The sequence below is a fragment of the Parasphingorhabdus pacifica genome, from assembly GCF_054779195.1.
The window spans coordinates 286569-344239 of the sequence record NZ_BAAGYS010000004.1; the positions used below are offsets into that span (position 1 = coordinate 286569).

General features: G+C 67.2%; 56 protein-coding genes (2 of these 56 cut by a window edge). 23 read left to right on the forward strand and 33 right to left on the reverse strand.

Annotation, left to right across the window (positions count from 1 at the left end; genetic code table 11):
* Positions 1-225, reverse strand: partial view of a polyadenylate-specific 3'-exoribonuclease AS gene (locus ACYVAN_RS05315; protein WP_460956234.1) — the 5' end (the start) only. The gene continues 279 nt to the left of window position 1, outside the view; only the first 225 of its 504 coding nucleotides appear in the window; the start codon lies at positions 223-225; its stop codon lies beyond the left edge, outside the window.
* Positions 226-288: 63 nt separating this feature from the next.
* Positions 289-1026, reverse strand: a complete 738-nt coding sequence (locus ACYVAN_RS05320; protein WP_460956236.1) for a lysophospholipid acyltransferase family protein — start codon at positions 1024-1026, stop codon at positions 289-291.
* 183 nt (positions 1027-1209) lie between these two features.
* Here ACYVAN_RS05320 and ACYVAN_RS05325 point away from each other — a divergent pair, with 183 nt between their 5' ends.
* Positions 1210-1386, forward strand: coding sequence for a hypothetical protein (locus ACYVAN_RS05325; protein ID WP_460956238.1), 177 nt, complete (start codon positions 1210-1212; stop codon positions 1384-1386).
* On the forward strand, positions 1383-1904 hold the full coding sequence (locus tag ACYVAN_RS05330) for a hypothetical protein (RefSeq protein ID WP_460956240.1): 522 nt from the start codon (positions 1383-1385) through the stop codon (positions 1902-1904). The genes ACYVAN_RS05325 and ACYVAN_RS05330 overlap by 4 nt, the downstream gene beginning before the upstream one ends.
* 85 nt (positions 1905-1989) lie before the next feature.
* Here ACYVAN_RS05330 and ACYVAN_RS05335 read toward each other — a convergent pair whose 3' ends face one another.
* The 6 genes from ACYVAN_RS05335 to ACYVAN_RS05360 all read right to left on the reverse strand — a co-directional run bounded on the left by ACYVAN_RS05335 (position 1990) and on the right by ACYVAN_RS05360 (position 6309).
* Positions 1990-2955 carry an ROK family protein gene (locus tag ACYVAN_RS05335; RefSeq protein WP_460956242.1) on the reverse strand — a complete coding sequence of 322 codons (966 nt, stop codon included), beginning with the start codon at positions 2953-2955 and terminating at the stop codon, positions 1990-1992.
* The gene (locus ACYVAN_RS05340; RefSeq protein ID WP_460956244.1) at positions 2949-3464 is read right to left on the reverse strand and encodes a hypothetical protein; all 516 of its coding nucleotides are present in this window, start codon (positions 3462-3464) and stop codon (positions 2949-2951) included. Before ACYVAN_RS05340 ends, ACYVAN_RS05335 begins: the two co-directional genes overlap by 7 nt.
* 6 nt (positions 3465-3470) lie before the next feature.
* A complete protein-coding gene (locus ACYVAN_RS05345; protein ID WP_460956246.1) occupies positions 3471-4694 on the reverse strand; it encodes an ArsA family ATPase in 1224 nt (407 codons plus the stop codon).
* A gap of 27 nt (positions 4695-4721) precedes the next feature.
* Positions 4722-5165 (reverse strand): SRPBCC family protein, encoded by a 444-nt coding sequence (locus ACYVAN_RS05350; protein ID WP_460956248.1) that lies wholly within the window; start codon positions 5163-5165, stop codon positions 4722-4724.
* A 97-nt stretch (positions 5166-5262) separates the two neighbouring features.
* Complete coding sequence (locus tag ACYVAN_RS05355; RefSeq protein WP_460956380.1) at positions 5263-6042, reverse strand: metallophosphoesterase family protein; 780 nt, start codon at positions 6040-6042, stop codon at positions 5263-5265.
* Between the two features lie 24 nt (positions 6043-6066).
* Entirely contained in the window at positions 6067-6309 is a 243-nt protein-coding gene (locus tag ACYVAN_RS05360; protein ID WP_460956250.1) for a hypothetical protein, read from the reverse strand.
* Between the two features lie 568 nt (positions 6310-6877).
* Here ACYVAN_RS05360 and ACYVAN_RS05365 point away from each other — a divergent pair.
* Positions 6878-8671 carry an AMP-dependent synthetase/ligase gene (locus ACYVAN_RS05365; protein ID WP_460956252.1) on the forward strand — a complete coding sequence of 598 codons (1794 nt, stop codon included), beginning with the start codon at positions 6878-6880 and terminating at the stop codon, positions 8669-8671.
* A gap of 43 nt (positions 8672-8714) precedes the next feature.
* On the opposite strand, the gene ACYVAN_RS05370 is transcribed toward ACYVAN_RS05365, so the two are convergent.
* The 3 genes from ACYVAN_RS05370 to ACYVAN_RS05380 all read right to left on the reverse strand — a co-directional run bounded on the left by ACYVAN_RS05370 (position 8715) and on the right by ACYVAN_RS05380 (position 13007).
* Complete coding sequence (locus ACYVAN_RS05370) at positions 8715-10028, reverse strand: peptidase MA family metallohydrolase (RefSeq protein WP_460956254.1); 1314 nt, start codon at positions 10026-10028, stop codon at positions 8715-8717.
* Positions 10029-10162: 134 nt separating this feature from the next.
* The gene (locus ACYVAN_RS05375) at positions 10163-11203 is read right to left on the reverse strand and encodes a C40 family peptidase (RefSeq protein ID WP_460956256.1); all 1041 of its coding nucleotides are present in this window, start codon (positions 11201-11203) and stop codon (positions 10163-10165) included.
* Between the two features lie 433 nt (positions 11204-11636).
* On the reverse strand, positions 11637-13007 hold the full coding sequence (locus ACYVAN_RS05380; protein ID WP_460956258.1) for an NYN domain-containing protein: 1371 nt from the start codon (positions 13005-13007) through the stop codon (positions 11637-11639).
* 76 nt (positions 13008-13083) lie between these two features.
* Here ACYVAN_RS05380 and ACYVAN_RS05385 point away from each other — a divergent pair, with 76 nt between their 5' ends.
* Positions 13084-14802: a DEDD exonuclease domain-containing protein gene (locus tag ACYVAN_RS05385; RefSeq protein ID WP_460956260.1), complete on the forward strand. Its 1719-nt coding sequence runs from the start codon at positions 13084-13086 to the stop codon at positions 14800-14802.
* A 126-nt stretch (positions 14803-14928) separates the two neighbouring features.
* Here the strand turns inward: ACYVAN_RS05385 and qcrB are convergent, their stop codons facing one another.
* The 4 genes from qcrB to ctaE all read right to left on the reverse strand — a co-directional run bounded on the left by qcrB (position 14929) and on the right by ctaE (position 19186).
* The gene (gene qcrB, locus ACYVAN_RS05390) at positions 14929-16581 is read right to left on the reverse strand and encodes a cytochrome bc1 complex cytochrome b subunit (RefSeq protein ID WP_460956262.1); all 1653 of its coding nucleotides are present in this window, start codon (positions 16579-16581) and stop codon (positions 14929-14931) included.
* Complete coding sequence (gene qcrA / locus ACYVAN_RS05395) at positions 16578-17705, reverse strand: cytochrome bc1 complex Rieske iron-sulfur subunit (RefSeq protein WP_460956264.1); 1128 nt, start codon at positions 17703-17705, stop codon at positions 16578-16580. Before qcrA ends, qcrB begins: the two co-directional genes overlap by 4 nt.
* Positions 17702-18508, reverse strand: coding sequence for a cytochrome bc1 complex diheme cytochrome c subunit (qcrC, locus tag ACYVAN_RS05400; protein WP_460956266.1), 807 nt, complete (start codon positions 18506-18508; stop codon positions 17702-17704). The genes qcrA and qcrC overlap by 4 nt, the downstream gene beginning before the upstream one ends.
* A 66-nt stretch (positions 18509-18574) precedes the next feature.
* Positions 18575-19186, reverse strand: a complete 612-nt coding sequence (ctaE, locus tag ACYVAN_RS05405) for an aa3-type cytochrome oxidase subunit III (RefSeq protein ID WP_460956268.1) — start codon at positions 19184-19186, stop codon at positions 18575-18577.
* Positions 19187-19334: 148 nt separating this feature from the next.
* Between ctaE and ACYVAN_RS05410 the strand changes: the two genes are divergently transcribed.
* From ACYVAN_RS05410 to trpD, 3 genes are all read left to right on the forward strand, one after another.
* Positions 19335-19718 carry a hypothetical protein gene (locus ACYVAN_RS05410; RefSeq protein WP_460956270.1) on the forward strand — a complete coding sequence of 128 codons (384 nt, stop codon included), beginning with the start codon at positions 19335-19337 and terminating at the stop codon, positions 19716-19718.
* Positions 19719-19837: 119 nt separating this feature from the next.
* Positions 19838-20248, forward strand: coding sequence for a hypothetical protein (locus tag ACYVAN_RS05415; RefSeq protein ID WP_460956272.1), 411 nt, complete (start codon positions 19838-19840; stop codon positions 20246-20248).
* Between the two features lie 24 nt (positions 20249-20272).
* Entirely contained in the window at positions 20273-21334 is a 1062-nt protein-coding gene (trpD, locus tag ACYVAN_RS05420; RefSeq protein WP_460956274.1) for an anthranilate phosphoribosyltransferase, read from the forward strand.
* A gap of 77 nt (positions 21335-21411) precedes the next feature.
* Here the strand turns inward: trpD and ACYVAN_RS05425 are convergent, their stop codons facing one another.
* The 3 genes from ACYVAN_RS05425 to ctaC form a co-directional block, all read right to left on the reverse strand.
* Positions 21412-21693, reverse strand: a complete 282-nt coding sequence (locus ACYVAN_RS05425; RefSeq protein WP_460956276.1) for an Lrp/AsnC family transcriptional regulator — start codon at positions 21691-21693, stop codon at positions 21412-21414.
* Between the two features lie 236 nt (positions 21694-21929).
* A complete protein-coding gene (locus ACYVAN_RS05430) occupies positions 21930-22328 on the reverse strand; it encodes a cytochrome c oxidase subunit 4 (protein ID WP_460956278.1) in 399 nt (132 codons plus the stop codon).
* A gap of 48 nt (positions 22329-22376) precedes the next feature.
* On the reverse strand, positions 22377-23315 hold the full coding sequence (ctaC, locus tag ACYVAN_RS05435; protein ID WP_460956280.1) for an aa3-type cytochrome oxidase subunit II: 939 nt from the start codon (positions 23313-23315) through the stop codon (positions 22377-22379).
* Positions 23316-23686: 371 nt separating this feature from the next.
* On the opposite strand from ctaC, the gene asnB reads away from it, so the two are divergent.
* Positions 23687-25615, forward strand: coding sequence for an asparagine synthase (glutamine-hydrolyzing) (gene asnB / locus ACYVAN_RS05440; protein ID WP_460956282.1), 1929 nt, complete (start codon positions 23687-23689; stop codon positions 25613-25615).
* A 137-nt stretch (positions 25616-25752) separates the two neighbouring features.
* Here the strand turns inward: asnB and ACYVAN_RS05445 are convergent, their stop codons facing one another.
* From ACYVAN_RS05445 to ACYVAN_RS05455, 3 genes are all read right to left on the reverse strand, one after another.
* Positions 25753-26604 (reverse strand): M23 family metallopeptidase, encoded by an 852-nt coding sequence (locus tag ACYVAN_RS05445; protein ID WP_460956284.1) that lies wholly within the window; start codon positions 26602-26604, stop codon positions 25753-25755.
* 92 nt (positions 26605-26696) lie between these two features.
* The gene (locus tag ACYVAN_RS05450) at positions 26697-28304 is read right to left on the reverse strand and encodes a glycoside hydrolase family 13 protein (protein ID WP_460956286.1); all 1608 of its coding nucleotides are present in this window, start codon (positions 28302-28304) and stop codon (positions 26697-26699) included.
* A 173-nt stretch (positions 28305-28477) separates the two neighbouring features.
* Positions 28478-29524, reverse strand: coding sequence for a LacI family DNA-binding transcriptional regulator (locus tag ACYVAN_RS05455; protein ID WP_460956288.1), 1047 nt, complete (start codon positions 29522-29524; stop codon positions 28478-28480).
* Between the two features lie 224 nt (positions 29525-29748).
* Here ACYVAN_RS05455 and ACYVAN_RS05460 point away from each other — a divergent pair, with 224 nt between their 5' ends.
* From ACYVAN_RS05460 to ACYVAN_RS05470, 3 genes are all read left to right on the forward strand, one after another.
* The gene (locus ACYVAN_RS05460; protein WP_460956290.1) at positions 29749-30984 is read left to right on the forward strand and encodes an extracellular solute-binding protein; all 1236 of its coding nucleotides are present in this window, start codon (positions 29749-29751) and stop codon (positions 30982-30984) included.
* 62 nt (positions 30985-31046) lie between these two features.
* On the forward strand, positions 31047-32030 hold the full coding sequence (locus ACYVAN_RS05465; RefSeq protein ID WP_460956292.1) for a carbohydrate ABC transporter permease: 984 nt from the start codon (positions 31047-31049) through the stop codon (positions 32028-32030).
* 1 nt (position 32031) lies between these two features.
* Positions 32032-32934 (forward strand): sugar ABC transporter permease, encoded by a 903-nt coding sequence (locus ACYVAN_RS05470; RefSeq protein WP_460956294.1) that lies wholly within the window; start codon positions 32032-32034, stop codon positions 32932-32934.
* 54 nt (positions 32935-32988) lie between these two features.
* On the opposite strand, the gene ACYVAN_RS05475 is transcribed toward ACYVAN_RS05470, so the two are convergent.
* The 4 genes from ACYVAN_RS05475 to ACYVAN_RS05490 all read right to left on the reverse strand — a co-directional run bounded on the left by ACYVAN_RS05475 (position 32989) and on the right by ACYVAN_RS05490 (position 38611).
* Positions 32989-34149: a YncE family protein gene (locus ACYVAN_RS05475; protein ID WP_460956296.1), complete on the reverse strand. Its 1161-nt coding sequence runs from the start codon at positions 34147-34149 to the stop codon at positions 32989-32991.
* Positions 34150-34374: 225 nt separating this feature from the next.
* Positions 34375-35964 (reverse strand): alpha-amylase, encoded by a 1590-nt coding sequence (locus ACYVAN_RS05480; protein ID WP_460956298.1) that lies wholly within the window; start codon positions 35962-35964, stop codon positions 34375-34377.
* 185 nt (positions 35965-36149) lie between these two features.
* Positions 36150-37526 (reverse strand): FAD-binding oxidoreductase, encoded by a 1377-nt coding sequence (locus ACYVAN_RS05485; protein ID WP_460956300.1) that lies wholly within the window; start codon positions 37524-37526, stop codon positions 36150-36152.
* A gap of 83 nt (positions 37527-37609) precedes the next feature.
* Positions 37610-38611, reverse strand: a complete 1002-nt coding sequence (locus tag ACYVAN_RS05490) for a carbohydrate kinase family protein (RefSeq protein ID WP_460956302.1) — start codon at positions 38609-38611, stop codon at positions 37610-37612.
* 121 nt (positions 38612-38732) lie between these two features.
* Between ACYVAN_RS05490 and ACYVAN_RS05495 the strand changes: the two genes are divergently transcribed.
* Positions 38733-38966 (forward strand): RNA-binding S4 domain-containing protein, encoded by a 234-nt coding sequence (locus ACYVAN_RS05495; RefSeq protein WP_460956304.1) that lies wholly within the window; start codon positions 38733-38735, stop codon positions 38964-38966.
* 382 nt (positions 38967-39348) lie between these two features.
* On the opposite strand, the gene ACYVAN_RS05500 is transcribed toward ACYVAN_RS05495, so the two are convergent.
* Positions 39349-39714, reverse strand: coding sequence for a HesB/IscA family protein (locus tag ACYVAN_RS05500; RefSeq protein WP_460956306.1), 366 nt, complete (start codon positions 39712-39714; stop codon positions 39349-39351).
* Between the two features lie 230 nt (positions 39715-39944).
* Between ACYVAN_RS05500 and ACYVAN_RS05505 the strand changes: the two genes are divergently transcribed.
* On the forward strand, positions 39945-40592 hold the full coding sequence (locus tag ACYVAN_RS05505; protein WP_460956308.1) for a DUF3043 domain-containing protein: 648 nt from the start codon (positions 39945-39947) through the stop codon (positions 40590-40592).
* A 69-nt stretch (positions 40593-40661) separates the two neighbouring features.
* On the opposite strand, the gene ACYVAN_RS05510 is transcribed toward ACYVAN_RS05505, so the two are convergent.
* On the reverse strand, positions 40662-41648 hold the full coding sequence (locus ACYVAN_RS05510) for an aldo/keto reductase family protein (protein WP_460956310.1): 987 nt from the start codon (positions 41646-41648) through the stop codon (positions 40662-40664).
* Between the two features lie 189 nt (positions 41649-41837).
* Here ACYVAN_RS05510 and cobU point away from each other — a divergent pair, with 189 nt between their 5' ends.
* The 3 genes from cobU to cobS are packed head-to-tail and all read left to right on the forward strand — an operon-like array spanning position 41838 to position 44320.
* Positions 41838-42386 carry a bifunctional adenosylcobinamide kinase/adenosylcobinamide-phosphate guanylyltransferase gene (gene cobU / locus ACYVAN_RS05515; RefSeq protein ID WP_460956312.1) on the forward strand — a complete coding sequence of 183 codons (549 nt, stop codon included), beginning with the start codon at positions 41838-41840 and terminating at the stop codon, positions 42384-42386.
* A gap of 34 nt (positions 42387-42420) precedes the next feature.
* Entirely contained in the window at positions 42421-43575 is a 1155-nt protein-coding gene (gene cobT, locus ACYVAN_RS05520; RefSeq protein WP_460956314.1) for a nicotinate-nucleotide--dimethylbenzimidazole phosphoribosyltransferase, read from the forward strand.
* Between the two features lies 1 nt (position 43576).
* Positions 43577-44320 carry an adenosylcobinamide-GDP ribazoletransferase gene (cobS, locus tag ACYVAN_RS05525; protein ID WP_460956316.1) on the forward strand — a complete coding sequence of 248 codons (744 nt, stop codon included), beginning with the start codon at positions 43577-43579 and terminating at the stop codon, positions 44318-44320.
* Between the two features lie 211 nt (positions 44321-44531).
* Here the strand turns inward: cobS and ACYVAN_RS05530 are convergent, their stop codons facing one another.
* On the reverse strand, positions 44532-45635 hold the full coding sequence (locus tag ACYVAN_RS05530) for a branched-chain amino acid aminotransferase (RefSeq protein WP_460956318.1): 1104 nt from the start codon (positions 45633-45635) through the stop codon (positions 44532-44534).
* A 242-nt stretch (positions 45636-45877) separates the two neighbouring features.
* Here ACYVAN_RS05530 and ACYVAN_RS05535 point away from each other — a divergent pair, with 242 nt between their 5' ends.
* The gene (locus tag ACYVAN_RS05535; RefSeq protein ID WP_460956320.1) at positions 45878-46174 is read left to right on the forward strand and encodes a hypothetical protein; all 297 of its coding nucleotides are present in this window, start codon (positions 45878-45880) and stop codon (positions 46172-46174) included.
* A gap of 53 nt (positions 46175-46227) precedes the next feature.
* On the opposite strand, the gene ACYVAN_RS05540 is transcribed toward ACYVAN_RS05535, so the two are convergent.
* Positions 46228-46887: a DUF402 domain-containing protein gene (locus ACYVAN_RS05540; RefSeq protein ID WP_460956322.1), complete on the reverse strand. Its 660-nt coding sequence runs from the start codon at positions 46885-46887 to the stop codon at positions 46228-46230.
* Positions 46887-48155 carry an APC family permease gene (locus ACYVAN_RS05545; RefSeq protein ID WP_460956324.1) on the reverse strand — a complete coding sequence of 423 codons (1269 nt, stop codon included), beginning with the start codon at positions 48153-48155 and terminating at the stop codon, positions 46887-46889. The genes ACYVAN_RS05540 and ACYVAN_RS05545 overlap by 1 nt, the downstream gene beginning before the upstream one ends.
* Before the next feature lie 267 nt (positions 48156-48422).
* Between ACYVAN_RS05545 and ACYVAN_RS05550 the strand changes: the two genes are divergently transcribed.
* Complete coding sequence (locus tag ACYVAN_RS05550) at positions 48423-49922, forward strand: leucyl aminopeptidase (RefSeq protein WP_460956326.1); 1500 nt, start codon at positions 48423-48425, stop codon at positions 49920-49922.
* 90 nt (positions 49923-50012) lie between these two features.
* Positions 50013-50531 (forward strand): OsmC family protein, encoded by a 519-nt coding sequence (locus ACYVAN_RS05555; protein WP_460956328.1) that lies wholly within the window; start codon positions 50013-50015, stop codon positions 50529-50531.
* A 102-nt stretch (positions 50532-50633) separates the two neighbouring features.
* Here the strand turns inward: ACYVAN_RS05555 and ACYVAN_RS05560 are convergent, their stop codons facing one another.
* On the reverse strand, positions 50634-50984 hold the full coding sequence (locus ACYVAN_RS05560) for a hypothetical protein (protein WP_460956330.1): 351 nt from the start codon (positions 50982-50984) through the stop codon (positions 50634-50636).
* Between the two features lie 244 nt (positions 50985-51228).
* Between ACYVAN_RS05560 and lpdA the strand changes: the two genes are divergently transcribed.
* From lpdA to lipB, 4 genes are all read left to right on the forward strand, one after another.
* Positions 51229-52599 carry a dihydrolipoyl dehydrogenase gene (gene lpdA, locus ACYVAN_RS05565; protein WP_460956332.1) on the forward strand — a complete coding sequence of 457 codons (1371 nt, stop codon included), beginning with the start codon at positions 51229-51231 and terminating at the stop codon, positions 52597-52599.
* A gap of 49 nt (positions 52600-52648) precedes the next feature.
* Complete coding sequence (gene sucB, locus ACYVAN_RS05570) at positions 52649-54439, forward strand: 2-oxoglutarate dehydrogenase, E2 component, dihydrolipoamide succinyltransferase (protein ID WP_460956333.1); 1791 nt, start codon at positions 52649-52651, stop codon at positions 54437-54439.
* A gap of 122 nt (positions 54440-54561) precedes the next feature.
* Positions 54562-55452 (forward strand): TIGR01777 family oxidoreductase, encoded by an 891-nt coding sequence (locus ACYVAN_RS05575; RefSeq protein ID WP_460956335.1) that lies wholly within the window; start codon positions 54562-54564, stop codon positions 55450-55452.
* 25 nt (positions 55453-55477) lie between these two features.
* Positions 55478-56224, forward strand: a complete 747-nt coding sequence (lipB, locus tag ACYVAN_RS05580) for a lipoyl(octanoyl) transferase LipB (protein ID WP_460956337.1) — start codon at positions 55478-55480, stop codon at positions 56222-56224.
* A gap of 88 nt (positions 56225-56312) precedes the next feature.
* On the opposite strand, the gene ACYVAN_RS05585 is transcribed toward lipB, so the two are convergent.
* Entirely contained in the window at positions 56313-57257 is a 945-nt protein-coding gene (locus ACYVAN_RS05585) for an LLM class F420-dependent oxidoreductase (protein WP_460956339.1), read from the reverse strand.
* Between the two features lie 96 nt (positions 57258-57353).
* A protein-coding gene (locus tag ACYVAN_RS05590) for a TetR/AcrR family transcriptional regulator (protein ID WP_460956341.1) crosses the window boundary here: on the reverse strand, positions 57354-57671 show its 3' portion. Its footprint extends 270 nt past the window's final position; only the last 318 of its 588 coding nucleotides appear in the window; its start codon lies beyond the right edge, outside the window — the gene reads right to left on this strand; it ends in the stop codon at positions 57354-57356.

The window sequence follows — 57671 nt, forward strand, 5'->3', positions numbered from 1 at the left end:
GGAGTAGAGGTCCTCCCGAATCCGCGAGCGGGACCGCCACAGCGAAGACGCCGGCGGTGGGAGTTGCGGCAAGACGTGCTGCCGCACCCATGGACCGGCACGACCGGCATCGAACTCGGTGGATACTGCGTAGAACTCGCGACCGGACTCGTCGACCATGCCGATCGACACCAGCTCGATGGTTTGTCCGTCTTCGATGAACTCGCAGTCGTAGAAAAACCGCACCGGTCAAGCTTATGCGCCTGCGGAGCACACGATTCGACACCCCTGGAGACGGAGCGAACCCGCTCAACCGGCCTTGGAATCCGGCATGCGCCTCGACGCGGTGTCGTCCTCGGACCAGCCCGCGACGTGCTTGCCCTGAGCCGCGAGATCGTCCTTGGCCTTCGCCGCGTAGACGTCCACGTACTCCTGTCCGGACAGCTCCATCAGCGCGTACATGATCTCGTCGGTGATCGAGCGCTCGACGAAGCGGTCACCGGCCAGACCTTCGTACCGGGAGAAGTCCAGCGGCGGTCCGACCTTGATCCGAACCTTGTACGGGCGCCACATCTTGGACCCGAGCGGATTGACCTTGTCGGTGCCGAACATCGCGATCGGGATCACCGGCACGTCGGCTTCCAGCGCCATCCGGGCCACACCGGTCTTGCCCTTGTACAACCGGCCATCGGGCGACCTGGTTCCCTCCGGATAGACGCCCAGCAGCCTGCCCTCGTCGAGCAGGCGAACCCCCGTGTCGAGAGCGGCCTGCGCCGCCGCCCCGCTGGAGCGGTCGATCGGCACCTGTCCCACACCGGAGAAGAAGTACTTCTTGAGCTTTCCCTTGAGTCCCTTGCCGGTGAAATACTCCCGTTTGGCCAGGAATGTCACCCGACGCGGCATCATCAGCGGCATGTAGAACGAATCCGCGACAGCCAGATGGTTGCTGACCAGGATCGCACCGCCCGACGAGGGAACGTTCTCGACGCCCTCGACACTCGGTCGGCAGAACAGCTTCATCAGTGGACCCAGCACAAAGTGCTTCATCACCCAGTACAGCACCGCGCCGCTGCCTCCCTGTCACCCGAGTTCCCTGCTCAGCCTACGGAGCCCGCATTTCGGGCACAATGCGCCCCCACGTGAGGATGATCCGGCAACGCTCACACCATGAACTCCGTATGCGTGCGACCATAACCCCACGCAGGCGTGCCGATGGCGAAGGAGGCTGCGGTGCCCGTACTGCCCGGCGCCGAACCGTGGACCCACTACGGGCCCGGCGATGCAGGCATGCTGCTATCCGACCTCCACGCGACGACCATTTCCGGAGACGGCGCACCGAGCAGACCGACCGGTAGCGTCGGGACGAACCGCAGGATCCACAGCGAGCGTGTCGAGGAAGCCGCATGAGCACGCGCCATGACAACGCCGACGGTCCCGAGGACATCGACGCCGCATTCGCCGAGATCGTGGCCGGTCTCGAGCGCGACGCCCCCATGTCTCGCTGGCCCGCCGAGGACGCGGGCAGTGAGCAGGCGAACACCGGCAGGGCGGAGACGGACACCGGCAGGACGGACGGGGCGTCGACCGGTTCGGCCGCCGTGGAACCCCGGCCGGAGTCCGCGGCATCTCCCATCGAGCCTGCGGAACCGGCCGGGCCCCGGGACTGGACGCCGTTCACCGAGGACGAAGGGCACTACGACCCGCCGGAGCCTCCCCCGATGCCGCCACCCCGCCCCACCACGATCGGCGGCATCGCGGTGATCGGGATAGGCGTCGTCCTACTGCTGGTTCCGGGCCTGGCCGGCTTGGGTAGCACCGTCGCCCTCCCCATGGGGCTCGTGGCGATCAGCGCGGGTATCTCGTGGCTGCTGTTCCGGATCCGCCAGAGCCCACCGGATCCGGATGACGACGGTGCCCAGCTCTGAGGCACCGGGCCAGCTCTGAACACCGGGCCAGCTCTGAACACCGGAGATGCCGCACTACTCCGGTACGGGGCGGCACCGTCCCGACTCACCAGACCGCGTGATCGATGGTCGCCGCGACGTGTTCCCGCGCCAGGACGGCGGAACCGATGATCGCGGCTTCCGCACCGTGGGCGGCCGTTCGGATCTCGGCCAATGGCCGATTCCCGGCGCCGGTGATCGTGTCCTCGTAGCGGCGACGCGCTCCGTCGAGGAAGAGGTGGCCCGAACCGGACACGCCTCCCGCGATGACCACCACGTCCGGGTCGTAGACGTCGGCGATCAGCGCCAGTCCTTCGCCCAACCACCGGGACAACTCCGCCATCGCGCGCAACGCCGTCGGGTCACCGTCCTCGGCCGCGCACGCGACCTGTTCTCCGGTGACCGAACCCGGCTCCGCTCGTGCCGAACGCGCCCACGGGGTGTCCGCCGGCTCGGTCTCCAGCAGCTCCAGCGCGGTGGTGACCAGGGCGGTGCCGCTGCAGTAGCGCTCCCAGCAGCCTCGCTTTCCGCAGGGACACGGCCGCCCGTCCGGCACCAACCGAAGATGTCCCAGCTCGGGTGCCACGCCGTACGCGCCCCGGAACAGCCGCCCGTCGATCACGAGGGCGCCACCGATACCTGTTCCCACCGCGACCAGCACTCCCGCGCGCGAACCCGCCAGCGCGCCGTACCGGTGCTCGGCGACAGCGGCCGCGTTCGCATCGTGTTCGAGCAAGACAGGCATCCCCAGTCTGCGGGCGATGTCGTCGGCGACCTCGGCGTGGCGCCAGGCGAGGTGCGGTGCGAAACGCACGATCCGCCGGTCCTCGCTGACGAATCCCGCCACAGCAAGTCCGACCCCTGCGACCGGGTAGCGATCGGCGAGCCCGCGGACGGCATCGACGACCGCCGAGTCGAGCTCGGACGCGGAGGACGGGGTGGGCACGCGGTGCGTCGCCAGCACTTCGCCCTGCGGGGTGATGACACCGGCCCGCAAGCTGGTGCCGCCCAGGTCCAATCCGATGGTCAGCACGGCCTCTCCCGGCCCCAGTCGTTGGCGGATTCCGCCGCACCCGACGCCGCATCCGGCACAGCATCCTCCGGGCCGGCCGCCGGGGTTCGCACCACGCTGCCGCTCACCCGTCGCACATCGATCCGCTGAACCTTGTCCGAGGCACCCGCCCGTCCCCGCGCGGCCGCTTCGCCGGACTCCGGATCCGCAGCACCCGATCGCTCGGAAGCTTGCCGGGCGGCGTGTTCGGCCAGGGCCTGGCGCAGCAGTCGCACGAAGGCTGTCATCTGCTCGACCATCCGCGTCGTGTTCCCGGTCCGCTGGCCGCGCAGCGCCGCGGCTAGTGCGCACACCGGACACCAGCCGCAGGCGGTGGAGCAGCTCGGAGTCACGTCTTCGTCCTCGGACTCACCGAGACCGCGTAGATACTCCTCCGCGCGGGTGGCGGCCGCATCGAGCAACCGTCGGAACTCCTCGGTCATCTCCTCCCGCCGGGCATCGCTCGCGCCGTCGGTCCGGTTCGCATCCATCAGGCTTCACCGCATCCACTGGTCCGGGTCGGGGCGGAAGGTCACGGTCAGGCCATCGTCGCCCGCCACCGCTCCGGTGACCACGCACCGGCGCAGGACGGAAGGCAACGCCACGAGCCGTCGCCGACCGTCCACTGTGATGGCCAACTCGTCGGAGATCCTCGCGAGGTCGAGTTCCGCGTCCTCGTGCAACGGCAGGGAAATCCGCAGCCCGTACTCGGACGACAGGGAACGGCCACCACCGGTGACCTCCATCAACGGAGCGGCGTCCGCACCTGCCAGCGGGTCTTGATCAGCGTAGAGCTCGGCGCCGAGCTCCCGGAGCGCTTCGGCCCCGACCGGTTCGCACGCCCGGTGTTCGACGGTGCGGACCGGCAGTTCCGTCGCGGTCCACAGCGTGTCGAGCACCTTCTCCTGCTCCTCGCGCCGCGTACGCAGCCAGGCCGCCGACGTACCAGAGGCCGAGCCGGGATGCGGCACGACGCGGTTGGCCACCAACCCGTCCACGGTGATCTGCTGCAATGCCAGCGCGGTCAACGTTCGGCGGGTCTCGGCCGCCACGACCGCTTCGGGCGTGAACACCAGGCGCACGCTCGTGCCCGGATCGCCGAGCATGTTCGTGAGTCCTCCGAGGCGTTCCGCGAGGCGCCCGAGCGCGTCGGCCACCGCGTCCCACTGTTCGACGTTGTCGCTGCCCGCGACGCCGGCCAACAAGCCGCGGACGACGCGCCGATGCGCTGGGAACAATCGCTCCAGGTACCCGGCGAGGGATTCGGGCAGGGCCAGCAGCCGCAACGTCTCGGCGGTCGGGCCGCAGTCGACGATCACGGTGTCCCACAGGTCGCCGTCCGCGAGGCGCTGGACCTCGCTCAGCGCCAGCAGGTCTTCGACGCCGGGAAGGGAGGTGAGCTCCTCGGCTTCGAGCTCGGTGACGCCCGCACCGACCAACAGGGTCCGCAGGTGTTCACGGAGTTCGTCCCAGGTTCGGTCCAGCAACGCACGCGTGTGCACCTCGGCAGCGTGCAGCGCGCTCCGGCCGTCGGAACCGGACATGTCGATCTCTTTCGGCTCGGGATCGAGTCCGGTACCGAGGGCGTCGGCCAGCGAGTGCGCGGGGTCGGTGGAGACCACCAGAACCTTGCGACCGAGGTCTGCCAGGTGCGCCGCAGTGGCAGCGGCGAGGGTCGTTTTACCGACGCCGCCCTTTCCGGTGAACAGAAGGATTCGCACGGGCCGCCTCTTCGGGCAGGATGGGTATCAGCGCGAGCTCTCGACACGGCGTTTGAGTTCCTTCAACGCCGTATCCATGATCATTTTCTCGGCTTTGCGCTTGAACATGCCGATCATCGGGATCGCCAGATCCACCGCCAAGCTGTAGGTCACCTCGGTCGTGCCGTCCGAACGCGGGGTCAGCTGGTAGGTGCCGTGCTGAGCCTTCTGCACCTGCCCTTCCTGCAGCGTCCAGCTCACCGACAACCCGTCGGGCGCCCAGTCGTACACGTTGACGTAGGTGTCCTTGACCACGCCGGCGTCCAACACGAAGCGGACCTTTTCGGCCGTTCCCTCGGAGGTCGCCGAGAGGATCTCGGTCTCCTTGACCGCCTCCGCCCACTCCGGGTACGCGGCGAAGTCGGAGATCACCGCCATGATCTCCGCGGCTGGTGCCTCGATCACGATGGACTGGGTGGACTGATCGACCATGCGCGCAGATTACAGGTCGCCCCCACCAGCAGCGGCGCCAGGAGGTGGGATTTCGCGATCTGCCACCGGTGGTGGGACGAGCGGACCGATCCTCCGATCACCAGGTCAGCACGTGTGGTCGGCCGGTGCGCTTGAAGTGCCCCACGTTGACGCATTCGGTGCGGCCGATCCGGTAGCGCTGCGCCAGCGGCTGGTGCACGTGACCGAAGAGCGACCACCTCGGCTCGTCGTGCCTGATCCGTTCGAGCAGCTTCTTCGAACCGTGCTCGGCACGCTGGGCCACGACGTCGTAGAGGAGGTCCGGCACAGCCGGTGGCAAGTGACTGCACAGCACGTCGACCGGCCCGATGCCGGCCAAGGCCCGATTGAACTCGTCCTCGTGGCGCAGATGCGGTACCCACGCCGCGTCCGTGCGCAACGAACCGCCCGGTGGGAGGAGGGTGCCACCGATGAACCCGAAGCGGAGGCCGCCGATCTCGATGGACTCACCGTCCAGAAAGTGGACGCCCTCCCTGGCGAACTCGGACCACAGATGCGGAACATCGACGTTTCCCGAGGTCACGTACGTAGGCGCGGTCATCGCACCGAACAACTCCGCGTACTGCTCCCGGACCGCGTCCTCGACGACCTGCTTGGGGTCGGACAGGCTCGCCCACAGTGAACGGGCGTAGGACGCGAGTTCCGAACCGCGAGTTCGGCGGAGTTCGGCGAACCGCGCGACCTTCTCCGGACCGAACACGGCGCCGAGAATTCCCTTGTGGTGTTCGTGGTAGTCGACGAAATCGATCAGGTCACCGAGCACTACCAAGGCATCCGCGCCATCACCGGCTCGCTTGAGATCTTCGACATTGCCGTGAACGTCCGAAACCACGTGCACCCGCAAGGCCGCCCCCTTCCAGGTCTATCGGGTCACCGCTCCTGAACCGGGATCGGGTGGACAACCGGGCGCGCGATCCCGCTCGAGGCCGTTCTTCAGCTCGAACGCGAGCGTCCGGGCCGCCGGTCGGCGGCGTCGCGTTCGCTCCGCGATGCAGTTCACCCACCCGGTAGCGTCCATTTCGGCGACCGGGCCCGCCCCGAGATAGTAGTGCAGCACCGTGCCGTCGAGGACGGGGTCGAGCCACACCTCCATGGTGCCGGTCATCGAACCGGTCGGAAATCAAACGCATCCCCTTGGCGCCGCGATCGACTTGAACCCGCAGGTCGCGGCCCGGACAACAGCCTCGCCAGAAAGCCGGGTCGGCGAAAACGACGGGCCAACGCTCAACGCGAAACGGCCAAAAGGATCTCGTCCACGATGTCGACGACCGGGGGCACCGCAGGCCGGAGTAGCGCCGGCCGGAGTACCACTGCGGGAAGTGCCGGTGAACGGAGCGCGGGCGGACAAGCCAAGTCGTCCAGACACATCGCTCGCGGGCATGTCCGCCAGCTTGCCATGTTACTGCGCGCGTTCCCGTGACCGCCCTTCGCATTCTCGAAGGCGCATTCCGCGGCACGCCCGAAACGGGGTAGCACCGGCATCGAGATTGATCGTGCGCGAAAAATGTCCCCCGGTGGCGAGGTCGGCTGAACCGATCAGCGCTGCGGCGGCCCTGAACTGATCGGCGATAGGGTTGCTCCCATAGGTTGGGGACAAATTCGGGACTACCGCTCAGTAACTATCAGGGTTAGGTTATGCCCCACGAATGGCGTGTTTTTTCGGAGGTTTCAACGTGCGAGAGTTCAGCGTCCCCGCCAAAACGGGCGTGGCCGACGACGAGAACCTCACCGACATGGTGTGGGCCAATGCGGAGCGTTTCGGCGGGACCGTGAGCTTCCGGCGCCGGGTGGAGGGTGCCTGGGTCGACGTCACCGCAGCGGAATTCGCGGTCCAGGTCATGTCCGTGGCAAAGGGACTGATCGCCGCGGGCCTCGAACCGGGCGATCGAGTCGGGCTGATGTCTCCCACCCGGTACGAGTGGACCCTGCTGGACTTCGCGATCTGGTCCGCAGGCTGCGCGACGGTCCCGATCTACGAAACCTCGTCGGCCGATCAAGCCGAATGGATCCTCAGCGATTCCGGCGCCAAGGCCGTCATCGTCGAGGCCCAGACGCACCACGACGAGGTCGCTCCGGTTGTCGAGAAGCTCCCCGACGTCGGGCACATCTGGCAGATCGACGGCCCGAAGGGTGCTATCGAAGCGCTCACCGAACTCGGATCCGAGATCACTGATCAAGAGGTGCACGACAGGCGCCGTGCGATCAAGGCCGACGACCTCGCCACTCTGATCTACACCTCGGGTACCACCGGCCGCCCGAAGGGCTGCGAACTGTCGCACCGCAACCTGCTGGCCGAGGTCCGCGGCGACATCGACGCGTTCCCGCAGCTGCTCCAGCCGGGCAACTCGATGCTGATGTTCCTGCCGATGGCGCACGTCCTGGCCAGGGCGATTACCGTCGCCTCGGTCTACGCGCGAGTCACGCTGGGCCACACCAGCGATGTGAAGCAGCTGGTCGACGATCTCGGTTCGTTCCGGCCGACCTTCGTACTGGCGGTGCCGCGAGTGCTCGAGAAGGTCTACAACACCGCGAAGCAGAAGGCCCACGCCGGTGGAAAGGGCAAGATCTTCGACGCCGCCGAGGAAACGGCCGTCACCTACAGCAAGGCGATGGACACCGGCGGTCCCGGGATCGGACTTCGCCTCAAGCACTTCGTGTTCAACAAGCTGGTTTACGGCAAGCTGCGCGCAGCACTGGGTGGCCGTTGCGTGGCAGCGGTGTCCGGTGGCGCACCGCTGGGTGAACGACTCGCCCACTTCTACCGGGGCTTGGGCGTGCCGGTACTCGAAGGCTACGGACTCACCGAGACCACGGCGGCCGCCGCGGTCAACGTCGAGGACGCCTTCAAGGTCGGCACCGTCGGCAAGCCGATTCCGGGAACGAGCGTCCGGATCGCCGAGGACGGCGAGATCCTGGTCAAGGGCGACGTGGTGTTCCGGCGCTACTGGAACAACCCGACCGCCACCGAGGAATCCCTGGAGGACGGCTGGTTCCACACCGGCGACCTCGGGTCCCTGGACGAGGAGGGCTTCCTGCGGATCACCGGCCGCAAAAAGGAGATCATCGTCACCGCGGGCGGCAAGAACGTGGCACCGGCGGTGCTCGAGGACCACCTGCGGGCCGACCCGCTGATCAGCCAGTGCATGGTGGTCGGCGACAAGAAGCCGTTCATCGGCGCACTGATCACCCTCGACCCGGAATTCCTGCCGTCATGGCTGTCCAACCACGGCAGGCCGGAGGACACGCCCACCTCCCAGCTCGTGGATGACCCGGAGGTCCGCAAGGACGTGCAGAAGGCCATCGACGAGGCCAACGAGGCGGTGTCCAAGGCCGAGCAGATCCGCCAGTTCCGCATCCTCCCCGAGGACTTCACCGAGGCGACGGGTGAGATGACGCCGAGCATGAAGCTCAAGCGCAACAAGGTCGCCGAGAACCACGCCGACGAAATCGAGTCGATCTACACCTGATCCACCACCCGGATCATCGAGCGTGCCGCGAGCGGCTCGGGCGTCACCGCACATGACGTTCGAGTCGCTCGCCCCACTTCTCCACCAATTCCGCTGTGGACATGCCGACGATCTCGCGCAGGGCGGTGTCGTAGGTGGACGGTGACGTCGACCCGGCCACCCGCCGGTACAGCGCCACCAGCCGCTGCTCCCCCACCCGCTCCTCGATGTAGGACACCACCGACCACGACTGCTGGTAGGCCAGGTCCAATTTCCTGCCCGCCAAGTGGAAGTCCTGGTTGGACGGCAAAGAGGTCGGGCGTCCCTCGGTGCGCAACTGTTCCAGGAGATCCGGTGCGATCTCCTGGAAGTTCAGCCCGCTGTCTCGGTAGCCGACGTAGTCCGCGAAACCTTCCAGCATCCACATCGGTGCGCCGTCGACGGTATCCGCCCTCGCGGCGAGGTGGGTGATCTCGTGCTGGAGCACCACCCGCAACGCCGTCCCCGAAAGCCCTTCGGTCGTTCGGTGGTTGAACACGATCCGGGGTCCTTCCACACGGCGTCGAGCCGGATCGACGTGGTCGGCGACCGCGACGGCCGCGATTCCGTCCACGGCGAACCGCGGCCCCACCATGGCCCGAAGTTCGGCACGTGAACCCGGTAGCAGCACCGCGGCCTGCTGTGACCAGTCCGGCCCCCAGACCTCGGTCACTTCCGCCACCGAGTGATCGACGAGTTGTGAGAGCCGCTTGACCAGTGGTTCATTTTCGTCGTGGCCGATCACCAGGCCGTGTCGGGTGGCGCGCACCCGACACGCGGCGAAGTCCCACGGGCCGCGCCACGTCGACCGGCCCTGGTCCGCCAGGAGATCATCGCCGGTCAGATACCAGGAGTCACCTCGCTTGGCGAAGACGTACGCCATCGAACGACGAGTGGGGACCGAATCGACACCGGTCAGCGCGTAGTTCAGCGTGACCCGCGGAGCCCAGGTGTCTTCAGCCGGGTCCGGAAGCGGTGGCGGCTCCACTACATCGGAACCGTCGATCTCGTAGTGCCACTCGTCCAGCGGAACGTCGACGAGGTTCTTGAACAGCGCCCGCTGGCTCTCCCGGAACTCGGACGAGGCCTTCGGATCGACCGAGCCCAGGAACGCGGCCTCGTCCCGAGTACGAACCGCTGCCGCGCGTTCGCTCAGCAGGGAGCGCACCGCGTCCGTACGCGACGTCAGTGGGGTGGCCGACCTGCCCAGTGGCAGTTCGACTCTCGCTTCCTGCGGCAGCGGGACCGCGACCGGAAGCGAGACGACCGCGACACCGGCGAGCACCGCCGCGGCGACGGCGACCGCCAGCCACCCGCGGATCCTGTCTGAGACCGGCACACGCGGCATCGTAAGGCGGACGCGCAGCTGTGGCCTGCGGGCGAACACGCCTCGCCCGCGACTCGCCCACGACTGTCACGCGAAAGGGGCTCACACCCGAGTGGATGTGAGCCCCTTCGTCGACGACGTCGAACTCAGCCGGCGACGCGCCGGTAGTTCGAAGGAGTCGCGATGTCCTTGTAGTTGGCAACCTTGACCACGTCCCCGGTCGTGGGGGCGTGCACCGCCTTGCCGCCACCGATGTACATCGACACGTGGTAGACGGGGCTGCCGTAGAAGATCAGGTCGCCTGGCTTGAGCTGACTCGGCGAGACGCTCTTGCCTTCGGTCACCTGAGTCTTCGTGCTGCCGCCAACGCTCACGCCGACCTGCTGGTACGCCCAGTACACGAGGCCCGAGCAGTCGAAGCTGGACGGCCCCTTCGCGCCGTAGACGTAGGGCGAACCGCGCTTGCCGAGCGCTGCCTGCACCGCCTGAGCAGCCGTACCGGAGCCACCTGTGAACTCGAAGTCAACCTCGTCGCTGACCATCGAGTCCTGCTCTTCACCGCTGAGCTCGGCGTAGTTCTCCTCGGCCTGGTCGACAAGTTCGTCCATCTCGGACTTCTTCTTCTCGGCCTCTTCGAGAAGACGGGCCGCGTCCCGCTCGGCGCGTTCGGCGGCCGCACGGGCTTCCTTGGCCTGGCGCTCGGCGCCCTCGGCCTGGTCGACCGCGGCGGAAAGCTTGCTGATCGCCTCGTTGTTGTCCTTGGACATGACTTCCAAGGCCGAGGCCCGGTCGAGGAAGTCGTTCGGCGATTCACTCACCAGCAGCGCGGAGAGCTTGTTCATGCGCGCGCCCTGGTACGAAGCCGTGGTGAGGTTGTCGACCTTGCCGCGGAACTTCTCTTCTTCCGCACGTGCCTGGTCGGCGATCTGCTGGGCCTTGGCGATCTCCGCATTGGCTCGATCGAGTTCCTCGATCTTGGCCTCGTGATCGTCTTCGGCCTTCTTGAACTCCTCGGTAGCAACCTCGGCCTTGTGCGAGAGATCACGCACTTGCTTGGCTGCGTCCGAAGCATTGTCGGGAAGTTGCGGGTCTGCGATAGCAGGCGCGGAACTCATACCGACGGCTGCGGCGACCGCCGTTGCCGCCAGGGCTCCGCGCATCGAGCGCTTGAGTCGGTGCGACGCCACGTCGCGCACTACTCCTTCTTCGTCTCGACCGCCTACCAGGCAAGCCACGAGCGCGAACAGCAAACCGTCTCGTCGAAACGAATGGTCTGCGCACGCCCGGACCGGAGGTCCCCAACTGGTTGGGCCCGGTTCGGCTCCCCGACAAGCCGATTTCGGCGGCGACTCGCGGAGCCGCCCGGTGCGGGCAGCTGATCGCCACGAAGTCCCGGCTAGGTTACGAAAGGTCAAGCGTTGCGTCTAGATGGGGGGTCAAAAAACGTCACACATCATCCGCAATATCCCAAAAGCGTGAATACTTGCCACAGAAAGTAATCTTCCGCCAGGCTCCTCTTCCCGGCTACATCCTTCTGCAGTGGTCCGAAGGCCTCCCCGTAAGACCGCCGGTCACGCCCCGTCGCAACGCCAACGAACAGCGCGAACTCGGCCGGGCACGTCAGACCCGGTTGATCCTGCCGAGCAGGACCGCTGAAGCAACCGCGTAGGCGCCCCGGTGACGCACCGAGGTGGCCACCGCCCGGTCGGACGTCGCAACGATCAGCTGCCTCCCCTGCGGTTCAGCCTCGACGAGCGCACGGATCACGTCGTCGGCCTGCACACCCGGATCACTGAACAACACCCGAACTCCACGCGGCCCGGCGGTCGGCACCGCGAGCACGTCCGCACCGTCGAACACGAGCGTGACCTCCGCAGCGGTCCGAGCAGCCAACGCAGCGAGCTGATGCGCCAACCGATCCCGCTGGTCGGCCAGCGGGAGCTCCGGATAACCGGTCTTGGTCACGTTGTAGCCGTCGACGATCAGATGCACCGCGGGCAACGCCAACAACCGGTCCAACATCGCGGCATCCTGGACCTGCCCGGTCGCACCCGAATGCGGTCGAGCACCCGACACCGCCTCGGCCGGCCGCGGACCACTCCCGGTGGCCCCGAGCTCCCTGCGCAACCCACCGAGCGCGCCCTCGACGGTTTCCAGCAACAACGACAACCGGACCTCGTCGCTCTGCCTCGCCTCCCGAGCCGACTGCCGCGCGACCTCGGCCTCGGCGACGGCGCGATCGGCGCGCGTCCGCTCCTCCTGAGCGCGCAGGCGCTCCCGGTCGCGCTCACCGGACATCTCCGCCAGCTCGGCGTCGGCCGCCTCTCTCGCCCGCCCGGCCTCCACGCGCGCCTGCTCGGCATCGTCGCGCGCCTCCTTGAGCCGCACGCCCTGATCACGCAACCGTTTGCGCAACCGATCCGCCTCGGCGCTGGATTCGTCACCGGCCTTGTCGGCGGCCTCGCGCGCCTCGGCGAGCTCTCGCCGCAGCCGCTCCATCTCACCGGAAGCCTTGTCGGCGCGCGCCGCCGCCGAGTCCCGCTCCGAACGCAGCTTTCCCTGCTCCACGCGGAATCCGACGAGCTCGACGAAGTGCGCGGCTCCAGGAGCGTCGAGCAGAACGGCGGACGCGGCCACCACCACCGGATCGACGTCGACGACGGTGATCGCCTCCGGGCGGTTGCTTCGATGCCAATCCACCACCGCCGTGCGGAACACCACCGAATCCCGCAGCGAGGCGAGCAGCGTCGGCAATCCCAGCTTGGCGCGCTTGGCCGGTGCGAAGCGCACGACCGGACGCAACGGCACGGGCACGTCCGCTTGCCGCATCCCGCCCAACGCCGCAGCGGCCAACTCGGCGAGTCGGGTGCGGAGCGGCCCGGGAAACGCGTCCCAGTCCAGCGATCCATCACCGCCAGCCTGCCGCGGGCCGTCCACAGCAGACTCTTCCGGACAGGGGGTTCCGTTTCCGTCCCCCGGCGTCGAGGCCATTCACACAGGTTAGTGGCAGACCCGCGGTTCCCCACACGCACGGGGCTGTCGGAGTGCGCACGTACCGTTGCCACCGATGAGCGGCGATCTGCAACTGGCTTTCGACGAATTCGACACGACCGAGTCCACTTCGCTTCCGGAGACCACCTTCGTCGTCGTAGACCTGGAAACGACCGGCGGCAGCAGCGAACGCGACGCCATCACCGAGGTCGGCGCGGTGAAGATCCGCGGTGGCGAAGTCCTCGGGGAGTTCACCACCCTCGTCGACCCGGAACGCGAGATCCCACCCGCCGTGACTTCGATCACCGGCATCACCGGCGCCATGCTCGCAGACGCTCCCCGGATCGACACGGTGCTGCCCGCATTGCTCGAATTCGCCGCGGGCGGCGTTCTCGTCGCGCACAACGCGCCCTTCGACACCGGCTTCCTGCGGGCGAACTGCACACGACTCGGCCTGAGCTGGCCGAAGCCACACGTGCTGTGCACCGCCAAGCTCTCCCGCCGGATTCTGTCCCGGGAGGAGACACCGAACCACAAGCTCGCCACGCTGGCAGGAGTGCTGGGCGCCCGGACAGCGCCCGTGCACCGCGCACTCGACGACGCCCGCGCCACGGTCGATGTGTTGCACGCCCTGCTCGAGCGAGTAGGCCCGCTGGGCGTGCACACGCTCGAAGACCTGCTCGGCCATCTTCCCGACGTCTCACCCCAGCAACGGCGAAAACGCGGACTCGCCGACGCGCTACCGGACTCCCCGGGCGTGTACCTGTTCCGAGGCCCCAACGACGAGGTGTTGTACGTCGGCACCGCCTCGAACCTCCGCAGACGTGTCCGGCAGTACTTCACCGCGGGCGAGCGACGCGGCCGGATCAAGGAAATGGTCGCCCTGGCCGAGCGGATCGATCACGTCGAGTGCGCGCACCCGCTCGAAGCGGAGGTTCGCGAGCTTAGGCTGCTCGCCGCGCACCACCCGCCCTACAACCGCCGCTCGAAGTATCCGCAGCGCGCCTGGTGGGTCGCGCTCACCGATGAAGCGTTCCCGCGACTATCCATCGTGCGCACCGCCCGTGACGGCGCACTCGGCCCGTTCCGCACGCGCCGAGGGGCCGCGGACGCGGCCGACGCGCTGCACGCGGCGACAACTCTGCGACGCTGCACCGAGCGCATCCCGGCCACCAAGCAGCGCGGACGTCCCTGCGCACTCTACGAACTCGGCCAGTGCGGTGCCCCCTGCGCCGGACGCCAAACCACCACGGGGTACGCGCCCCAGGTGATCGCGGTTCGCGAGCTCGTGGTGGGGCGCGACAACGCGATCCTCGCCCGTCTGCGGAACAGGCTCGATGAACTCGCCACCGAGCAGCGCTTCGAAGAAGCCGCGGCGCACCGCGACCAGCTCGCGAGCGTAATCCGATCCTTGGACCGGGGCCAACGGCTCGCCGCTCTCGCCGACATTCCCGAACTCGTCGCAGCCCGTCCCGATGGTTCCGGCGGCTGGCAGTTCGCAGTGATCCGGCACGCCAGGCTCGCGGCAGCGGGGACCGCCCGGCGCGGTGTACGGCCGATGCCGGTGGTCGACCAGTTGCAAGCAGCCGCCGAAACGGTATTCACCGACCACGGGCCGCTTCTGGGAGCATCCCCCGACGAAGCGCACGTCGTGCATCGGTGGCTCACCACCGATGGCACCCGCATGGTGCGCTGTTCGCAGCCCTGGTCGGAGAACGCTGGTGGTGCGGGCAGCTGGCGCAGCTGGCTGGAGCGCGCGAGCAACGGCCGTAGCCCCTATGCCGGGGCCGACTGACCGATCCGGCAGACGTACCGGCTTCGGTGCGGCTCGCCACGAGGACGAACCAACCGCCCCGGCCGCGGACGAAGAAGCGGCCCGGCACCATTCCGGTGCCGGGCCGCTCCCCGTGGTTCCGCTGACTCAGTCGGTCGACGTGGACGTTCCTGCGGTCAGCTCCTCCGACTCCTCGACCGCCACGGCCGGCTGCTCGCGACGAGCACGCTCCAACGCGGTGGTCTCCTCCGGCGGGTCCGGCTTGAGCAGGCTGCCCTCGACCGGGTGGCCGGCCGCACCGAGCTTGTTCATCTTCTTCGGAACCGGAGCACCCTGGTAGGGCAGTTCCTCCGGGTGGCCGTGCGAGTCCACCGGGCCGAGCGGCTGGTGGACCTCGATGAACTCACCGTGCGGCAGTCGCTTGATGATTCCCGTTTCGACACCGTGCTCGAGCACCTCGTGGTCGGCGTGCTGCAGACCGAGGCAGATCCGGTAGGTGACGTAGTAGGCGATCGGCGGCGCAACCAGCAGCCCGATTCGGCCCATCCAGGTCATCGCGTCCAACGAGATGTCGAACTGGTAGGCGACGATGTCGTTGACGCCCGTGACCATGAGCACCATGAAGAAGGTGATCGCCATGACACCGAGGCTCGTCCGGACCGGCACGTCCCTGGGCCGCTGCAACAGGTTGTGGTGCGCGTCGTCGCCCGTGAGCTTGCGCTCGATCGACGGGTACAGCGCGGCCACGGTGAAGATCAGACCCATGAACAGCACGGTCGGGAAGAACACCGCGGGGATCATGTACGGCCCGAGGTAGACCTCCCAAGCGGGCCACAGACGGCTGGAACCGTCCGTCCAGATCATGTACCAGTCCGGCTGCGACGCTGCCGAGATCTTCGAGGCGACGTACGGACCGAGATTCCAGATTCCGTTGATCTGGAAAACGCCCGACATGATCGCCAGCACACCGGTGACGACTGCGAAGAAGCCACCACCCTTGACGGCGAACACCGGCATGATCCGGACACCGACGACGTTGGTCTCCTTGCGCCGCACGCCCGGGAACTGAGTGTGCTTCTGGTACCAGACCAGCGCCAGGTGGACCGCGATCAGCCCCAGGATCAGACCCGGCAGCACGAACACGTGGAACAGGTAGAACCGGGGAATCAGCTCGGTACCGGGGAACTCGCCGCCGAAGAGGATCCAGCTGATCCAGGTACCGATGACCGGGATCGACATCGCGATGCCCGAAGCGATCCGTACGCCCGTACCGGAGAGCAGGTCGTCCGGCAGGGAGTAACCGGTGAAGCCCTCGAACATGCCGAGGATGAACAGCAGGATGCCGATCGTCCAGTTGGTCTCGCGCGGGCGGCGGAACGCACCGGTGAAGAAGATCCGGAACATGTGCGCCACCAGCGAGGCCATGAACAGCAGCGCCGCCCAGTGGTGCAGCTGGCGGGCGAACATGCCGCCCCGGACCTCGAAGGAAATGTCCAGCGTGCTCTCGAACGCCCTGGACATCTCCACACCGCGCAGGTTGGTGTAGACGCCCTGGTACTCGACCTCCGCCATCGACGGGTCGAAGAAGAACGCCAGGTAGGTGCCGGTGACCAGCAGCAGGATGAACGTGTAGAGCGCGATCTCACCCAGCAGGAACGACCAGTGCGTGGGGAAGACCTTGTTCATCTGGCGGCGCAGGCCCGGGGCCATCTGGTACCGCTGATCGAGCTCGTCGGCGGCCGTGGCCGCCTTTCGAGAAGCCGTGCTCGCCGGCTTCGTCGGCCTGGTGATCGAACTCATGCCTCACGCTCCCAGTAAGCCGGGCCGACGGGCTCAATGAAGTCGTGCTTCGCCACGAAGTATCCCTCTTCGTCCACCGTGATCGGCAGCTGCGGAAGGGAACGCGTGGCCGGGCCGAACACCGGCTTGGCATAGGTGTTGACGACATCGAACTGCGACTGGTGACACGGGCAGAGCAACCGCCCGGTCTGCTGCTCGAAGAGCGAGGTCGGGCATCCGAGGTGGGTGCAGATCTTCGAGTAGGCGTAGTAGTCGCCGTAGTTGAAGTCTTCCTGACCCTTGCGGTTGAGGGGCGCGCTGCCCGGCCGCAAACGGATCAACATGACTGGGCTGTCGCCGGACCGCAGTCCCTTGATCAGCTTCTCGTGGTCCTCGCGATCCGATTCCCTGAACGGGAAGACCGTTTCGAAACCGCCCGCGGAGAGGTCCTCGGGACGCACCAGCGAAACCTCGCTGGAGTGCCCGGTGTCCCTGCGCAGGTAGACCTTCTCGCCGTTGGTCGACCGCCACAGGGTGTGCGACAGGGAGTCGGCACCGGTCTCCGACCACGGATCCCGGACCACACCGCCGAGCGCGAACACCCCGGCCCCCAGGCCGAAGGCACCGACACCGAAGCCCGCGGTCCGCTTGATCAGCGAACGCCGCGCCAGGCCGCTGCGCTTACCCGCGTCGGCCAGCAGCGCGGTGGCGGTCTGCCGGTCGGTCTCGCTCGAGCCGTGACCATCGTGCCGCTGCTGAACGGCGACCTCGTGCGGCAGGAACTTCTTCTGGTACAGGATCACGCCGATCCCGACCGCGAAGATCGACAAACCGAGGAAAAAACCGATCAGCGGGTTGTACAGCGAATAGATCAAGTAGCCGCGCTCGTCCGCCAGCGGATTCTGGTAACGCCACGGCCAGAAGATGAACACCGCCACGAACGCCAGCGCCGAGAGCCCCGCGAGGCTGAACCAAGCGGCGACCGCTCGCTCGGCGCGCCGCTCGGCGCGGGTTCCTTCGACCGGCCAGCGATCCCGGTACTCGGCCAGTTCGACATCGTCGAGGGCCAGCCCCAGTCGGACCTTCTCGTCCTGGCTCATCCCGGCCAGTTCGGCCTCTGTGTATTCCTTCTTCTGCTCACTCATGCCCTGGCTCCGATCCACAGGGTGAGGCCGATCAGCGAGCCGAGTCCGATGACCCAGGCCACCACGGTCTCCGGTCCGGGACCGTAACCACCGAGGCTGTTGCCGCCGGGGTTGTTGTTGCCGTTGGTAACGGATTCGACGTACGCGATGATGTCTTTCTTCTCTTCCGGGGTGAGCTGGCGATCCGAGAACTTGGGCATGTTCTGCGGGCCGGTCAGCATCGCCTCGTAGATCTCCTGCTCACTTGCCTCGTCGAGGTTCGGCGCGTACTTGCCCGCCGACATCGCGATGCCGCGGCCGGTAAAGTTGTGGCAGGACGCGCAGTTGAGCCGGAACAGCTCACCGCCGCGTCCCGGGTCCGCTCCCCGGAGTGCCTCGCCAGACTCCTTGGGGGACTCCGGCCCCCCACCGTAAGTCTGAACGTACGCGGCCAGCGCGTCGACCTCTTGCGGCGTGAACTTCGATGGCTTGCGATGCGCCTGCGCTTCCTGGCGAACCATCGGCATGCGACCGGTGGCGACCTGGAAGTGGGTGGCGGCCTCGCCCACACCGACGAGGCTCGGACCGCGGTCCTCGACACCTTGGAGGTTCGAGCCGTGGCAACTGATGCAGGTGGTGCTGTAGAGCTCTTCACCCTGCCTGACCAGCGCCGCTTCCGCGTCCGCGTGAGCGGCTTGCGGCTCTGGGGTCAGGACGGTGTAGAGCCCGCCAGCGCTCACCAGGGCAATCCCCAAGGCGAGCACACCGGATATCCGTCGCCGAAGCTTCGAGCCCGCGCGGTTCCGTTTCTTGATGGTGGTCATGAGTGCGGCAACCCTTGCTGTCAGGTTCGGGGTGTTTCCAAACGACCTTGTTGGACGGCCGTCATGTCACGGCACCAGATAGATCACGGCGAACAGGCCGATCCACACGATGTCCACGAAGTGCCAGTAGTAGGACACGACGATCGCAGCGACGGCCTGTGAAGGCGTGAACTTGCTGAGTTTGGTCCGAATGATCAGGAAGACGAACGCGATGAGACCACCGATGACGTGCAACCCGTGGAAACCGGTCGTCATGTAGAAGACGGTTCCGTAGGCCGACGAAGCGATGGTCGTCGCGTGCTCGGCGACCAGCGTGTAGTACTCACCCGCCTGGCCGAGCACGAAGATCGTCCCCATGACCAACGTGACGACGTACCAACGGCGCAAACCGAAGACGTCGCCCCGTTCGGCCGCGAACACGCCCCACTGGCAGGTGAACGAGGACGCCACCAAAATGATCGTGAACGGAAGGGCGTACGGGAGATTCAGGTGCGTGGGCGGCGGCGGCCACGCTCCTTCGTTCTGTGCCTTCACCGTGAAAAACATGGCGAAGAGCCCAGCGAAGAACATCAGCTCGCTGGCCAACCAAACGATGGTGCCCACGCTGACCATGTTGGGTCGGTTCAGCGAGTGCACGCGATGACTGATTGAGGGCGCTGCCGTTGTCACGCGACGCATTATGGCTTGCACGGTCTTCCGGTGTCCCGCCGGGTCCGCGGGTGCGCCGGAAACCGATCAGATTGCGACGTGGAGGTGACTCTCGGTGAATATGAGTCGTTGGTTGTCCGTCTTTCGACCGAGCCGGAAACGAACGCCGAAACAACCCGTGATCAGGGCCGATGATACCGACCTACGCGTCGTGGTCCGGTCCTTCGACGATGCGGAGGCGGCCTCCGCCGTGTTGTCCCGCGCAGTGGACTGGGAGCCGGATTCACCGGCCGTACTCCGGCACCACCTGCGAATCCCGCAGGCCGAACTGGACACCGCGCGCCGGCTGCTCGAGCCCGACGACTGGGCCGTGACGCTCTGCGACATAGACCCTGACCTGCAAAAAGAGGAGGTCTCGGTGCTGGCTTACCGGATTCAGAAGTTGGATTCGTTGCATTGCTCACAGGAGGGCTCGCGAATGGCCGGTCTCGCGCAACGGCTGAACGGACGCGCGCTCGGTTGGGACGCCTTGCAACGCGGCGACGAAGTCGAATCGAACTGATCTCCCGATGCGGGCGACTACTGTTCGGACCAGCACTGCGGATAGCATTCGAAGGACTAATACCGGCACGCCACGCGCCGACCAGCCAGCCGGCCCGGAAGCCAGCGAGGAGCACGTTGATGAACGCACCGACCACGACCGTTCTCGTGTTCAGCCATCGGCCTGAGGTCCGAGAGTCGATTATCACCGCGGTGGGGCGACGCCCCGCCCCCGATCTCGGTCGCGTGACCTACATCGAGACCGCCACGGCCGCCGAGGTGCTCGGCGAAGTCGACGCGGGCACTCCGGACCTGCTGATCCTCGACGGTGAAGCCCAACCGACCGGTGGCATGGGGCTGTCCCGGCAGTTCAAGAACGAGATCACCAACTGCCCCCCGATCGTCGTCGTGGTGCGCCGCAAGGACGACCGATGGCTGGCGACCTGGTCCGAAGCCGACGCCGTCCTCGTCCACCCTCTCGACCCGCTCACCTCGGCTGAAACGATCGCCGAAGTCGTGCGCTCGCGTTCCACGCCCGCGCTGCAGCGCTGAGAGAACACCGAAACCAGAGAACCAATGGGAACGTTTTCCGGAAGCTGGCCCGGCCTGCTGAACCACTTGGTGGCAGGCAACGACCTCACCGCCGACGACACCGGCTGGGCGATGGACCTGGTGATGACCGGGGAAGCGACCGCTGCCCGGGTGGCGGCGTTCGCGGTAGCCCTGCAGGCCAAGGGCGCCACCCCCGAGGAAGTGCGCGGCATGGCGGACGCCATGCTCGCGCACGCCCGCCCGCTGCGGATCGAACAGCGGGCGATCGACGTGGTCGGCACCGGTGGGGACCGCAAGGGGTCTGTGAACATCTCCACCATGACGTCGATCGTGCTCGCAGCGGCGGGTGTGACCGTGGTCAAGCACGGAAACCGTGCCGCCTCGTCGAAGTGCGGGACCGCGGACGTGCTCGAAACGCTGGGCGTCGCCATCGACCTGCCGTCCGAGGCGGTTCGGCGTTGCGTGGACGAGGTCGGGATCGGATTCTGCTTCGCCCCCGTCTTCCACCCCGCGATGAAGTACGCAGCCGGGCCACGGCGGGAAATCGGCATTCCGACCGCGTTCAATCTGCTCGGACCGCTGACGAACCCCGCCCAGCCGTCGACCGGGCTGATCGGTTGCGCCGAACGCCGGATGGCCGAGGTGATGGCCGGGGTGTTCGCGGCTCGCGGCAATTCCATCCTGCTGGCCAGTGGCGACGACGGGATGGACGAGATCACCACCACCACGACCACCACGGTCTGGGCCGTGCACGACGGCACGATCCGGGAAGACCGGATCGACCCCACCGAACTCGGGATCGAACTCGCCTCCGAGGAGGACCTCCGCGGCGGCGACGCCGAGGTCAACGCCGAAGTGGTGCGCAAGCTGCTCGCGGGCGAGCGCGGCCCCGTCCGCGATGCCGTACTGCTCAACGCCGCCGGTGGGCTGGCGGCCTATGACGGCCCGGCCGACGACCTGACGACGCAGTTCGAGACCGGGATGCGACGGGCGGCAAGGGCGATCGATTCGGGCGCGGCCGCCGAGCTCCTGGAACGCTGGGCACAACGCTCCGGCGACCTCAGGTCGGAGTACGCCGACTCCTGACACGGGCGCGTGCCGGTCGGAAGTCGACCGGCACCGCCCTGTTCCCACAGCTCACTGTTCCCCACCGCTCGCTTCGGTCACTCCTCCAGACCGATGGAGAAGGTCGATTCGGTGTCCTGACGGGAGTAGGAACGGAACGCGATGTGGGTGTCGGTGTCGAGCACCCCGTCCACCTTGTTGATCTTGCCAGGGACGATGTCGGCGATCCGCTCGTGATCGGAGACCCGCAGCAGCGCGATCAGGTCGACATCTCCCGCGCACGAGTACACCTCCGAGACTCCATCGATGTCGGCCACTTCCTGGGCGGCCTCGGTGAGCCGGTCGGCGGCGGTCTGGATCAGCACGATCGCGGTGATCACTGCGAAACCTCCTGGGGTAACGGCTGGTTCGTGCGAAGATCCTAAACCTCCCCGGATACGACGACCGCTCGACCGGCGGCGACTCGCCCGGGTACGTGGACCTCTCTAGAAGTTCGACGCTGCTCGTCGCAATGTGACGGCGCTGGCTCGTCAAAATGCAAAGACGCTGGCTCGCCCGACACGAAACGGCCCCCGGACCAGAGGGTCCAGGGGCCGTTGCCGTTCGAAAAGATCGATCACTCGTGGTTCGGGCCCGCGTGGTACTCGAACACCAGTCCCGCCGTAGTGATCAACACCGCACCGACGGCCAGAACGATCATCCACACGTGGAAGAACGCGAGGGCCAAGCCGGTGAAGGCCGCTGCGGCCGCCAGCCCCGCGGGCCAGTAGCTACCCGGGCTGAAGAAACCGAGTTCGCCCGCCCCGTCGCTGACCTCGGCGTCCGGATTGTCCTCCGGCCTGGGTTCGATGCGCCGGGCTACGAACTGGAAGTAGCTGCCGATCAGCAGGGACAAGCCGCCGACCAGGATCAGCGCCACCGTTCCCACCGGCTCCTTCGCCCAGAGCCCGTAGACGAGCGCCGATAGAAAGAAGAAGAAGGTGATGATGTTGAAGATCTTCGCTTCGACCTTCATGGAGTCCTCGCTCTCAAGCCGTACGCCCTGCCGGGGGGCACCCCGCGGTTAGTTTCCGCGCGTCTCGTCACTGCTGGTGGCCTCGCCCGACGTGCGGTCGGTGTCGAACGGAACACCGGTGACCGCGTGCGGCGTGCACAACTCGCCGCAGTTCATGTCGCTGAACGCTTCCGCCGCGGTGTACGGCTGGCCCGTGTCCGGGTTAACCCTGGTCCGCAGCTGCATGTAGCGGTCGAACTTGTCCTGGGACAGCGCACGCACTTCGAAGTTCATCATCGAGTGGTAGGTGCCGCAGAGTTCGGCGCACCGCCCGACGAACGAACCTTCGCGGTCGATCGTGTTCTGGAACACGTTGTTCTGGTTGTTCTTGTCCGGGTGCGGGAACGTGTCCCGCTTGAAGTGGAACTCCGGCACGAAGAACGAGTGGATGACGTCGGTCGAGCTCAGGTGGTACTCGATGTTCGCCCCGACCGGAAGCACCAGTAGCGGAATCTCGTTGCTGGTACCGACCGTCCGGACCGGTTCGCCGTCCGGCGTCTTGTACTCGGGGTAGTTGAACTCCCAGTTCCACTGGAAGCTGACCACGTTGACGGTCTCGTCCGGGTCCTCCTCGGTGGCCATCACATAGTTCTGGCTCACCGCGGTGAAGTAGAACAACACCACGACCAGCACGAACGGCAATGCCGAGTAGATCAGCTCCAACGGGACGTTGTACTGGAACTGCTTCGGCAGTTCATCGCCCTTTTTCCGGTGGAAGGCGACCGACCAGAAGATCAGCCCCCACACGATCACACCGACCACGAGTGCCGCGATGACCGACCACGTCCAGAGCTGCCGCATCGACTCAGCCTGCGGGGTGACACCCTGTGGCCAGCCGAACCGCAGAACCTCGTCGGTCGTGCAGCCCGTGGCCACGACACCAACCAGGCCGATCAGCCCAGTGACCTTGACCAGCCGTGGCACTCGGGTCCCCTCCTTCAGGCCCACTGCGCGACGCCTCCTCGCTGCAAAAACTCACCGGCGGAAAATTCGCGTTCCGCCGCCCTGACAAGGACGGGCAGACCGGCCGCCGGAATTCTGCGGCGAGCCTAGCCCAGCAGTAGCCGTGATACTGCTCCGGGGTAGCCCGACGGGACACCCCCCGCGTCAGTTCGAGACCGAGATCACCCACTCGAAGAGGTCGACTCCACGCAACACGCCCCCGTGCGTGCACCCCCACCCACGCGGGACGGCATACTGGTACACCCCATCACTGGGAGATCTCCGCGTCGAGACGTCTCAACCGAGGCTGCCCAGCGGTGACATCCCAGGTTGGGGCCCCGACGACACACCGCCGACACGAGAGGTGCGCGAGACGCGTGTGCGGCCTGCTTGGACTGGTCTGTCCCACTGAAGAGAACGCCGGCAATGCCGTCGACGCCGTGGCCAACGCGCTGCCGTGTCAACGACACCGAGGCCCGGACGAGAGCGACACCTGGCATGGCGGCCAGGTGGTCTTCGGCTTCAATCGGCTGTCGATCATCGACCTCGAACATTCCCACCAGCCGTTGACCTGGGGACCGCCCGAGAACTACGGGCGTTACACGATCCTGTTCAACGGCGAGATCTACAACTACCTGGAGCTCCGCGCCGAGCTGATCGAACGCTTCGGCGCCCGCTTCACCACCGACGGCGACACCGAGGTCATCGTCGCGGCATACCACTACATGGGCACCTCGATGGTGGGCCGGTTGCGTGGCATGTTCGCCTTCCTGATCTGGGACAGCGAACGTCGCGTGGTCTTCGGCGCCAGGGACCCGTTCGGCATCAAGCCGCTGTACTTCGCGCAGGGCCCCAACGGGGTGGCGTTCGCGAGCGAGAAGAAGAGCGTGCTGAGCCTGGTGACCACGCTGGGGCTCGACGAGGACCTCGATCACAAGGCCCTGCAGCACTACTTGATCATGCAGTACGTGCCGGAGCCGGAGTCCTTGCATCGTTCGATCCGCCGGATCGAGTCGGGCACGTCGTTCACCGTGTCGCCTGGCGGTCCGGTGGTCACCGAGCGGTACTTCTCGCCCGAATTCACGTCCCGGCCGGTCAACACCGATGCCGACGCGCATCGGTTGCACACCGAGATCGCCGACGTGATGCGCGACTCGGTGGCCAAGCACATGCGCGCCGATGTCACAGTGGGTGCGTTCCTCTCCGGCGGAATCGATTCGACCGCGATCGCCTGCCTGGCCAAGGAGCACAACCCGGACCTGATCACCTTCACGACCGGGTTCGAGCGGCAGGGTTACTCGGAGGTCGACGTGGCCGCCGAGTCGGCCGCCGCGATCGGCGTCAAACACGTGGTCCGAACCGTCTCCCCGGAGGAGATGATGGAGACCTTGCCGCTGATCATCTGGTACCTGGATGATCCGGTGGCCGACCCGGCGCTGGTACCGCTGTGGTTCATCGCGCGGGAAGCCCGCCAACACGTCAAGGTCGTACTCTCGGGCGAGGGCGCGGACGAGCTGTTCGGTGGATACTCGATCTACCGCGAGCCGCTGTCGCTTGCACCGTTCGAGCGAGTGCCGGGCACGTTGCGCAAGGCCATGGGCCGGGTTTCGACGGCGATCCCGGACGGTGTCCGGGGCAAGGACCTGCTCCGGCGCGGCGCACTCAGCCTGGAGGACCGCTACTACGGGAACGCCCGCATCTTCCGGGACGATCAGCTCGAGAAGGTGATGCAGGGCTTCGATCCGGGTGTGTCGCACCGCGACGTCACGGCGGGGCCGTACAGCAGCTCGGAAGGCTGGGATCCGGTCACCCGGATGCAGCACATCGATCTGTTCACCTGGCTGCGCGGAGACATCCTGGTCAAGGCCGACAAGGTGACGATGGCGAACTCGCTGGAGCTGCGGGTTCCGTTCCTGGACTCGGAGGTCTTCCGGGTCGCGAGCAGCGTCCCGCTCGACCAGAAGATCACCGACGAGACGACCAAGTACGCGCTGCGCCAGGCGATGACCCAGATCGTTCCGCCGCACGTACTCAACCGTCGTAAGCTCGGTTTCCCGGTACCGATCAAGCACTGGCTGCGCGACGAGATGCACGACTGGGCGCGCAACATCATCCAGCAGTCCCAGACCGACCGACTGCTGAACAAGTCGGCGATCTTGCAGTTGCTGGAAGAGCACCGTTCCGGCGTGCTGGACCACAGTAGGCGGTTGTGGGCGCTGCTGGCGTTCATGCTCTGGCACGGCATCTTCGTCGAGGGCCGGTTGTCGCCGGCCGTGCCCGAGCCGCACTACCCCGTCAAACTCTGACCTCGCGAGTGGAGCGGGAGTGCCCGACCGTTCTGGTCCGGCACTCCCGCTCCACTCGGTGATACGACGATCAGTCGCGCTCCGGGCCACGCCCCGTTGGGTCCGCGTCCGGACCTCGGATCAGCGCTCCGGCGGCATCAACCGCAATGTTCGAACGGGCTCGTGTAGGACTCGCTCCCCACCGAGCCACCCCACTGCACACAGGTCGCGCCCGCGGCGGCACGCACCGGGCCTGCGTAGTACGAGAAGTTCCCGGAGTCGGTGCTGCGATCGGCACCCTCGACTTCGAGCATCGCGGAGGTCGCCGACGGGGTGCCGACGGACGCGGACTTCAACGTGGCCACGCAGTTGTGCTGGTTGGACCCGTTGTAGAGCAGGTAGACGGTTCCCGCGCCCGCCAGGCCTTTCGAATCGATCACGCTGTAGCCGGATCCGCACACCTCCTCCGGCGTGTACGGGTTACCTCCGCAGTTGTTCCTGCTGGTGAAGTCGGTGTGCCCGTAGTAGGGCACGTCCACACCCCCGAGCGTGACCTTGACCGCCGAGCCGTTCGAGCGCTGTTCGTAGTGCAGGTGCGGACCGGTCACCCCGCCCGATGCGCCCGCTGCACCGATCTTGGTTCCCGCCGAGACCGTTTGCCCCCGCGAAACGTTCTGCGCCGAGAGATGGGCGTAGCGGGTGGTCCAGCCGGAACCGTGGTCGATCTCGATCCAACGCCCGTAACTGGTGCTCCCCTCGTTCGCGACTCGACTGACGGTCCCGCCTGCGGAGGCGAGCACCGGCATGCCGGTGATGCCGCTCTTCTGGAAGTCGACCGAATTCGCGGGATTGTGGCCGCTGAACGTCGCGGCGGTCACGGTGACCCCGCACCGGAACGGGACCTGAAAGTTGGGTGCGGCGTGGGCGGGAACCTGTCCGGATCCGACCACGCCCAACCCGGCCAACGCCAGTGCTGACGCACCGACGGCCAATCGCCTCAACAAGGACATCTACTACCTCCACGGATCATGGTGGGTAATCCGATGTGATCACGAGCGGTCCGCGATCCATAGACCCGTTGAGACGAATGGTGGTGAATTTCTTACGTTGTGGCTTGCTCGTCGATCCATACCGTGGTCTCGCCGGGCAGCACACCGTCGAACTCCGGGCGTTCCGCTAGCCCACCGCGATCACTGCGGCACAGGACTCGACCCGCCTGCCGCAAGCGGACCGGTTCGGAACCGAAATTGACCGCGCAGAGAAACCCGGGGGTGCGGCGGAACACCAGCGTGTCCTCGGCTGAATCCACCCAGGTGAGCTCGCCGTCTCCCAGCGCCGGGTGCTCGCGCCGCAACGCGAGCGCGGCCTGGTAGGTCCGCAGCACCGAGTCCTCGGGCGCCTCCTGAGCTGCCACCGACAACTCTCGCCAGTCCTGCGGGACCGGCAACCAGCTCTCCTCCGAATCGGGCGGGCCGAAGCCGAACGGTGCCCGCTCACCACTCCACGGGATGGGAACACGGCAACCGTCCCGTCCCCGCTCGGTATGGCCGGAGCGCTCCCAGATCGGATCTTGCAACGCCTCTTCGGGAAGGTCCGACACCTCCGGCAATCCCAGTTCCTCGCCCTGGTAGACGTACACCGATCCGGGCAGGGCGAAGCTGAACAGGGCGCTGGCCCGCGCGCGACGCAACCCGCTCGCTCCACCGCCGTACCGGGTGGTGGGCCGCGTGGTGTCGTGGTTGCCCAACACCCACGTCGTCGTCGCGCCTACCGCTGCGGTGCAGGCCACGGACTCGCGCACCACTCGCCGGAAGGACTCCGCCGACCAGTCCTGCTCCAGCAAGGCGAAGTTGAAGGCCTGGTGCAGCTCGTCGGGCCGTACGTAACGGGCGAGTCGTTCGCTCGTGGGCGCCCACGCCTCGGCCACACCGATGCGGGCTCCTCGGTAGGAGTCCAGCAGCTCGCGCCATTCGCGGTAGATCTCGTGCACTTCGTCCTGGTCGAAGTAGGGTAGTTCCGCACGACCGAGCAGCGAGATCTGCTGGTCGACCTCGGCGTCGGGCAGGTCGGGGTGCTTGATCATCCCGTGGGCCACGTCGATCCGGAAACCGTCGACGCCCCGGTCCAACCAGAACTTCAGCACCTTGGTGAACTCGGCGCGCACCTCGGGGTTGCGCCAGTTGAGATCCGGCTGTTCGGGCGTGAACAGGTGCAGGTACCAGCTCCCGTCGGCGACCTGCGTCCAGGCGGGGCCACCGAAGACCGATTCCCAGTCGTTCGGCGGCAGTTCTCCCCGCTCCCCTCGCCCGGCCCGAAAGAGGTAGCGGTCACGGGCCGGCGTTCCCGCCTCGGCGGCGAGGGCTTCGGTGAACCATTCGTGGGCATCGGAGGTGTGGTTGGGCACGATGTCCACCAGGACCCGCATGCCCAGGTCGTGCGCGCGCTCGACGAACCCGTCGAAATCGGCGAGGGTGCCGAACATCGGGTCCACGTCACGGTAATCGGCAACGTCGTAACCGCCGTCGGCCATCGGCGACCGGTAGAACGGTGTCAGCCACACCGCGTCCACCCCCAGGTCGACCAGGTGCGGCAGCCTGTCGCGGGCGCCGACCAGATCGCCGACGCCGTCGCCGTCGCCATCGGCGAAGCTGCGCAAATAGACCTGGTAGACCACGGCGTCGCGCCACCAGGTTCCGTTCGGATCCAACATCGTCTGCACTCCTCCTGAAACTGCGGTTGTCGGACACTGCCGGTCATCGAAGACTGCGGTTATCGGAGACTGCGGTTATCGGAGACTGCGGTTATCGGATATCGCGAAACGTCACTGGCGGGATATCGATCGGGGGACCGAGGGCCTCGTGCAGTCGACTCGCCGCGCCGGGGTCAGCCACGGCGCGGTTCCGCCGTGGATTCCCGAGCGATCAGGGTCGGACGGAACATGCGGCTGTGACTGCCGGGCGATCCTCGGGGATCGTCGGGGTCGAGACGGCGAATCAGCTCGTCGACGGCGGCGTTGGCCATCTCCTCGATCGGCTGGGCGAGCGTACTCAGCGACGGCTGGCAGTGGGCGGCGAGCGGAATGTCGTCGAACCCGATCACCGAGATGTCCTCCGGAACCACGAGACCTCGGCGACGGACCTCCCCCATCGCTCCCAACGCCATGACGTCCGAGGAACACATCACCGCGGTCGGTTGCGCGGCTCCGAGCAGCGCGCTCATCGCCTGGGCACCACCGTCGGCCCCGAAGGGACCGTGCGCGACGAGCTCCTGATCCGGCGTGATCTCCGACTCCTCCAGGGCGGCGGCCCAGCCCGCCCGCTTCAGCCGCGAGGGCAACGCTCTGGCCGGACCGGAGACGAATCCGATCCGCGTGTGTCCGAGTTCGATCAGATGCCGCGTCGCCGCGTATCCGGCGAGTTGCTCGTCCACGACGACGTCCGGTACATCCAACGCGGGGGCACCTCCGTTGACGAAGACCATGTGCGCCCCTTCGGCGAGCAGCCCCTCGTAGTAGCTCCGGTTCGCCTTGCCCTCCGCCCCGGCGGGTGTGCCCTCGATGTTGGCTATCTCGGGAGAAACGAAGATCATGCCTTCCACGCCGCGCGCCTGGAGCATGCGGACGTATTCCTCTTCGGTCATGGCCGCCCTGGTGTTGCACAGCAGGGAGGCGTAACCGGACCGGGAGGCACGACTTTCCAGTGCTTCGGCAAAGGCCGGAAAGACCGGGTTGGACAGCTCCGGCACCAACAGGCCGATCACTCCCGTGCGCCGCAACGCGCCCGGACCGCGCGCCGTGTGCGGCATGTCGTTGAGCACCGCGAGAACTCGCTGCCGGGTGTCCTCCTTGATGCCCGCTCGTCGGTTGAGCACCCGGCTGACGGTGGACACGCTCACTCCGGCCGCCCTGGCGATGTCGGACAGACCAGCCACGCATCGGCTCCTTCCCGGTAGCGATGGACGAGCCATCATCGTTGCACAGGTTTGAAACGATTTGCAATCGACGAACCACGATAACTGGCGCAACCACTCGTCGCGTGACAACCGGAACCGAACTTTTCCTTGACTTGCATCACATATGCGGTATGCAATCTATGGCCAATGCTTCGCAAATAATTGCAACAGTGGTGCCGCATCGAGTGCAAAGGAACGTCAGCATGAGATCGAAAGCCATCGTGACCATCACCGCCCTGGGCCTCCTGGGCGCGATGACCCTCACCGGATGCGGATCCGGCTCCGAGGTAGACGCGAACCGCGTCGTGTACTGGGACACCAGCGGATCGAACGAGAGCCCGGTTTTCGCCGAGATCGCGGAGGAATGCGGACGTGCGGGAGGATACGAGGTCGAGGTCGAGCGGGTGACATTCGACCAAGCCCTGAACAACTACAAGACCGCGGCGCAGAACGGACAGGGGCCCGACGTGCTTCGCGCCGACGTCGGGTGGGTCGCCCAGCTCGCCAATGCCGGGCTGATCAAAGACCTCTCCAACATGTCACTGGCCACCGACACCTCCGACTACCTCGATGCACCACTGAAGTCGACCAAGCACGACGGCAAGACCTACGCCATCCCCCAGGTCACCGACACCCTCGCGCTCTTCTACAACAAGCGCATGCTCGCCGAAGCCGGCGTGAACCCACCCGAAACGTGGGAAGAACTCAAGCGGATCGCGCCGAGGCTCGGCGGCGAGAACGCGTTGTTCATCAACAACGACGCCTTCTACTCCCTGCCGTTCCTCTACACCTACGGCGGAGGCCTGGTCGACACCGAGGCCGAGACCATCGAACTCAACTCGCCCGAAAGCGTGCGCGGGCTGGGGATCGCGAAAGACCTGCTCGAGGCGGGAGCGGCACGCACGGCGTTGGACCCGACCAACTCGTACAACAACATGAAGGCCGCCTTCAACGCGGGCGAGGTCGCGATGATCATCGATGGCCCGTGGGCCACCCCGGACTTCTTCGCCTCCGACACCTTCGCGGACCCGGCCGACCTGGGCATCGCCCCCATCCCGAGCTCACCGTCCCCGGCGGGCGGTCACAACTACGTCGTCCGACAGGGCACCGACGCCGACGAGGCGTCCACCAAGTTCGTCGAGTGCATGAGCAGCACCGAGAACCAGGCCGCCATCTCCGCGAAGCTGGGTTTGCTGCCCACCCGTGAATCCGCCTACGCCGATCCCACCGTCGCGGAAGAGCCGGTCGTCGCGGCGTTCAAACCGCTCCTGGAAAAGACTCATCCGCGGGCGTGGATCCCCGAAGGCAACGAACTCATGGAACCCCTCGAGATCGCCTATGCCGACGTCCTCGCCGGTCGCGACAGCACGCGCGCCGCGCTCGACAAGGCGGCGAAGAAGTACGAGGACACCATCCTCCCGGACTACACGGCGGGCTGACACCCCGTGCGTGGCGGGCGCCCCACCGGAGCTCGCCGCGCACGGCGGCGGAGGGATCTCACATGGCCATCGCCATCGACGAGCCCAGCACGAAAGCGGAACCCGGCTTCACCCGCCGGCACCGGCGGCTTCGATCATTCGCGGGACGGTACTGGTTCGTCTACGCGATGGTCCTGCCCGTCGTGGCCGTGCTGGCGTTGCTCGTGGTGTTTCCGTTGCTGCAGGGCCTGTACTACAGCTTCACCGACATCAACGACACCAACATCGCCAATCCGGTCCTGGACCGGCCCGCCGAATATTCGATCGTCGGTCTGACCAACTACTTCAACGTGCTCTCCGGAAGCGCCTCCTACGGCGCGTTCTGGGGAACATTGGCGCGCACCCTCATCTGGACCTTCGCCTGCGTATCCCTGCACTACGGGGTCGGGCTCGGCCTGGCGGTCCTGCTCAACCGCGAGATGCGGCTGCGCGGCCTCTACCGGGTCCTGCTGATCCTGCCCTGGGCCGTTCCCGTGTTCATCAGCGCATTCGCGTGGAAGTACCTGTTCAACGCCGAATACGGGCTGATCAACTGGGCTCTCGAGTCAATTGGGCTGCCCGGCCAGGTCTGGCTCGGCCAGTCCGATCTCGCGCTCGTCTCGGTGATCATCGTCAACGTCTGGCTCGGCGTGCCGTTCATGATGGTGGCGCTGCTCGGTGGTCTGCAGTCCATTCCGCCCGACCTCTACGAGGCGGCCAGAATGGACGGCGCATCCGGTTGGCAGCGTTTCGTCAACGTGACGCTTCCGGGGCTGCGTCCGGTATCGGGGACCGTCGTCCTCCTCGGGGTGATCTGGACGTTCAACATGTTCCCGGTGATCTTCCTGATGACCGGGAACAACCCGCACACCAGAATCCTGGTCACCTACGCGTTCGAGCGGTTCTTCTCCGGAGCCACCCGCGACTACGCGATCGCCTCGACCTACGGCGTGCTGATCCTGTCCGTCCTGCTCGTGTTCGCGGCGTTCTACCGCCGGCTGATGCGCAAGCAGGGAGAGGAGCTCTGAATTGTCCATCGACGCCGCCTCGCTGCGGGTATCCCGCCCGGCCCGCTCCGCTTCGGCCGGCCGCCGGAGTCACCGATCACTCCCGGCTCGCATCGGCCTGCATGCCACCCTGACGTTCGCTTCGCTCGTCGCCGTCTTCCCGGTGCTGTGGGTCGTGGTCGTCTCGTTCAAACCGAACTCGAAAGCCATCGAAGCCAACCCGACGCTGTTCAATGAATCCAGTGTGGACAACTACGTCGACATCCTGCTGGGCCGCAAGGGCGCATTCCTGCACTGGTTCGGAAATTCGGTACTCATCGCAGCACTCACCACGCTCTGCGGTGTGCTGCTCGCAGCCACCACCGCCTACGCGGCGAGCCGCTTCCGGTTCCCGGGCAGGCACTGGCTACTGCTGTCGTTCCTGGTGGTTCAGATGTTCCCGTTCGCGGTACTGATCGTGCCGTTGTACAGCATCCTGCTCGAACTCGGCTTGCAAGGCAGCGCCACCGGTCTGGTGCTCGTCTACTGCAGTACCGCGATCCCGTTCTGCACGTACATGCTCAAGGGGTACTTCGACTCGGTTCCCACCGACATCGACGAGGCCGGGCGGGTGGACGGGCTGTCCCCGTTCGGCGTGTTCTGGCGGCTCGTGCTGCCGCTGGCCAAACCCGGACTGGCGGTGACGGGCTTCTACTCGTTCATCGTGGCGTGGAGCGAGGTGGCCTTCGCTTCCGCGTTCCTGTCGGCCAATGACGAATCCAAGACGTTGGCCGTGGGGCTCCAGATGTTCGTGCAGGAGAATCGCACCGAGTGGGGCCACCTGTCGGCCGCGTCCGTCCTCGTCACGGTGCCCGCGGTCATCGTGTTCTACCTCGTGCAGCGATTCCTGGTCAGCGGACTCTCAGCAGGCAGCGTGAAGGGCTGAACCCACCCGTGCGACTCCGGCCCGGTTGGGAACGGACCGGAGTCGCACGTCCGCTCAGGAATGCAGCACCTCCGAAGGCACCGAATACCCCCGCACGCGCTGCGGATGATCGCCGACCGGTATGCGGGCGATTTCTCGCGGGTTGTCGTACGGGATGACCGAGATGTCGTCGGTCCCGCTGTTGGACAGGAAGCAATACCGGCCATCCGGTGTCGTCGCCGCCCAGTAGGGCTTCTTACCGGTGGGCACGATTTCGTCGGTGGTCAGTTCGGGTACCGACACGATCGCCGCGTAGTCGGAGATGGTCCCCGCGTCGCAGATCTTGGTGTTGTCCCCGTTCAACGCCAGTCCGTGATGAGCGGAATCCAGCGGGTACTCATCGCGCCGCAGTTGCTCGGCGTCCTCGCTCAACGGCAGGTGCACGGTCCGGGTGATGCGCTTCTCGGCCAGGTCGTACTCGATGAAACCGTTGTGAAAGGAAAGCTGCGCGTACATGGTTCGGCCGTCGGGCAGCACTCGGAACGGACGGATGCCCACCCCGAAATCGATGACGTCGCGAACCTCCATCGTCTCGGCATCCGCGATCGTCAGCACACGCTCTCCCTTGCCCGCGTCCAGGGCCGGCGCATCCGGTGCGATCACACGTCCGATGGTCGAGTTGTAGAGGGTCTTGCCGTCTTCGGAGAAGCGGTTCTCGTGCGGGAAGTCGCCGGTACCGAACGCGCCGGTGATCTCACCGGTCGCCGGATCGAGGGCATTGACCTCGTTGGAGGTGGTGGCCGACACGACAAGCCGCGAGCCATCCGGCGAAAGGGCCATGTGGTCCGAGCGGTAGCCCGAGACTTCGGTGTTCCAGAGCTGTTCGCCGGTGCCGATGTCGAAGGCCGACACGTCGCCGAGGCTCGGCCGGGAGACGTACATCGTGCGTCCGTCGGGTGAGACCGCGATGTCATCGACGAGCTGGTCGTTGCCTTCACCCGCGGATTCCCGGATCACCAGGAAAGCGATGTGCTCGTCGGGCGTCATCTCGGCCTTGCGCTCCGCCAGATCCGGTACGACATCGATCCGCTGATACTTCTCGAAGGACGTTCCATCTATCAGATCGACCGTGCCGTCCCAGTTGTTGCCGACGAACATGATGTCGCGATGGGGCTGCGCGATCGCCTCCTCCGCCCGCACCGCCGGTGCCGTTGCCACCGCGACCGCGGCGAGCACCGCCCCGAATCTGCTCCATCGTCCAGTCGTACGAGATCGCATCACTACCCGCCTCTACCGTGTCCGGTACGCATTCCGGTTCCCCCCGCCCAGTCGATCTACCAACGAGGGACCCGCGGGTTCGGATACTGCTCGCGTCCGGCCGGACACGTAGCGGCGCGTACGAACGGCGCGCGGCCACAGCGGACCCCGCGCCGTTCGTACTGGTCAGCGATTTCGTAGCGGTCAGTGGGGTTGCGCTCCGGTGTGCAGGGCCAGCCCCGAATTCGGAGGGACGGTCGCGGTGAACTTGCCGTCCGCACCGACCTCCACGGTTCTTCCGCTACACCCGGTTTCACCGGGAGCGCCGGTCATCACATCGCAATAGGTACCGGCGGCCAGCGAGGTCTGGAACTCCCTGGCGAGTTCACCGCCTTCGCGGTTGATGGCCACGTACCCGGCGTCCTCCCGCCCGAAGGCGACCTGGCCGTTTCCGTTGTCCCACCAGTCGGTCAGCCCGGCGTCCGCGACCGTCGCGTGGAAACCGGCCATACCGGCGATGATCGTGCGTCGCTGCTCGCACACCCATACTTCGTCGTCGCAGGCGGCCGGTTGCGTGACCCCGTCCGCGCTCGCGGGCGGACCGGCGTCCGGATCGTCGAAGGCGAAGCTGGACATCAACCTCGGGGTGCCGTACGGGTGCGCCAGCATGAACGCCGCCGCCAAGTCGTAGGCGGTGCCGTCTTTGTAGGTCAACGTGGGAGAGCTGCGCTGGGTGTCGTGATTGTCGACGAACACCACGGCCTGGTCACCGGGCAATGGCATCTGATCGGCGAGTCCGGACAGTTGCGCCAGGGAACCTTCCTTGAAGGCGTTGCTCACGTTGCCGTGGTAGGCGAACTCGGTGACGTCACCGTTGCCGGTGTACTCCCCACCTGTCGTGGTCTGGTCGGCGATCACCTCCTGGTACACGTAAGGTTTCTGTCCCGTTCCCGGCACGGTGTCGAGCGCACCGAAAATCGCGCCGATGTCCTCCGGCGGCATGTGCTTGCTGCCGTCGACCCGGAATCCGGAGACCCCCATGCCGACCAGGTCGTTGAGATTGGCGATCTCGGCATCGCGAACCTTGTCCGATCCGGTCTCGAGGTCGGCGAGACCGACGAGTTCGCAGTTCCGGACCTCCCACTTGTCGTTGTAGTCGGTGATGTCCCGGCGGCAATCGCTGAAGTCGGAATCCGCGTACAAGCCGGGATACTCGTACTTCTCGTAGTTGGTTCCCCCGCTGCCGGGTCCACTGTCAACGGATCCGGAACCGCTCATGTGGTTGACCACCGCGTCGACGTAGACCTCCACGCCCGCGTCGTTGCAGCTCGAGACCATTGCCGCGAACTGCTCCCGGTCGCCGCGGCGACTCTGCAGGCCGTAGCTGACCGGCTGGTAGTCCTGATACCAGGGATGACCTTCGTCGGCGAGTTGGACATGTTCCTGCGGGGGTGAGACCTGGACCGCGCCGAACCGGTTGGGGCCCAGGAATTCCGTGCACTCCCGGGCAACCGAATCCCACGACCACTGGAACATCTGGATGATCGGCCCTTGGACCGGCGCGCCTGCGGGTGCAGGCGCGCCGTCGTTCCCGGGCATCGCAGCGTCGTTCCCGGGCATCGCGCCGTCGTTCCCGGGCATCGCAGCGTCGTTCCCGGGCATCGCAGCGTCGTTCCCGGGCATCGCGCCGTCGTTCCCGGGCATCGCAGCGTCGTTCCCGGGCATCGCAGCGGCGGCCGGTATCAAACCCGTACCGGCGAGCACCGCCGCCATTGCAAGAACAGGTAATCGCATGGCATACCTCCTCAATCGGACGTGCCCACGATCACAATTTCTTGCGCCCGTAAAGTCAATACGCCATCCGCATCACCAGTGCGCTGCGATAATATCTGCAACTCTTTGCAGAACGACAAAAGTGCGGTGTGCTGACGAGTAGGTCAACACACCGCACCATCAGTTACGGCCGAGGGTTCCGCCGATCAGCCCACAACCCCTGCAGGCCTGGCGGGCAGCACGTTGTGCCACCGGTTGAACGTGTTGTCCGGGTCGAACTGCGCTTTGACCCGGGCGAGCCGGCGGTAGTTCTCCTCGCCGAACCCGGCCACGATCCGGTCCTGCCCCTCATCGCCGATGAAGTTCAAATACACGGACCCCGTGGTGAACGGACGCATGCTGGCACGAATACCGCGCGCCCAGCGCACCGCCCGCTCGTCATCAGCCGGGTCCGACCACATGCCCAACGGGTGAACCACCCATGGCGCCGACCGGTTCGACATCGGCCACTTCCCGTCGCTCCGGGCCACTTTTCCATCCCAGGGAACGATGATGTTCTGCGACGGCGAAGGGACGATCATGGATTCGGAACACAGGCAGAACGTGTCGACCGCCGTGTCCGAGAGCTCGCGAAGGTACTCACCGGACCAGTAGTTCCGGTAACCCGGTGGATCGTCGAGCATGCACTGCAGATCCGCGTACGGAATGTCCGTTATTATCGAACCCGCCGGGTTCAGAGCCAGCATCGGCGCGACCCGCTCCCGGAGGTCGCGCGCGGGCCCGACACAGGTCACCAGAACAGCGAAGGCCGCCGATCCGACCAACCTCTCCGGCACGAAAGTCTCCGGTGGCGCCGTCAGGGAGATCCCCGCACCACCGATCTCGTCCGGAGCGTCTTTGATGAGATCGCGGAACCCGCGCAGCGCGACCGGCCCCCGCTCGTCCTCCCAGAGCATCAGCGCCATCGAGAACTCGGGCAGCTCGTGCAGCCGGAAGGTCATTCGGCTGGCGATCCCGAAGTTCCCTCCGCCACCATGCAACGCCCAGAACAACTCCGGGTTCTCCAGCTCGCTCGCGGTGACTTCGGTGCCGTCGGCGATGACCACATCGACCGACAGCAGGTTGTCGCAGGCAAGCCCGAACTTTCGCTCCAGCCAACCCGACCCACCCCCCAGGGTCAGCCCCGCGACCCCGGTGGACGACACCCGTCCGCCGGTGGTGGCCAAGCCGTGCGGCTGAGTCGCCCGATCCACATCCGCCCACACCGCGCCGCCCCCGACAGTCATCGTCCTCGCCGACGGATCGACCGAGACCTCGTTCATCGCGCGGAGGTCGATCACGAGCCCGTCCTGCACCAGGCTCGCCCCGGCCACGCTGTGGCCTCCGCTGCGCACTGCGATATCGAGACCGTTCTCCCGCGCGAAGCTCAACGCGGTCGAGATCTCCGCCGAATTCGCGCATCGCGCCAACACCGCGGGCTCGGTCTCGATCGCGCTGTTGAAAACTCGCCGCGCAGCCTCGAAATCAGCATCCCCGGGGCCGAGCACCATTCCGCTCATCCGGGCACCCAACGCTTTCGCCATCGCTGAAGACTCGGACCTGTCCGGCATTGGAAACCCTCCAAATGAGTGCGGCTCGGTCCCATCAACGTTGGAGCCGCGGAAGGTCACCGGCCAGAGGCGTTCGACCCGCTGCGTCCCGGAAAGACCGCGCTGATCTCCTCGGCCGCCCGAGGCCCGTACGCGGCCGCGAGCCGTTCCTCGGGATGCCCGTGATCCAACGACCACTCCTGCGTACCGGTCACCTCCAGCACGAAGACCGCCAGCAGCGCCCCCAGTTGAGCCGCCCGTTCCCAGTCCAACCCGGCGTCGACCGCGACGAGGAAACCCGCGCGGAACCCGTCTCCCACCCCGGTGGGGTCGACCTTCGCCCGGGTGGGCACGGCGGGCACCCGGATTCGTTCCGCTTGCTTGCCGGCGATCTCGACACCGCTCTCGCCGTTCGTGGTGATCCGGGCCCCGACCCGGCTCAACACGTCCCGCTCCGTCCAGCCCGTCTTGTGCAGCAGAAGTTCCCACTCGTAGGCGTTGGTGAACAGGAACTCCGCGCCCTGCACCATCTGACGGGTCTGCTCGCCCGTGAGCCTCGCAAGCTGCTGGGACGGGTCGGCCGCGAAGCGGTACCCGCGCTGACGGCACTCCTCGGCGTGCCGCAGCATGGCCTGCGGATCATTGGGGCTGATCACCACGAGCTCGGCACCCGTGGATCGGATGATCGGCGCGAGCTCGATGTTGCGCGCCTCGGACATGGCGCCGGCGTAGAAGGACGCGATCTGGTTGAACTCGTCATCGGTGGTGCACACGAATCGCGCCGTGTGCGCGACCTCCGAGACGTGCACACCGGCGCAGTTCACGCCACTGCGTTCGAGCCACGAGCGGTACCCGGACCAGTCGTCGCCCACCGAACCGATCAGCACCGGGTTCTTCCCGAGAACTCCCATCGCGAATGCGATGTTGGCAGCGGCGCCACCCCGCCGGATCTCGAGACCGTCGACCAAGAAGCTCAGCGAGATCCTTGCGAGGTTCTCGGCCACCAGCTGTTCGGCGAACCGGCCGGGAAAGTGCATTAGGTGATCGGTTGCGATACTTCCGGTGACCGCGACGGGCACGACGCGCTCCTCCCGCAGAACGTTCGACCGTTTCCGCGACGGTACCGCCGAATCGGGCAGCCCGCGGGACCATCGGCGACCACCTTCACCCGGCACGGGCAAGGGGGACGACAATGGACGGATGCAGGACGTGGAGATCCGGGACGAGACCATCCGCCTCGGACAGCTGTTGAAGCTGGCCGGCATCGCCGAGCACGGCGCGGAAGCGAAAGCCATGCTCGAAGAGGGCGGGGTCTTGGTCAACGATGTGGTCGAGACCCGCCGCGGTCGGCAGCTGAACATCGGGGACCGGGTCGAGTTCGAGGACGAAGTCGTTCGGGTGGTCGCGGAAGGCGACGGCTCGGACCAAGACTGACCCGGCCAGCTCAGACCGACGGTATCCCGGGGGCGGGGCTGACCCGGCGCCTGTTCTGACTCGAAGAGCTGGCTCTGATAGAGCCGGTCTTGGTCCGGAGGGCTCGTTCTGGCTCGCACACGGGTCGGGCCCGTGCGTTCCGGAGCCACTTGCGGCCTCGTCCCCGGTCGCTCGGAGGCAGCTCGGGATCACGCGAGCTTCCATCACCCCCCGAACTGCTTACGAAGGGGGTGCCAGGCTTTCGACGGGGAGGCTTGTGCTCGCGACCGGAAGTCCCGGACGTTGTGCACGGCGGAACCGGCGCGGAGGCGTGCTCAACGTCCGATGACGCACGACCAGGCCGGGCCCGTCAGCGGACCCGGCCTGATACCACGACTGCGCGTCAGTGGAAGGAATCGCCGCAGGCGCACGAGCCGCCCGCGTTCGGGTTGTCGATCGTGAAACCCTGCTTCTCGATGGTGTCGACGAAGTCGATCACGGCGCCTTCCACGTAAGGGGCGCTCATCCGGTCGACAACGACACCGAGTCCCTCGAAGTCCCGGCGGGCATCGCCGTCGAGGCTGCGCTCGTCGAAGAAGAGCTGGTAGCGAAGGCCCGCGCAGCCACCCGGCTGGACGGCGATGCGGAGGTGCATGTCATCGCGACCCTCTTGATCCAACAGTCCCTTGGCCTTCGTGGCCGCCGACTCGGTCAACGTGACACCGTGGGCAGGCGCCTCGGTCTCGATCGTGGTGTCCTGGGCGGTCATTGACTCTCCCTAGAGGTCTGGCTCATCGGCATTCGGCGTGACGTCGGAACAACACACCTACCCGACCTATTCCCGCGGGCGGGCCCGAGGGCAAACTCCGAACGTCTTCCCTCGCGATCCATGGTGTCACAGTTCGCCGTTGAACTGGTATGACGCCTTCCCGCTGCGGTTGCGACGTCCATTATGCCGGTCTGTGCGGCGGCCGAAACAGCGTCGAATACCCTGGAGGTGTGAGGTTCCTTCGCCGCAGCAACACTGAGCAGACCGCCACCAGCGAGTCCGACGACCGGGGCGCACGGTCCGAGAGCGCGACTGAGAACCACACCCGGGAACGCACTCCCGGCAAGGGGCGCCCCACGCCGAAGCGGCGCGAGGCCGAGAGCAAGCGTCGAGGACCGATCGCACCGCCGCCCAAGAACCAGCGGGAAGCGATCAAACGGTCGCGCGGGAACAAGGCCGAACGCCGCAAGGCCAGCGCCGAGCGCAGGCAGCGGATGATGGCGGGCGACGACCGCTACCTCATGCCGCGGGATCGGGGACCCGTCCGCGCCCACGTACGCGACATCGTCGACACCCGCAGGCATCTGATGGGCATGTTCATGCCGCTGGTGCTGGTGGTGTTCGCCACCACGCTCGTACAGAACATCGTCGTGCAGCAGTACGCGACGCTCGCCTGCATGATCCTGCTGCTCACGATGGCCGTGGAAGGCACGTTACTCGGCCGCATGGTCAACAAGAAGGTGCGGGCGAAGTTCCCGGAAGCGAAGGACCGGCCGTTGAGCCTCGGCTGGTACGCCTTCACCCGCGCCATGCAGATCCGCAAGCTCCGCGTACCGCGCCCCCGCTACACGCCCAAGGACATCGCCAAGGTCGGCTGAGCACCGGGCGGATCGACGGTCCGGCCGTCGCCCCGCCCGGTTTCGCCTGTTCAGCGCCCAGCCGGGCTCTCAGTGCGAGCTGGTGTGGCGCGGGTCCGAGGTGACGGTGTCGCCGAGCACCTCGTCGATCGAGTCGAGCACGTCCTGATCGAGCTTCACGCCCGAGGCACCCACGTTGTCGACCACCTGCTCGGGGCGAGAAGCCCCGATGATGGCCGCCGAAACGTTCTGGTTCTGCAGCACCCATGCCACGGCGAGTTGGGCCATCGACAGGCCGAGGTCGGACGCGATCGGTTTGAGCTGCTGCACGCGCTCGAGCACGTCGTCGCGAATCCAGCGGGAGATCATCGTGGAACCGCCGGCCTCGTCCGTCGCGCGCGAGCCTGCCGGGGGCTGCTGGCCGGGCAGATACTTGCCGGTGAGCGCCCCCTGCGCGATCGGTGACCACACGATCTGGCCCAGCCCCTCCCGTTCGCAGGCGGGCACCACCTGCGAATCGATGACCCGCCACAACATCGAGTACTGCGGCTGGTTCGAAATCAGCGGCACGGACAGTTCCCTGGCCAGCTCGGCGCCGCGGGTGATCTGTTCCGCTGTCCACTCCGACACACCGATGTAAAGCGCCTTGCCCTGCCGAACGAGGTCGGCGAAGGCCCCCATCGTCTCTTCCAGCGGCACCGTGGGGTCGAAGCGGTGCGCCTGGTAGAGGTCGACGTAGTCCGTCCCCAGCCGACGAAGGGATGCGTCGCAGGACTCCATGATGTGCTTGCGGCCGAGCCCCCGGTCGTTCGGTCCGTCACCGGTCGGGAAGTAGACCTTCGTGAAGACCTCCAGGCTCTCCCGCCGCTGATCGGACAGGGCCCGGCCGAGTACCGACTCGGCGCGGGTCTGGGCGTAGACGTCCGCCGTGTCGAACGTGGTGATACCGGCATCCAGCGCAGCTCGCACGCACTCCTTCGCCCGGTCTTCCTCGACCTGCGATCCGTGGGTGAGCCAGTTGCCGTACGCGATTTCGCTGATGGACAGGCCGCTGTGGCCAAGACGACGAAACTCCATGGTCGAGAGCCTAGTTCTTGACGGCTCCCGCCCGCTCGTCCTCGTGCGTGTCCGGACGTCCACGGTCGGTGAAGCTGAGCGATTGTTCACCGACGTAGCCCCCGTCGACGAGCGCTGGATCACTGCGGGAACGCGCGGCCCCGAGGTAATGTCCCCATCCGCATCACCCGCTCGGATGGAGGTCGCCCGTTGACACGCCGGACGCTGGTGCTCGGTGGCGCGCGCTCCGGCAAGTCCGCCCACGCCGAGGGCCTGGTGTCGGCCACGGAACCGGTCACCTACGTGGCCACTTCGAGGCGCGACCCGAGCGATGCCGAATGGACCGAGCGGATCGCCGCCCACGAGGCCCGCCGCCCGCACGGCTGGCGGACCGTGGAGGCAGGAGAACCCGAACAGCTTTGTCGGACCCTCCGCGCCGCCGAAGCACCTGATCCCGCGCTGCTGGTGGATGACCTGGCCACCTGGCTCACGGGTGTGCTCGACGACGCGGATGCCTGGGAACGTGACCCGGCCGCCCTGCGCACGGTGGCCGGGCACTGCGATGCCGTGGTCGAAGCAGCTCGGGACTGCGCGGCACCCCTCGTTCTCGTCTCCGCCGAGGTCGGCCTGGGCATCGTGCCCGGGACCAGGTCTGGAAGACTCTTCCGGGACCAGCTGGGGTCCTTGAACTCACGGCTCGCGGAGGTCTGCGAGGACGTCACCCTGCTCGTGGCCGGAGTACCGCTCCGCCTGCGCTGAACGTGACGGCCCGAACAAACACGGAGGTAAACCCTTGTCCGCCCCCGATCCGTCCACGCCCGGCTCGTCGACCGAACAGTCGACTCCGGCCACCACCGCGCCGGGCGCCGAGACGACCTTCGGTGCCGTGCCCAACCCCGACGCGCAGGCCAAGCGTCAAGCGGTTGCCCGGCAGGAACATCTGACCAAACCCGCGGGTGCGCTGGGGCGGATGGAAGAGCTGAGCGTGTGGGTCGCGGCCAGGCAGGGCGTCTGCCCACCACGCCCGTTCAGCAGGCCCCGCGTGGTCATCTTCGCCGGTGACCACGGTGTCGCGAACAGCGGCGTTTCAGCCTACCCGAGCGAAGTGACCGCTCAGATGGTGCAGAACTTCCTCTCGGGTGGCGCGGCCGTCAACGTGCTCGCGGCCGAGGCCGGCGCCACGGTGCGGGTGATGGACATGGCCGTGGAGGCCGACACTCCCGCTGTGGTCCGCTCGCGCAAGGTCCGTCGCGGCTCGGGATCGATCGACCGCGAGGACGCCCTCACCGACGAACAGGTACGAGCGGCCATCAATGCCGGTCGTGCCGTCGCCGACGAGGAGGTCGACGCCGGCGCGGACCTGCTCATCGGCGGCGACATGGGTATCGGCAACACCACCCCGGCCGCCGTTCTGATCGCGGCGCTCACCGCCACCGAACCGGTCGCGGTCGTGGGCAGGGGAACCGGCATCGACGACAACGCGTGGATGCGCAAGACAGCGGCGATCCGTGATGCCTTGCGCAGGGCCAAGGGCGTGCTCAATGATCCGGTCGCGCTACTGCGCACCTCCGCGGGCGCCGACATCGCCGCCCAGGCCGGGTTCTTGGCCCAGGCCGCCGTGCGCAAGACGCCGGTGATCCTCGACGGAGTCGTCGTCGGGTCGGCCGCCCTGGTGGCCGAAGAACTCGCCCCCGGTGCTCGAAAGTGGTGGCTGGCCGGGCACCGCTCGGCCGAACCGGCCGGTTCGCTCGTGCTCGATCACCTCGACCTCGAACCGATCCTCGATCTCCAGCTGCGCCTGGGTGAGGGCAGCGGGGCGCTGACCGCGCTGCCGATCGTGACCTCGGCCGTCCGGGTGCTCGGTGAGATGGCGACGTTCGAAGAGGCAGGCATCGGCGGCCCCACTCCGGACGAGGCGACCGGACACACCGCCGATTCGGCCTTCTGACGTGCAGGGGCTTCGCCTCGCGCTGTCCTGGTTGAGCGTCCTGCCGGTGCCCGTCGACCGGGTCGATGCGCGTACCTGTCGGCACGCGATCGGATTCGCACCACTGGTCGGAGCGATCATCGGGCTGTTCGGCGCAGCAGTCCTGTGGGGTCTGACCGCGGTGGGAGCGCCGCCCCTGTTGGCCGGATTGGTCACGGTGACGGGGTGGATGCTGGCCACCCGCGGCATGCACGTCGACGGGCTCGCCGACACCGTCGACGGACTCGGCTGCTATGGCCCCCCCGAGCGGGCGCTGGGGGTGATGCGCGACGGAAGCACCGGACCGTTCGCCGTCGCCGCGCTGATCGTGGTGGTCGGTGCGCAGACCACGGCACTGGCCGCGCTGGCCTCGAACGATCAGTGGGTCGCGGTGGTACTGGCGTGCGCCGCCGGACGGGCCGCGTTCGTGCTGTGCTGCCGCCCGTCGATGCCGGCCGCGCGCCCCGAGGGGATGGGCGTGCTGGTGGCGGGCTCGCAGCGGATGCCGGTGGTCGCGCTGTGGTGGGCGGGCCTGCTGGCGCTCGGCGCGTTCGCGCTGCACGATTCGTGGTGGCTGGGACCGTTGTCGGTCGCGCTGGCGGGTCTCGTGCTGTGGATGATCACCCGGCATGTTCGGCGCCGGTTCGGCGGGATCACCGGGGACGTGCTCGGGGCGGGGTCCGAACTCACCACGACGATCGTCCTCGCCGTGTGCGCGACGAGCTGAGCACGGTCCGGGCACCCGGCGGAACGTCCACCGTTCATCACGGGACGCACCCTTTCCGAGTGGAACGACGGCCGCCCCGCTCGCGCACGGCACTCGGTTCCCGGCGACCGCGCTCACCCGGGGGGATCCGGCTCAGCAGGCGCCGTTTCCGACGACCGGTGCGCAGCGCACCGCCAGACTCGGCATCGGCGGTGCGCTGCGCCTTCCGGAGTCACGCCAGTGCGGTCATCCAACCGTGCGGGTCCGCAGCGGTTCCATACTGGATGCCGGTCAGCTGTTCGCGCAGTCGCATGGTCACCTCGCCCGGCTTCCCGTCGGCGACGGTGAACTCGCCCTCGTGGTGCTTGACGTGGCCGACCGGGGTGATCACCGCGGCAGTGCCGCACGCGAAGACCTCGGTGAGTTCGCCCGAGTTGGCCTTCTTCTCCCACTCGTCGGTGGTGATCCGGCGCTCCTCGACGTGCATTCCGAGATCCGCGCCCAGCTGCAGCAGCGACGACCGGGTGATGCCAGGCAGCAGGCTCCCGCTCAGCTCGGGAGTCACCAGGCGGGCGTTCTCACCGGACCCGAAGACGAAGAACAGGTTCATGCCACCCATTTCCTCGACGACCCGCCGTTCGACCGCGTCGAGCCAGACGACCTGGTCGCAGCCCTGCTCCACCGCCTGCGCCTGTGCCGCGAACGACGCGGCGTAGTTTCCCGCGAACTTCGCGGCACCGGTGCCGCCCGGTGCGGCGCGCACGTACTCGTGGCCCAGCCACACGGTCACCGGCTTGACCCCGCCCGCGAAGTACGAGCCGGCGGGTGAGGCGATCACCGAGTACAGGTACGAGTTGGCCGGGCGGTTGACGCCCAGGCTCGTCTCGGTGGAAATCATGAACGGTCGGAGGTAGAGCGAGCTCTCCCCCGTCGCGGGCACCCACCGCTTGTCGGCCTCGACGATCTCCCGCAACGACCGCACGAAGTCCGCTTCCGGTAGTTCCGGCATGGCGATCCGCTTGGCCGAACGCTGGAAGCGCCGGGCGTTCTCGTCCGGGCGGAACGCGGCGATCGAACCGTCGGGCTGGTGGTAGGCCTTCAGGCCCTCGAAGATGGCTTGGCCGTAGTGCAGCACCGTCGAAGCCGGATCGAACTCGAGGGAGCGGTAGGGCTCCACGCGCGCATCGTGCCAACCGCGGTCGACGTCCCACTTGATCGTCACCATGTGGTCGGTGAAATGCTGCCCGAAACCCGGATTCGCCAGTACTTCGCTCCGCTGTTGCTCACTCGCGGACTGCTGATGGGGGACCCGGGAAAAGGACAGTTCCTCGCTCATGTTCGTACCGTATCGCGCGCCTTCGAGCAGTGGAAACCCGAGTCCAGTTCCTTTGCCCTCCTAGTTTCTGGGCCTTGTCCAACAATCTCTTTCGCACCGAGATCCCGTGCTCTTGAGAACCGACCGGACTGCGAGCGGTCCGAACAGGATTTCCGCACGAGGTTTCGGCCGCGTCCGGACCGGTTCCGGTCGCAGAGTGCGTTCTTGTCGATCCCACCGGGCGGAGCTTCTATGATGTTCCCATGACCCAACCCCAGAACGCGCCCGCCAAGACGGGACCGACCACGGTCTCGCAGGATGTGCTTGCCGCGGTACTGGCCGCCTTGATGCCGCTCGGCGGCGGGTTGCTGGTGTTCTTCGGCTACGCGTGGCTGGACGTTTTCGGGGCGCTGCTCGGCGCAGGTGGTGCCGGTTGGTGGGCGTACTGGTGGTACAACAAGCACCAGACCTTCTTCCCCAAGGACCTGCGTGGAAGCTCCGTCGGCGGTATCGCGGCCCTGGCCGCGCTCGCGGGCGTGCTGTTCTTCCTCGCCCTCTGACCGAGCAGGCGCCGGTCGCCTGTCCGGACCCCGTGTTCACACTGCCGGATGAATCAGTGGAGCAGTCCCACCGGCAGCTGAGGCAGCGACCACGACGGGTCCGGACGCGCGTCGCAGTAGGTGCCGTCGAACGGGAACGTGCCCCTCTCGGCCAGCTCGATCATGCGCTCGCCCTCGGCCCTCAGTCGCGACAGGTGCACCTCATTGAACCGGCCGGCGGCGAGCGCGGCCTCCAACTCGTCCTCGTCCTTCCACACCCAGCGCCCGCCAGGAAACACCTCGACGTCGAGTACCCCGTCGACCCGGTCCACGCCCCGATCGTCCCGCCCCAACGGGATCTCGAGGTTGACGTACCAATTGCGAAACGTGCCGTCGGGTTCGAAGAACCACCACACCGACGACCAGCGCTCGGGGTAGACGAGGCGCAGCGTCGACGTCTCGCGCCACACGGAGCGCGCGGGAACCCGAACGCCGCTGAATCGCTCGTCCAACGGGATCCGACGCCGATCATGGCCGTCCGGGGAGGTGGTGATCCGGATCGGCGTACCCGGCAGCACCCAGCACAGCAACTGGTCCTCGTCGTCTGCGGCGACGCGCGCCGGGTGCACGGAACCGAGCGAACCGTCGAGCCGCCAAAAGCGGTACAACACCTCCGCGCCCGGCAACCACCACGATCGCTCCTGGACAACGGCACTCGCGTCATGCATTCGCATCAACTCCACCGTCGAGAGTAAGCGCCTGCGCACAACGGACCCAGCAGTAACGCCGCTGCGGTCGTGAGCATCGCAGCGATGGGCATGCTCATGGCCAGCACCACGGACAGTCCCATTCCGAGGCACGCCGCCCGCATCGCCCATTTGCGGCCGTCCGCCAGCAATACCCTGCCCGCCGCGCTCGCGAACGCCTGGTGCACGAGCAGGCAGCACACCGCCACGGTCAGTGCCTCCACCGGCCCGGTCACCAGCACCACGACCACTGCCATCACACCCGTCAGCACGTCCAGCAGGTACGGCGTCCCGTTCGGCCCGGTTCGACCGAGCACCGCGGGCAGCTCCCTGTCGAACACGAGCGCCAACCCGGTGGACCGGACCGATTCCAGGACACCGAGCAGGACCGGAATCATCGTCACCGCGATCGCTGCCCCGATCGGCCCCCGAAGGTCACCGGCCGCTGCCGCGCCGAGCACGTCGAACACCGGAGCCGGCGAGAGCGCGAGCCGATGGGGGCCGAGCTGATACAGCAGCGCCCCGCCGACCAAGGCCAACATCAAAGTCGTGACCAGCACCGAGGTGATCACGCTGCGGCGCATTGAGCGCCAGTCGAAGCGATCGCGCTCGCGGCCGGGCGCGATCAGACGGTCGAGACCGAGGAACGTGAAGCAGAGCACCCCGGCGGCGCCGGTGATCCCGACCGCGTTGTCACCGTGCGGGTGCGCGTGGTCGGGCGCGGTGGCCGGTTCGATCGCGAAGCACACCACCACCACCGCAAGCGCCGTCCCCAACGAGAACACGGCCCATCCCCAGCTGCCCGCGCCGACGTTCCGCATTCCGGCGGTCGCCGCCAGCACGACCAGTAGGATCGCCGCGGCGGCCACGCCCTGGGTGGAACGCGGCAGCAGGTAGGTGGCCGCCGTCTCGGCGACGGCCGCCATCGCGGCGACCCTGCCCACGATTTCGGCGCTCGCGCCCATTCGGGCGGGCACGACTCCCATCCGGGCACGGATGCAGGCATACGCGGGTCCGGTACCCCGGTACACCGCGGACTGGTGCGCGAGCACCAGCGCCGAGCACACGGCCGTGATCGCCGCGATCGGGAGCCCCGCCAGCAACAGCCAGCCCGCCGCCGAGGAGGCCGGTGCCGGCCCCATGAACAGCCCGGCACCGAGCATTCCGCTGAGCGCGATCGGGGCCGCCACGGAACCGGACCGTAGCCGGGAGCGCTCCGCTCGCGAGCCGACCTGCTCCTTGACGTGCTCCGTCACACGACCACCCTTGGAATGTTTGCTTCGCCGGCGGCCACCTGTCGGTCTGTTCGTGCCCGGCCGCAGGCGACCGGACATCATTCTAGAGCCACATCCGCCCGATGCCGCCGGGTTCGAACAATCCCGCCCGAAGACGACGGCGACAGGCGGCGAGTGACGCCTGAGCGCCTCTTCGCGGGCCGTGCGTTCTACAGTGCGAAGACGAAACGCGCACCAGCTGCGCGGTCTCATCGACGGACAACCAGTACGGCCCCGGAGGATAGGCACGTGACAACACCGAAACTGGCCCTCACCGACACCTCGGCAGCCAAGCTGACCGTCGACACACTCGTCGTCGGCACCGTGCAGGGTTCGGACGGTCCCGAACTCGCCACCGGAGCGGAAGGTCTTGCCGCCGCCTTCAGCGGTGATCTCCTCAAGGTGCTGGAGTCGCTGGGCGCGACGGGCAAAGCCGACGAGATCGTCAAGATGCCCACGGGCGGCGACATCCGCGCCGATGTCGTGCTCGCGGTCGGCCTCGGCAAGCCCAACGCCGACGGCGGGCTCAACACCGAGGCGATCCGTCGGGCCTCCGGTGCCGCGGCACGAGCCCTCACCGGGGTCTCGCACGCTGCCACGACGCTGTCCGTGCTGGACATCTCGGCAGTCGTGCAGGGCAGCATCATGGGGTCCTACGCCTTCCAGCAGTACAAGTCCAAACCCGGCGACTCGCCGGTGGCCAAGATCGACCTCGTCGTCACCGAAGGGGCCGCCAAACAGGACGCCAACAAGGCCACCTTGAAGGGCGCCACCGCCATCGGTGAGGCGGTCAACACCGCCCGCGATCTGATCAACACTCCGCCGAACGATCTCTTCCCCGCTTCCTTCGCCGAGCGCGCGAGCGAGCTGGGCCGCTCGGCCGGGCTGGAAGTCGAGGTGCTCGACGAAGGCGCGCTGCGCAAGCAGGGCTTCGGCGGCATCCTCGGCGTCGGGGCGGGCTCGTCCCGGCCACCGCGCCTGGTGCGGCTGCGGCACAAGGGGCCGAAGAACTCCAAGAAGGTCGCTCTCGTGGGCAAGGGCATCACCTTCGACACCGGCGGCATCTCGATCAAGCCCGGCGCGAACATGGAAGAGATGACCTCGGACATGTCCGGGGCGGCCGCGATCGTGGCCACGATGGTGCTCGCGAGCAAGCTCAACTACCCGCTGGAGATCATCGCGACCGTGCCGATGGCCGAGAACATGCCGTCGGGTTCGGCCTATCGCCCCGGCGACGTGCTGACCATGTACAGCGGCAAGACGGTCGAGGTGCTCAACACCGACGCAGAAGGCCGGCTGATCCTCGCCGACGCGATCACCCGGGCTTGCGAGGACGAGCCCGACTACCTCGTGGATACCGCGACGCTGACCGGTGCGCAGGTCGTGGCGCTGGGCAAGCGCACTCCCGCAGTGATGGGCAGCGACGAGTTCCGCGACCGGGTCGCCGACCTGTCGCAAGCCGTCGGTGAGGGCGCGTGGCCGATGCCGATGCCCGAGGAGCTGCGCGGCGATCTGGACTCCAAGCTCGCGGACCTGGCCAACATCACCGGACACCGCTGGGGCGGCATGCTCTCCGCGGCGCTGTTCCTGAAGGAGTTCGTCGGCGCGGACGTCCCGTGGACGCACATCGACATCGCTGGGCCCGCCTACAACTCGAACTCCCCGTGGGGATACACGTCCAAGGGAGGTACCGGCGTACCGGTCCGCACCATCGCCGCGGTGTTGGCCGACATCGCCGAACGGGGCTGAGACCCGGCAGTTGCTCCGTCGCGGTGCCGTGTGTGATCCGTAACTCGAAAGGATCACCACGGCGCCGGGACGGGATGCCACCATGCCGGGGTGACCGATCCGAATCAGCAGGGTCCGCCCGAGTCGATCTCTCCGGACGCGGCGCGCCACGGGTACCAGGTGGACGTGGTGTGGACAGGTAACACGGGACAGGGCACGACCAGCTATCGCAGCTACGAGCGCACCCACGAGGTCCGCGCGACCGGCAAGGACACCATCGACGCCTCCGCCGATCCGATCTTCCGCGGCGAGGCCGACCGCTACAACCCCGAAGAGCTGCTCATCGCGTCGCTGTCCCAGTGCCACATGCTCTGGTACCTGCACTTGGCGGCCGACTGCGGCCTGGTGGTGATCGGCTACCACGACCGCCCCACGGGCACCCTCGCGGAGAACCCGGACGGCTCGGGCCAGTTCGTGGAGGTGGTGCTACGCCCCGAGGTGACGGTGGCCGACCACGCGAGCGTCGATGTCGCCGAGGCACTGCACGAGCGGGCGCACCAACTCTGCTACGTGTCCGGTTCGGTGAACTTCCCGGTACTCAACGCGCCCACCATCCGGGTGGCGAACTGAATCGAATCGAGTCGTCGAACGGCGGCAGAGCGACGCGTCTCGTTCCCGCCGTCCGGCCACAACCGCGACCGTCCCTCGGCGACCGTCCCTCGGCGACCGTCCTCAGCGTTCGAGGTCCTCGCGGTACTTTCGCTTTCGCAGTACGCGCTGCCTGGCCTGGTAATCGCGCATGCGCTGCGGATACCCCACCTTGGCGACCTCGTAGCAGGGCATTTCGAGTCCACGGGCGAACCGGTGGGCCGCCTGCGGCCCGTCGATGCGCCGCCTGGTCCACTCGCCGTCGTGGGCCACGAGCACCACCGTGGTCTCGGTGACCGCCGTGCGCGGCTCCACGAAGGCCTCCACGCCCCGTCGCTGCGCAGCCCACGTGCGCAGATGTTCCAGGTCTTGCGAGCTGGGCTTGCGCAGCCCCGACGAGCGACGACGCCTGCGCAGCCGGTCGAACAGACCCACGGGCCTTCACCTCCGTCCCCTCCGGTCGATGATGCCACCACTCGAACGCGTCATGTGAAAATTCGGTCTTATCGCCCTTCGCGCACGGAAGGCCATCCGGTGTGATCTCCGTCGTTTCGCGGGGAGGTAGACGCGGCCCACATCGCGTCCACGCATCAAGTGGTGACAAGATGGCCAACGTGTCCTGACCACTGGTCGTGGCACCCAACAGCGATACAAACAAATGCCTGTCGAGGAGTGCGAAGTGACCGACACGTCCGCCGATCTGGTCATTCTCGGCGGCGGTTCGGGCGGCTATGCCTGCGCTTTCCGCGCGGCCGAGCTCGGCCTGTCCGTCGTCCTTATCGAAAAGGACAAGCTCGGTGGGACCTGCTTGCACCGAGGGTGCATTCCCACCAAGGCCCTGCTGCACGCCGCCGAGGTCGCGGACTCCGCGCGCGACGGTGACCAGTTCGGCGTCAAGACCTCCCTCGAGGGTATCGACATCGCCGGGGTGAACTCCTACAAGGACGGCATCGTCGGCAAGCTCCACAAGGGACTGCAAGGACTGGCCAAGGCCCACAAGGTGACCATGGTCGAGGGTGCGGGCTCGCTCGTCGACGCCAACACTGTCGAGGTCGACGGAACCCGCTATACGGGCAAGAACGTCGTCCTGGCGACCGGTTCCTACTCCAAGTCGCTTCCCGGCCTGGAACTCGGCGGCCGGGTCATCGCCAGCGAAGAAGCCCTGAACCTCGACTTCGTTCCGGACAAGGTCGTCGTGCTGGGCGGCGGCGTCATCGGCGTGGAGTTCGCCAGCGTCTGGCGTTCCTTCGGCGCCGAGGTGACCGTGGTCGAGGCGCTGCCCCACCTGGTGCCGAACGAGGACGAGTTCGCTTCCAAGCAGCTGGAGCGGGCGTTCCGCAAGCGTGGCATCAAGTTCAAGACCGGCGTCAAGTTCACCGGGGCCGAGCAGACCGATTCGGGCGTCAACGTGAGCCTGGAGAACGGTGACCAACTCGACGCCGACCTGCTGCTGGTCGCGGTCGGCCGCGGGCCGAACACGGCGGGCCACGGCTACGAGGAAGCCGGCGTCAACATGGAGCGCGGGTTCGTCACCACCGACGAGCGGCTGCGTACCAGCCTTCCCGGCGTCTACGCGGTCGGCGACATCGTGCCCGGCCTCCAGCTGGCGCACCGGGGCTTCCAGCAGGGCGTGTTCATCGCCGAGGAGATCGCGGGACTGAACCCGCAGGCCATCGACGAAGCCGGCATTCCCAGCGTCACCTACTCGCACCCCGAGGTCGCCTCGGTCGGCCTCACCGAAGCCGCCGCCAAGGAACAGCACGGCTCGGTCGAAACCTTCACCTACGACCTGTCGGGCAACGGCAAGAGCCAGATCCTCAAGACCGCAGGCGCCGTGAAGCTCGTCCGCGCCAAGGACGGCCCCGTGGTCGGCCTGCACCTGGTCGGTGACCGGGTCGGCGAGCTGATCGGCGAAGCCCAGCTGATCTACAACTGGGAAGCCCTGCCCGAAGACGTGGCCCCGCTGGTGCACGCACACCCCACTCAGACCGAAGCTCTCGGCGAGGCCCATCTGGCCCTGGCCGGCAAGCCACTGCACGTGCACGGCTGAACCGGTACCTGAGCACACACCCCGCCACACAACGAGGAGTCAGCAACAGATGGCCTTCTCCGTCCAGATGCCGGCACTCGGCGAGAGCGTCAGCGAGGGCACGATCACCCGGTGGCTCAAGCAGGTCGGCGACACCGTCGAGGTCGACGAACCCCTGCTGGAGGTCTCGACCGACAAGGTCGACACCGAGATCCCCTCACCGGCCGCCGGAGTACTGCAGAGCATCGTCGCGCAGGAAGACGACACCGTGGAGATCGGCGGCGAGCTCGCCCTGATCGGTGACAGCTCGGAGGGTTCGGGCGATTCCGGTCAGTCCGCGCCTGCCGAGCAGGCCGCCGAGCCGGAGCCCGCCGCCCAGCCGACACAGCAGGAACAGCCGGCACAGCAGGAACAGCCCGCCGCACCACAGGCCTCCACCGGATCCGCGGAGGGCAACGACGTCGAGATGCCCGCGCTGGGAGAGAGCGTCAGCGAGGGCACGATCACCCGGTGGCTCAAGCAGGTCGGCGACACCGTCGAGGTCGACGAACCCCTGCTGGAGGTCTCGACCGACAAGGTCGACACCGAGATCCCCTCACCGGTTGCCGGCACGGTGCTGGCGATCAGCGCCGAGGAGGACGACACCGTCGAGGTCGGCGCGAAGCTGGCCGTGGTCGGCGAGAAGGGTGCTGCTCCGGCCCAGCCGACACAGCAGGCCCAGCAGGCCCAGCCGGCACAGCAGGCAGCGCCCGAACCCGAAAAGCCTGCCCAGCCGCCACAGCAGGAACAGCCCGCGCAAGCGGCCGCCCCTGCCCAGCCGGCCCAGTCTGCCCAGCCCGCCCAGTCTGCCCAGCAGGCCCAGCAGAGCGGTCAGACCGCAGCGGCGGAAGCGCCCTCGGGCAGCACGCCGTACGTGACGCCGCTGGTGCGCAAGCTCGCCAACCAGCACGGCGTGGACCTCTCCTCGATCACCGGCAGCGGTGTCGGTGGCCGCATCCGGAAGCAGGATGTGCAGGCCGCGATCGACAACAAGCAGCAGGCTCCTGCTGCCCAGTCGTCGGCTGCCCAGTCGTCGGCTCCCGCACCCGCGAAGCCGAGCTCGGCTCCCACGCACGCGGCCTCCGAGGAGGACCAGGCACTGCGTGGCACGACACAGCCGATGTCGCGGCTCCGCCAGCTGCTGGCCCGGCGGATGGTCGAATCCCTGCAGACCGCGGCCCAGTTGACCACCGTGATCGAGGTCGACGTCTCCAAGATCGCCAAGCTGCGGGACCGCGCGAAGCAGAACTTCGAGGCAGCGGAGGGCGTCAAGCTGTCGTTCCTGCCGTTCTTCGCCAAGGCCGCCGCCGAGGCGCTGAAGCTGCACCCGAAGCTGAACGCCTCGATCAACGAGGAGTCCAAGGAGATCACCTACCACGGTGCCGAGCACCTCAGCATCGCGGTGGACACCCCTCGCGGACTGGTCTCCCCGGTCATCCACGACGCCGGTGACCTCAACCTCGGCGGACTCGCCCGCAAGATCGCGGACCTGGCCGAGCGCACCCGCAACAACAAGATCAAGCCGGACGAGCTCAGCGGTGGCACTTTCACCCTGACCAACACCGGCAGTCGGGGGGCGCTGTTCGACACGCCCATCCTGAACCCGCCGCAGGTGGGCATGCTGGGCACCGGCAGCGTGGTCAAGCGTCCGGTCGTCGTGTCCGACGAGACCGACGGGGACACGATCGCCATCCGCTCGATGGCCTTCCTCGCACTGTCCTACGATCACCGGCTGGTCGACGGCGCCGACGCGGCCCGCTTCCTCAACACGCTCAAGCAGCGGTTGGAAGAAGGGGCGTTCGAAGCCGACCTCGGGATCTGACGAGCGGTCAACGAGCGAGAACGGACCGTCCACCTGCGGGTGGGCGGTCCGTTTTCGCTCGGTGCGGCCTTGATCGGGGGGACTCTGTCGCGCGAGAAAGATCGTTGCGGGAGTATCGGGGTATGCGCGTCGTAGTGGCCGGTTCGACCGGTTTGATCGGCACCAGCCTGATTCCCGCTCTGCGGCAGGCCGACCACGAGGTACTTCGGCTCGTGCGTCGTACCCCGCAGGCTCCTGACGAACGCGGTTGGTCGCCCGTCGAAGGACACATCGACGAGGACGCCCTGCGCGGCGCCGATGCGGTGATCAACCTCTGCGGGGCGGGCGTCGGGGACAAGCGGTGGAATCCCGAACGCAAGGCCGTCCTGCGGCGCTCACGCATCGAGCCCACCGCGCTGCTCGCCCGGGCCGCCGCGGAACACGGCGTGGGCACGTTGATCAATGCGTCGGCCACGGGGTACTACGGCGATCGCGGCGAGACCGCGCTCATCGAATCGACACCGCCTGGTTCGGGATTCCTCGCCGACCTGTGCCGCGATTGGGAGGACGCCACCCGTCCGGCGTCCGAGGCAGGTGTGCGTGCCGTACTACTGCGCACCGGCTTGGTGCTGTCCCCGTCGGGCGGGCTACTTGGCCAGCTCAAACCCTTGTTCGCGATGATGCTCGGAGGGCGCCTCGGTGACGGGCGCCAGTACATGCCGTGGATTTCGCTGGACGACGAGATCAGCGCCATCTGCTTCGCGCTGCACGAACCGGACGTGTCCGGCCCGTTGAACCTCTCGGGACCGGCACCGGTGACCAACTCCGAGTTCACCAGTGCACTCAGTGAGGCGATCGGGCGCCCGGCGCCCTGGATCGTGCCTGGTTTCGTGCTGCGTGCGGCGCTCGGCGAGTTCGCCGACGAAGGAGTGCTGGCCAGTCAGCGCGTCTGCCCGACGGTGCTGGAGAAGCACGGCTTCACCTTCCAACATCCGACCGTGCGTACGGCGCTGGCCACCGCCATACCTTCCTGAACAGCTCCGGGCGTAGCCTGAGCCCGTGAGCCACGCCGACATTTCGTGCCGCACCTCCACCGAACCGGTCGAGGTGCGCGAGCTGGGAACGATCGACTACCTCTCCGCATGGGACGTGCAACGGGAAGTCGCTGCCGAACGCACCGACTCCACGGGCAGGGACACGCTGCTGCTGCTGGAGCATCCCTCGGTCTACACCGCGGGCAAACGCACCTCCCCCGAGGACCGGCCGCAGGACGGAACGCCGGTCATCGACGTCGACCGAGGCGGGAAGATCACCTGGCACGGTCCTGGCCAGATCGTGGGCTACCCGATCGTGCAGTTGGCTGATCCGATCGACGTCGTGGATTACGTGCGGCGCCTCGAGCAGGCGTTGATCTGGGTGTGCGATCAGTACGGCTTGGAGACCGGCCGCGTCGAAGGGCGCAGCGGGGTCTGGTTGGCCGCGACGTCGAGCCGCCCGGAACGCAAGATCGCCGCGATCGGCATCCGGGTGCAGCGCGGCGTGACCATGCACGGCCTGGAGATCAACTGCAACGCCGATCTGTCCCAGTTCGGGCGGATCGTGCCGTGCGGTATCAAGGACGCCGGAGTGACCTCGCTTTCCGCGGAGGTCGGCAGGAACATCTCGGTGGACGAGGCGTTCCCACTGGTCCGGCAGGGCGTGCTGGATGCGCTCGAGGGCACGTTGCCGGTGAGCGAACGGGACATCCCGCGTACCGAACCGGCCGCAGCGGGTATGACGCTGTCCCTGGACCCGACGCTGCGCTGACGAACCGCGCGCATTCCTCCCCTGTTCGGTTGCGGCGGAACGGCCGCAACGAAACAGGAGAGGAGTGCGCCGTACGGTCGTGCCGCCATCACAGCTGGGGCGCGACCTCCGAGGCCACCAGGTGGAGCTGGTCGACGTCGTCGAGATCCAACACCTGCAGGTAGATCCGGGTCACACCGGCTCGCTCCCGCCAGGTTCCGATCTTGTCGACGACCTCCGACGGCGTTCCGGCCAGGCCGTTGGCGCGCAGCTCCTCCACGTCACGGCCGATGGCATCGGCCCGCCGCGCGATCTCGGCCTCGTCGGTACCCACGCACAGCACGAGTGCGCACGACCGGGCGATCGCACCAGGATCCCGTCCGATCTCCGCGCACGCCGCGTCCACACGCCCATATTGGGCGACCGCCGTGTCGAGATCGACGAACGGCAGGTTGAACTCGTCGGCGAAGCGCGCGGCCAGCGCAGGAGTCCGCTTCTTGCCTCCGCCCCCGATCAGCACGGGCGGACGCGGGCGCTGAACCGGCTTCGGCATCGCCGGGGAGTCCGCCAACCGGTAGTACTCGCCGTCGAACCGGAAGCTCTCACCCATGGGCGTGCCCCACAGGCCGGTGATGATCTCGAGCTGTTCGGTGTAGCGGTCGAACCGCTCCTTCAGCGCCGGGAACGGAATGCCGTAGGCATCGTGCTCCCGCTCGTACCAACCACTGCCGAGACCGAACTCCACGCGACCACCGGACATCTGGTCCACTTGCGCGACCGAGATCGCCAGTGGCCCCGGCAGGCGGAAGGTGCCCGCCGTCATGAGCGTTCCCAACCGCAGCCGGGTGGTTTCCCTGGCCAATCCGGCCAGGGTCAACCACGCGTCCGTGGGGCCCGGCTCCCCGGACACGGACCCCATCTTCAAGTAGTGATCGGACCGGAAGAACGCGTCGTAACCCGCTTCCTCCGCGACTTTGGCAACCCGCAGCAGATCGTCGTACGAAGCGCCCTGCTGCGGCTCGGTGAAAACCCTGAGCTTGAATTCCTCGTCCACGCCCCGACAGTAGGAGATCGGGAGCGGACCAGTGGCGCAGGACACCCATCCGCCAGGGCGGGATCCGCGGAAAGGCGGACCCAAAGCACGATTCGGCTACACGCGGAGTCCGTCCATCAGCCGCTCGACGCATTGCCCCACCTCGGCTCGCGTCCGCTGCGGGTCCGATGACTCCGCGATGGTGCTCGCACCGGCGGACAACGCACCGAACACCACCCTGGTGAGCGAGTCCACCGGCAGCGGTTCGACCTCACCCGACTCGACCAGATCGGTGACCGCTTCCCGCACCATGCCGAAGGTGAACCGCTCCTCGGAGTTCCGCTCCCCTCCCAGGACAACCGGACCTTCATGGACGACGATCCGCTGGTATTCGGCTTCCAGGCACACTTCGAGGAACGCCCGCAGCCTCGCACG

Excerpts from the sequence above, each read along its gene's own strand:
- ACYVAN_RS05320 (WP_460956236.1), bottom strand. The coding sequence starts at position 1,026 with ATGAAGCACTTTGTGCTGGGTCCACTGATGAAGCTGTTCTGCCGACCG.
- ACYVAN_RS05330 (WP_460956240.1), top strand. The coding sequence starts at position 1,383 with ATGAGCACGCGCCATGACAACGCCGACGGTCCCGAGGACATCGACGCC.
- ACYVAN_RS05340 (WP_460956244.1), bottom strand. The coding sequence starts at position 3,464 with ATGGATGCGAACCGGACCGACGGCGCGAGCGATGCCCGGCGGGAGGAG.
- ACYVAN_RS05350 (WP_460956248.1), bottom strand. The coding sequence starts at position 5,165 with ATGGTCGATCAGTCCACCCAGTCCATCGTGATCGAGGCACCAGCCGCG.
- ACYVAN_RS05360 (WP_460956250.1), bottom strand. The coding sequence starts at position 6,309 with ATGACCGGCACCATGGAGGTGTGGCTCGACCCCGTCCTCGACGGCACG.
- ACYVAN_RS05380 (WP_460956258.1), bottom strand. The coding sequence starts at position 13,007 with ATGGCCTCGACGCCGGGGGACGGAAACGGAACCCCCTGTCCGGAAGAG.
- ACYVAN_RS05385 (WP_460956260.1), top strand. The coding sequence starts at position 13,084 with ATGAGCGGCGATCTGCAACTGGCTTTCGACGAATTCGACACGACCGAG.
- qcrB (WP_460956262.1), bottom strand. The coding sequence starts at position 16,581 with ATGAGTTCGATCACCAGGCCGACGAAGCCGGCGAGCACGGCTTCTCGA.
- qcrA (WP_460956264.1), bottom strand. The coding sequence starts at position 17,705 with ATGAGTGAGCAGAAGAAGGAATACACAGAGGCCGAACTGGCCGGGATG.
- qcrC (WP_460956266.1), bottom strand. The coding sequence starts at position 18,508 with ATGACCACCATCAAGAAACGGAACCGCGCGGGCTCGAAGCTTCGGCGA.
- ctaE (WP_460956268.1), bottom strand. The coding sequence starts at position 19,186 with ATGCGTCGCGTGACAACGGCAGCGCCCTCAATCAGTCATCGCGTGCAC.
- ACYVAN_RS05415 (WP_460956272.1), top strand. The coding sequence starts at position 19,838 with ATGAACGCACCGACCACGACCGTTCTCGTGTTCAGCCATCGGCCTGAG.
- trpD (WP_460956274.1), top strand. The coding sequence starts at position 20,273 with ATGGGAACGTTTTCCGGAAGCTGGCCCGGCCTGCTGAACCACTTGGTG.
- ACYVAN_RS05430 (WP_460956278.1), bottom strand. The coding sequence starts at position 22,328 with ATGAAGGTCGAAGCGAAGATCTTCAACATCATCACCTTCTTCTTCTTT.
- ACYVAN_RS05445 (WP_460956284.1), bottom strand. The coding sequence starts at position 26,604 with ATGTCCTTGTTGAGGCGATTGGCCGTCGGTGCGTCAGCACTGGCGTTG.
- ACYVAN_RS05450 (WP_460956286.1), bottom strand. The coding sequence starts at position 28,304 with ATGTTGGATCCGAACGGAACCTGGTGGCGCGACGCCGTGGTCTACCAG.
- ACYVAN_RS05460 (WP_460956290.1), top strand. The coding sequence starts at position 29,749 with ATGAGATCGAAAGCCATCGTGACCATCACCGCCCTGGGCCTCCTGGGC.
- ACYVAN_RS05465 (WP_460956292.1), top strand. The coding sequence starts at position 31,047 with ATGGCCATCGCCATCGACGAGCCCAGCACGAAAGCGGAACCCGGCTTC.
- ACYVAN_RS05480 (WP_460956298.1), bottom strand. The coding sequence starts at position 35,964 with ATGCGATTACCTGTTCTTGCAATGGCGGCGGTGCTCGCCGGTACGGGT.
- ACYVAN_RS05485 (WP_460956300.1), bottom strand. The coding sequence starts at position 37,526 with ATGGCGAAAGCGTTGGGTGCCCGGATGAGCGGAATGGTGCTCGGCCCC.
- ACYVAN_RS05495 (WP_460956304.1), top strand. The coding sequence starts at position 38,733 with ATGCAGGACGTGGAGATCCGGGACGAGACCATCCGCCTCGGACAGCTG.
- ACYVAN_RS05500 (WP_460956306.1), bottom strand. The coding sequence starts at position 39,714 with ATGACCGCCCAGGACACCACGATCGAGACCGAGGCGCCTGCCCACGGT.
- ACYVAN_RS05510 (WP_460956310.1), bottom strand. The coding sequence starts at position 41,648 with ATGGAGTTTCGTCGTCTTGGCCACAGCGGCCTGTCCATCAGCGAAATC.
- ACYVAN_RS05530 (WP_460956318.1), bottom strand. The coding sequence starts at position 45,635 with ATGAGCGAGGAACTGTCCTTTTCCCGGGTCCCCCATCAGCAGTCCGCG.
- ACYVAN_RS05535 (WP_460956320.1), top strand. The coding sequence starts at position 45,878 with ATGACCCAACCCCAGAACGCGCCCGCCAAGACGGGACCGACCACGGTC.
- ACYVAN_RS05540 (WP_460956322.1), bottom strand. The coding sequence starts at position 46,887 with ATGCGAATGCATGACGCGAGTGCCGTTGTCCAGGAGCGATCGTGGTGG.
- sucB (WP_460956333.1), top strand. The coding sequence starts at position 52,649 with ATGGCCTTCTCCGTCCAGATGCCGGCACTCGGCGAGAGCGTCAGCGAG.
- ACYVAN_RS05575 (WP_460956335.1), top strand. The coding sequence starts at position 54,562 with ATGCGCGTCGTAGTGGCCGGTTCGACCGGTTTGATCGGCACCAGCCTG.